Below are 56,193 nucleotides of genomic sequence, written 5' to 3'. Positions count from 1 at the left end.
GGTGCTCGACTCGACCTCCGGGAAGTGCGACGGCCAGTACTACGACCAGTACACCGAGACCGCCCGGCGCGGGCCGGACTCGAAGCTGTGCCTGATCCCGACGTTCAAGGAGGGCAGCTGCTACGAGCTGACCAGCAGCACCACCACCATGGGCTACCCGCCCGTGGACTGCGGCAAGGCGGAGGTGCTGAAGCTGGTGAAGCACGTCAAGGGCTCGGACGACGAGTCCGCGTGCGGCGACGGCATGGCGCTGGCGTTCCCGGAGCCGAAGCAGGCCTTCTGCTTCGAGCCCGTGCTGAACTCCTGACCACCGGGGCACCACCTCGCCGGTAGGCCCCCCGAAGCCGAGAGGTTCCCGGCGTGGGCCGCGGCTGAGAACGCCTGATCGCGGGGACGGGTACGCGTGCCGCTACCTTCTGGAGCGTCACGCGCACCCGTCCAGCGAGGATGATCATGAGCAACCAGCCGAACCAGCCCGCCGAGGACGCGCCCGAGCCCGAGTCCGCGGAGGCCGCCGGTCAGGCCGAACCCCAGACCCCGAAGGCCGACGCACCGAAGGCGGACCTGACCGCCGACGGCACCACCGGACCCGCCCCCGCCGCAGCCGGGTCCACGGCCGGTGCCACGCCCGCGCCGGCGGACCCCGCCACCGCGACGCCCGCTGCCGCCGCACCCGCTGCCGCCACGCCGGGCGCCGCCGCCCCTGCCGGCGAGCCGAGCCGCTACCTGACCACGCCCGACGACGAAGGGCACGAAGAGCCCGCCAGGTCCGGCAGCCCGCTCAGGAAGATCCTGATCGCCGCGCTGGCCGTGATCGTCATCGTCGGCGGCTTCTTCGCGGTGCGCTACTTCATGAGCAACAGCGCCGCCGCCTCGGCGGGCGACTGCGTGAGCCTCACCGAGCAGTCCGACAACCGGGCCGACGTCAAGACGCTCGACTGCGGCGACGCCAAGGCCTCGTACCAGGTCGGCAAGGTGCTGGACCAGGCCGACGCGGTCTGCCCCGAGGAAGGCCTGTACACCGAGGTCTCCCCGGCGTCGAGCGTCGGCGACGGCTACAAGCTGTGCCTGCTGCCGAACATGGCCGAGGGCGCCTGCTACAAGCCGGACGAGGGCACCGGGTTCGTGAAGGGCGACTGCACCGGTCCCGACGCGATCAAGGTCACCAAGGTCATCAAGGACTCCACCGACCTGACCCAGTGCCCGGACAGCGCAGGCATGTCCTACCCGGAGCCCGCCGTCACCTACTGCCTGGCACCGGCGGAGCTGTAACCACATGCGGTGAACCCGTTCAACCCGGCGCGCGGCCGTGCCGATGTCCTAGTCCATGGGGAAGATCGGATGGGGCGTCGCCGCGGCCGCCGTCGTGGTCGTGGGCGCGCTCGCGCTGACCATGACCGGTGGTGACGGCGCCACGCCCGTGGCGGGCGACTGCGCGAACATCGCCGGGCAGGCCGACCGGCCGCGGTACCAGCCGCTGGACTGCGGGTCCGAGCACGCCAACGTGAAGATCGCCAAGGTGGTCGAGGGCGAGGCGCAGTGCCCCAAGGGCGGCGCGCCGTACTCGACCTACACCGGCTCGGTGACGCTGTGCCTGATCCCGAACTTCGTGGAAGGCGCGTGCTACCGGCAGGACCGGGAAGCGGGCGTGCGCAAGGCGGACTGCGCCGCCACCGACTCGGTCAGGGTCGTCAAGGTCGCCCGGGGCAACACCGAGGACTGCGGCGACAGCCGCAGGCTCGCCTACCCCGAGCCCTCGGTCACGTTCTGCCTCACCCGCCCCTCGCCGCACCCCGATCCGGCTGCCGTGACCCCGTCGTCCTGATCCCGCTGCCACCACCTCTCCGGGCCGACCCCGCGCGCTGACGCTTCTGCCGGAAACCCCTGCGCCCGCCGGGTCCACGGCGGTACGTTCCGCTCGCCCGACCCGAGAGGAACGCAGCGTGACCACGCCCCCGAACCCGCCGCCGTACGCCCCGCCGCCCGGCGGCCACCCGCCCCCGCAACCGGGTTGGGGACAGCCCGCGCCGACCGGACAGCCCCAGGGCTACCCGCCCGGCTTCCAGGGGCCGCCGTCGGGTCAGGGCTACCCGCGGCAACCGGGATATCCGCCGCCACCGGGCCACCCGCAGCCCGGCCACCAGCCGGGTTACCAACCGCAGCCGGGCTACCCGCCCCAGCCCGACTACGCGCAGGCCGGCTACCCCCCACCCGGCCAACCCGGCTTCCCCGGCCAGCCCGGCTTCCCCGGCCGGCAGGACTTCCCGCCCGCGAAGAAGAGAACGTCCAGCGGCGCCAAGGCGCTGATCGGCGTGGTCGTGCTGATCGTCGTCGGCATCGCGGTGGCCGGCATCGTCGCGGGCATCGGCAGCCCCGGCCGCGCCGACGTGGGCGACTGCATCAAGGTCACCTCGGCGTCGGTCACCAACGCCGACGTGGAGACCATCGAGTGCTCCTCGACCGAGGCCGCGTTCAAGGTGGCCGCGAACCTGAGCAGCAGCACCAGCGCGTGCCCCTCCGGCGACTACGCCGAGTACAGCAACCGGGGCGGGCGGCGCAGCAACGGCTTCAAGCTGTGCCTGGTGCTCAACGCGAAGCAGGGGGACTGCTTCAAGCAGGAGGGCACGATTGTCGCAGGCAAAACCACCAAAGTGACCTGCGATTCGGCCGCGACGCACAAGGTGTCCAAGGTCGCGAACACCTCCGACGAGAACGAGTGCGAGAGCGGGGAGACCGTGTTCGTTTACTCACAGCCGGCTACCACCGTCTGCTTGGTCAAGACCGAATAACAAAAGTGAGGGGCCTTCCGCCGTTGAAGCGGAAGGCCCCTACAAACTCCACTGCTGTTCACCGCGAGCGACGAACCGGTCGCGCTCGGCTAGTTCTGCGATCCGGTTCGTCGTGCCGCGCTAGCTCGTGGTGCCCGGCGGAAGCAGCCCCTGGACATCCAATCGACCGGGCAGGACGTCTTCGTTGTCCATCATGTCCGCGACGCGCTGCAACCGGATCGGGTTGAGCGACAGCGGGAAGGTGCCGACCGACACCAGCGCGGCGGTCTGCTGGTCCACGTCGACGTAGCCGGTGAGGACGTCCTGGACGGACAGCTTGTTGTTCGTCGCGAGCTGCTGCGCGTCCCGCAGGACCTGCCGGAACAGTGCCAGCGTCTTGGGGTTGGCGTCGGCGAACTTCTTGCTCGACGCGTACCCGGACATGGGGAAGTCCTTGGTCGGACCGGTCGCGGTGTCGGTGACGATCCGCGCGCCGACGTCCTTCTGCGCCTTGGTGATGAACGGTTCGGTCATCCAGGCCGCGTCGACTTCCTTGGCCCGCATGGCGTCCACCATCCGCTCGAACGGCATCTCGCGCAGGCTGATCCGCTGCTTCTCGACGCCCGCGGTGTCCAGCACGGCCTTGGTGGTCAGCGCGCCGACGTCGGACTCGCTGTTCACCGCGATGCGGGGCGAGTCCAGCTTGGCCGGGCCGTCGTAGTTCGGGTCGGTGGTGACCAGCGCCATCGTGTTCGTGCCGGCCTGGTAGGCCTCGCCCTGGAGTTGCAGCTGGGTGCCCTCGGCGACGGTGCGGAACAGGTTGACGTGGCTGGCCCAGGTGATGTCCAGGGTGGTGTCCAGCTGCTTGATGCCCTCGGCCTCGCTGCTCAGCGTCACGTGCTGCACGGACAGGCCGGCCTTCTCGAACAGCTTCTCGTTGATCGCCAGCTTCAGCGGCGCCACGTCGACCACCGGCATCACGCCGATGCGCAGCGTGTTGCGCTCCACCTCGGGCCGGTTCCCGTCGTCGGTGCCCGGCAACAGGCCGCACGCCGTCAGGGTCGCGGCACACGCGAACAACGCTGCCGCACGTCGCAGAACACGCGTTCGGGTTGGCATGGCACCTCTCGCCGCGATGACCTCAGGAGCGGGTCTATTTGATCAACCGAAATTCTCGACGCAGTTGTCGATGCCGGGGATGGTAACCACCCGGAGGTATGAAACGACAGCCCCGGCCGATACGGTGAGTGCTTCCGGAGTCTTCCCTGGGGTGGGGGTGCGGCACTACGCTCCCGGCCGGGTGGCACAAGGTCGAAGTGGATCGTCGTGTCCCCGTGCGGAGGTGGGGTGCCTAGCCGGCGCTACCACTCCTGTGCTGCAATTCGGCCGAATTTCGAGTCCATGCTTCGGTCCGGGGGAGAGGCCGGGGAACACTGCTGCCGGAAGAGGAAGCCCAGGGTGGCCCGACGAGAGAGAGGTCCCAGCCAGTCAGGCGTGGGGATTCCACCGCGCTCCGATAGCCCCGGAATGGGTGACGGACTGGCTGCGCTGCGTGATGGAACTGTGACCGAGTCAACGGGCGCCGGGCCGACAACCGAGGTGCGCAAGCAGCAGAACGCCGGTACCGCTTCGTGGCGGCTCCGCAACTGGCGTCTGCCCACCAAGCTGGCTGCCGTGCTGCTGATCCCCACCGTGGCCGCGCTGGCCCTCGGTGGGCTGCGCGTGCAGTCCGACCTCGATGACGCGACCGAGTTCAACCGACTGGCGAACCAGATCCAGCTGGAGGCCGCGGTCGCGGACCTCGTGCAGCAACTGCAACGCGAACGAGACCTGAGCGCGAGCCACGTGGCGTCCGGCAAGAGCCTGGACCGCGTCGTGCTCGACCGCCAGCTCCGCCGCGTGAACGACACGACCGACGCGCTGAACAACAAGATCTCCGAGCTGAGCGGCGACCTGGACGACGAGGTCGTCACCCGGTTCCGCCGCGCGGCCGAGCAGCTCAAGCGGCTCAACAGCCTGCGCAACGCCGTGCGGGACACCGCGTACCCGTCCGACGCCGTGCTGCGCACCTACTCGGAGTCCGTGGAGAGCCTGCTGGACCTCGGCGAGCAGGCGATCGCCGGGATCAACCACCCGGAGCTGGTGCGGCTGCACCTGGCCACCAACGCGATCGGGCGCATCAAGGAGCAGGAGTCGCGCAAGCGCGGCATCATGCTCGACGTCTTCCAGCGCGGCGGCTTCGGCCCCGGCCAGGAACGCGCGCTGCTCGCCGCGAACGCCGAGCTGGACGCGGCCCGCAACGACTTCCGCAAGTCCGCGACACCCGACCAGGCCAAGATCTACGACGACACGGTCACCGGTCTGATCGTCGACACCGCGAACGACATGCAGGAGTCGGCGCTGAACCTGGCGGCCGGCGGCAAGAGCCTGTCCTCGCTGCGCCCGGAGAGGTGGGACATCGCGGCCACGCTGACCGTGAACCTCACCCGGGACGTGGAGAACCTGCTGCTGGAGCAGCTGCAGAACCGCACCGACGAGCTGACCGGCCTGGCCCGCGCGGCGGCGCTGCGCGACTCCGGCATCGTGCTCGGCGCGCTGCTGCTGGCGTTGATCACGGCGCTGTTCGTGGCCCGGTCGATCCTCACCCCGCTGCGCACGCTGCGCCGCACCGCGCTGGAGGTCGCCAAGCACGGCCTGCCGGACGCGGTCAGCCGGATCCTGGTCGACCCGAACCCGCAGGAAGCCGCGAAGACGGCCATCGAACCGGTGCCGATCACCACCAAGGAGGAGGTCGGCCAGGTCGCGCGGGCGTTCGACGCGGTGCACGGCGAGGCGGTCCGACTGGCCGCCGAGCAGGCCCTGCTGCGGGACAACGTCAACGCGATGTTCGTCAACCTGTCCCGCCGCTCGCAGGCCCTGGTGGAACGCCAGCTGAACCTGATCGACCGGCTGGAGCAGGACGAGCAGGACCCGGACCAGCTGGCCAGCCTGTTCGAGCTGGACCACCTGGCCACCCGGATGCGGCGCAACTCGGAGAACCTGCTGGTGCTCTCCGGCACCGACCTGTCCCGCCGGCTCACCCGCCCGGTGCCGGCCGCCGAGGTGCTCGGCGCGGCGGTGTCCGAGGTGGAGCAGTACGCCCGCGTGCAGGTCGGCCAGACCCCGGAGCTCACCGTCCAGGGCCGCGCGGTCAACGACCTCGTGCACCTCATCGCGGAGCTGCTGGACAACGCCACCGCGTTCTCCGACCCGGTCACCAAGGTCACCGTGCGCACCGCCCGCACCCGCAAGGGCGAGCTGGCGATCGAGATCCAGGACCGCGGCGTGGGCATGGCCGAGCAGGAGATCTCCGACGCCAACGAGCGGCTGGCCGACCCGCCGGACGTGGACGTCGCGGTGTCCCGCCGGATGGGCCTGTACGTGGTCGCCCGGCTGGCCAAGCGGCACGACATCAAGGTCCGGCTGCGCGCCAACGAGGACATCGAGGGCGGCACCACCGCACTCGTCGTGGTGCCCGAGACGCTGGTCGCGTCGCCCGGCGCGGCCGGTGCCCCGCTGCCCTCGGAGTCCGTGTTCGGCACGCCGCCCGCCTACCAGCCGAACCAGGCGGAACGCGCGAGCGGCATCGCGGGCGCGTTCACCGGCTCCATGCCGCGCCTGGACGACGAACCGGCCTACGGCAGCTCGGCACGCTCGAACGACGACCTGGGCTTCGGTGGCACGCCGCGCCCGGACGACGAACCGGGCTACGGCAGCTCGCCGCGGCCGGCCGACGAGCCGGGCTTCCCGGTGAGCTTCGTGCAGAGCGACAGCGAGCCGGACGCCACCCGGCTGCCGACGTTCGGCGAGGCCCCGGCGGAGCGCTCCGGCGAGATCTCCCAGCCGTGGCTGCCGCTGGCCGAGGAGCACGGCGAGCGGGACGTCGAGCGCGAGCCGGAAGGGTCGTTCGGCGAGCCGACGCTGTTCACCGCCTACGAGGACCGGCACGGCGACGACGACCCGGACCAGCACGGCTTCCAGACCACCCAGTTCGCGCCGGCCATCGAGAGCAGGCTCTCGGGCGAGGGCAGGTCGCTGCCCGAGCCGTTCGCGGGGACCGAGCCGCTCGACGAACCCGAACCCGAGCCGGTGCGGCGCAACGGCTCCACGCCGCACCTGCCGCCGGCCGCCAAGGCGGTCGAGCACGACCTGGACGCCCCGACCGAGCGGCTGCCGATCTACGAGGCGGTCCTCTCGCAGTGGTTCCAGGCCGTGGGCAGCGAGACGTCGGCGGCCACCGCCCAGGCGGTCCCGCCGGCGCCCCGGCCCGACCCGGAGCCCACCGCGCGGGAGGAGACGTCCCTGCCGACCCGCAGGCCGCAGTCCGTCCCGCCGGTCGCGCCGACCACCGAGGCGGGCCCGGCGCACCCGCCGATCCCGCCGCGCGAGGTGGACCACGGCGCGGCGCACCAGGCGCTCCCGCAGCGCGAGGTCGACAAGGGCCGTCCGTTCACCGAGGGCGGGCTGCCGAAGCGGCAGCCCGGCTCCGCCGACAACCTGCCCAAGCGCGCTGCGGAGGTGCCCCGCGTGACCGAGCCCGAACCGGTCGCCGAGCCGGAGCCGGTCGCGAACGGCGAGTTCACCGACGGCGCGTCCGCCCACGCGGACCCCGCCCACGGCGACCTCGCGCAGTCCGCCGAACAGGCCTGGCACTCGCCCGCCGACGAAGGCTGGCAAGCTGCCCAGGCACTGCTCAGCAAGGCCCCAGAGACCACGACACAGGCGGGGTTGCCCAAACGGGTGCCCAAGGCTCAGCTTGTGCCGGGATCCGCCGCTCCCAAGCCCCAGGCCGCGGAGCGGCAACCGCAGCGGCCCCCGCTGCCACCACGATCGGCTGACGCGATCCGTGGACGCATGTCGAGTCTTCAGCAGGGCGTCCGTCGAGGGCGACACGCTTTGATCGACGCTTACGCTGGTGACATGTCGAGCCGGCAAGACGAGGAGCAGGAGTGACGACCGCAGCTCAGCCAGGCAGCTTTGGTTGGCTTATCACCGACTTCGTGCGCCGGGTTCCCGGTGTGGCACATTCCGTGGTCGTGTCGGCGGACGGGCTGTTGCTCGCCGGCTCGCAGGGCCTGCCCCGCGACCGTGCCGAACAGCTCTCCGCAGTGGCATCCGGCCTGGTCAGCCTCACGGCCGGCGCGGCGAGGTGCTTCGAGGCGGGCACCGTGAACCAGACCGTGGTCGAGATGGAGCGGGGCTACCTGTTCCTGATGTCGATCAGCGACGGGTCGTGCCTCGCGGTGCTCGCGGCCCCGAACTGCGACATCGGCCTCGTGGCGTACGAGATGACCCTGTTGGTCGAGCGCGTCGGCCAGCAGTTGACCCCGGAGCTGCGCGCGCAGCTCCAGGGCGCGGTTCGGCGGTAGATCCTCATGAGATCGTGGGGGTGAGCGGTAAATGGCTGAACGATCTGGCGCCGGTGCACGCCGCTTCGGTAGGAACTTCAACTACCAGGAGTGGGCGGTCGGCGGCTTCCGATTCGACGAGCCGGATGCCGACCCCTCAGCAGACGAGGAAGCCGAGGACGTACCCAACTCGTGGACCGGTCGGGCGGCCGAGCCTCCACGGGTCGAAGGCACAGGGCAGGGGCTAGGCGATATGTCTCAGCGTGAGGTTGACGACTCGTCGTACGACTACGACGACGTCCCCAACCGGTTCGACATCGACGGGTACGGCAGCGGGCTGTTCGGGGGTCCGGGCGCCGACCTGTTCGGCGCCCACAACTTGCCCGACAGCGTGCCGGAACAGCTGCCCTACACGACCGGTCCGCAGCCGGTCGTGCGCCGGGAGGAGAACCCGGCGGCCGAGTCGGGCTCGCTGGTCCGCCCGTACACCCGGACCGGTGGCCGCACCCGGCCGGACTACGACCTCGCGATCGAGGCGCTGGTGTCCACCAGCGAGCGGGGTCTGGAACGCGACGCGGCCGTGCTCCCCGAGCACCGGTCGATCTGCGGGCTGTGCACCGACACGAGGTCGGTGGCGGAGGTGGCCGCGCACCTGCGGCTGCCGCTGGGCGTCGTGCGCGTGCTGATCGGCGACATGGCGAGCATGGGTTTGGTTTTGATTCACCAGGGCGGCTTGGTCGTGGGGGACCGGCCTTCCATTGAATTCCTTGAGAGGGTGCTCAGTGGGCTTCGCAGGCTCTAGCCCCGACGCGGCCGAAGGCGCACGGAAGCCTACGACCTCCGCGAAGATCGTGGTGGCCGGTGGTTTCGGCGTGGGCAAGACGACGTTCGTCGGTTCCGTGTCGGAGATCGTTCCGCTGACCACCGAAGCGGTGATGACCGAGGCCAGCGCCGGGGTCGACGACCTCTCGGCCACGCCGAACAAGGTCACCACCACGGTGGCCATGGACTTCGGCCGGGTGTCGCTGGACCAGGACCTGATCCTGTACCTGTTCGGTACGCCGGGTCAGCACCGGTTCTGGTTCATGTGGGACGACCTGGTGCGGGGTGCGATCGGCGCCATCGTGCTGGTGGACACGCGGCGGCTGGCCGACGCGTTCGCGTCGATCGACTTCTTCGACGACCGGCAGCTGCCGTACGTGGTGGGGGTGAACTGCTTCGACGGTCTCCTGCACCACCGGATCGAAGACGTGCGGGAGGCGCTCACCATCGACCAGTCGGTGCCGATAGTGACTTGCGACGCGCGCAACCGCCAGTCCACCAAGCAGACCCTCATCACGCTGGTGGAACACGCGATGCGCCAGTGGATGTCCGTCCGCGCGGGCTGATCGGCGGTGCCGACCGGCCGGGAACCCCGGTCGGGCCGGCTCGGACTCAGGGGCGGCCCCCTCGTGGGAGGCCGCCCCTCGGGCTGCTCCGGTGGACGGGGTGACGCCCGCCGCGCGGCTGCCCGCGTCGCGAGGTCGGTCGCCGGCGGCCTAGACCTCGACCCCGCCGGGTCCTTCGCCCTCCACCAGCGCCGCCGACGTGATCCGGTGCAACGGGAACCGCCGCACCTCGCCGTAGCTGACGTCCACACCCTCCAGCACGCCACCGCCCACGACCTGCGGCTTGATCACCCGTCGTGCCGCCGTGCCGTGCCCGTCGACGAAGTCCACGAGGACGCTGCGCCCCTCGCGAGCGGCCTGTTGCAGCAACGCCATGGTCGCCGACGGCCCCGCCCCGAGGTGACCCGGCACGGACACCCGGGCACCCCCGGTGGTCGACGCCGCCTGGTCACCGGCCCGGACCAGCCGCACCAGCTCGCCCAGCTGCTCGTCCGACGGCGGAGCGGGCACCGGCGACCTGCGCCGCCCCTTGCCCGCGATCCGCCGGCCGCCCACCTTCAGGTCCAGCACCCGCCCGTCCGGCCCCTCGGCGGCCGGGGCGAACCCGGCGGCCCGCAACCCGTCCAGCACCTCGGCCAGCGGGTAGGGGCTGACCAGCACGGTGGGCGCGATCTTGCGCAGCTCCAGCCGCTCCGCCGCCGGGTGCACGGCGACCTCGGTGATCAGCACCGGATCGTCGCAGCGCAGGAACGACCCGGCCGCCCCGCCCCGCAACCGGCCGTGCTTGCGAGCCGCGTCGTCGATCAGGTAGGTCAGCGACTGCGGAACGGGCGTCCGCGACTTCGCCCGGAACAACTCGTGCAGGTCCGCGGCCGTCCGCCCGGCGTCGAACGCCCGCCGGACCGACCCCTCGTGCACCCGGAAGACCGTCGCCCCACCCGCCGACTCGACGTCCGCGACCAGCGCGATGTCCTCCGCCAACTCGGGCTCCAGGCGGCCCGGCGCGACGACGGTCAGGTCCGCCTGCACCAGCACGTGGTCGACCGGTGCCGGCAACGCGTCACCGAGCCGCTTGGCAGCCGCCCCCGGCCCCTCGCTCAGCAGCGTCCGCCCCTGCGCGGTGAGGGCGTGCAGCGCCAGCACGCCGACCGCGGTGCCCTCCTCCACCGTCCACCGGACGAGTTCGTCCCGCAGCCGCCCGCCACGCCGAGGGGCCCGCCACGCCAGCACGGCGGCCAACTCGTCCGCGTCGGGCACCGCGGTACCCACCGGGAGCGCGGCCAACGCCTCCAGCACCCGCCTGCGGTCCCGAGGAGCCCCCGGCCGGTTCAGCTCGGGTGCCAACGGGTTCAGCAGCCGGTCGCGGTCGTCCCGCTGCCCGATCAGCCCGGGCAGCCGGGGGAGTTCCAGCCAGGCCTGCGCCAACGTCGCCCACCGGTGCTCGGGGACGGCCGACAACCAGGTGTCGGCCTGGGCGGTCGGCACCCACTCCGGCTCGGCGCCCTCGCTGTCGGCGACCAGCCCGGCGTTCACCACCAGCTCGACCAGCAGCGAGGCGCGACGCTCGTCGACGGCCAGGTCCTTCGCGACCTTGCGCAACTCCCGGACACCCACACCCCCGGACCGCAACACCGCCGGGGGCTCCTCGGACCACCCGTTCAGCAGCCCTTCGACGTGCCGGCAGAGCTCCAGGGCCGCACCGCCACCCGTGCTGTCGACCGTCGCGGGATCCCGTCCGACGGTGGACAGGGGTGGCTCGGAGGTACGGATGTCACCCAGCGGGCGGTCGCCGCGGACCTTGAGACCGATCTCACGCGGCAGCTCGACGGTCAACGCGTCCCGCCGCACCAACAACCCGCGGGCCAGCAGCTTCTGTATCGGCGTACGCGCGCCGGCCAACGACACGACATGCGCCGCGTCCTTCGTCTGCCCGACCGGCGGCCCGGCGGCCAACGCCGTCAACACCCGCCGCTCATCGTCCCCGAGCACGCTCAGGTCGGCGTCGGCCAGGCTGGGCACGGACCGCCCCAGACCACACGGGAACGGGTTCACCGCATCCCGGGACGCGGGCGGCGTGGACAGCGCGTCGTCATCCCCCCACAACAACGCCCGACCACGCAGAACGTCGACCGCGGGGCGGACGTCCACATCGAACAACCGACCGAGGTCCTCGATCCGGACCGGCCGCTGATCAGCGTCCAACACCAGCAACGCCTCGAGCACCGTCAGCGTCAGGGTGTCGAGGTCCTCACAGGCCCGGGCGACAGAAGCGCGAGACCCCACCCGAGTGGCCAACACCACAGTGTCCGCGGGCGGTGGGGTCGCCAGGTCCGGACGCGCGCGCAACAACGCCACGAGCGCGGAGTCCTCCCGCGACCGCAGCCACTCGGCCAATGTGGTGCCGGACATCCCCACCACGGTATAGGGCCGCGCACACCACCGACCCGGTGAGGCACACTTGTCCCGACGTGCAGCACCCCCAAGGAGGAACCGTGGCCAAGGTCCGCCCCGAGCGCATCGACCCCAACTGGCCGGAGCCGCCCGCGGACGGCAAGTACGCGGTGAGCGAGCTGGCCAGCGAGGTCCAGGGCGCCCAGTCCCCGTTCGGCAAGATCACGTTCCCACTACCGGCTGAAGAACTCGGCTACCACCACCCGGTCACCGAGATCAACCGCTGACCAAGCCCCACCCACACCACCTGGCCGCGCACACGCGCACACCCCGGTTGGTCGGCTGCGCCACGCGCACACCCTGAGCGTAGGACTGCGCGCCAGCGCACGCCTGCGGTTCGCCCACGCGCACACCTGCGCTCTGGCCTGCGCGCCAGCGCACACCGGTCCCTCTGCGTGTCATCCCCGTATGGCCTGCGCGCCAGCGAACCGCATGTGTCAAGGGCAGATCGAACGCGCGATCACCGCACGCGCCTTCACGATCTGCCCTTGACGCATGTGGTTGTCTCCGACCAGGTCATACGGGGAGGACACGCAGACCCCCACCCTCACCGCACCTCAAAGCTCGAAGAGCTTTGCAAGGGATCCTTGGCGGTCTGCCCGTCCGGCGAGGACGCTTTTCAAGCCCGTAGACCCCAAGCCACTGAATCCCCCATGGCCACGCTCCGCCTGCTCCGCACGCTTCGCTCCGCCACGCTTCGCTCCGCCACGCTTCGCAGGCTCCGCTCCGCCTGCTCCGCAGGCTCCGCTCCGCCTGCTCCGCAGGCGTCCCCTCGAAGTGAACGCCCCCTGACACACACCCAACCACGCAGGCACGACAATCCCGCCGCTCAAAGCTGAGAACCCACCCGCAACCCACCCCAGCCCCACCCCAAAGCGCCCGCGTCCCACCCCGGCTCCACCGCAGCCCCCGCGCTCCACCCCAGAGCCCCACCAAGAGCCGCACCCCCGAGCCGCGCACGTTCCGCTAATCCGACCGGACTAGGCTCGGTCCCCGCTCGGCAGTGCTGTTCTGGGAGGTTCGATGCCGGTCCCCGGCCCTGGTTACTCCATCACCGTCCGTCTGGAAGCGCCTCCCTCCGCGAGCGCAGCAGGCGACCTGACCTCGGCCGTAGGGCGAGCAGGCGGCGTGATCACCGCATTCGACGTGGTCGAGTCCCACACCGATCGGGTGATCATCGACCTCACCTGCAACGCCCTCTCCGCCAACCACGCCAAGGACATCACCGACACCCTGGGCCTGCTCCCCGGCATCGTGGTCCGCAAGGTCTCCGACCGGACCTTCCTGGTCCACCTCGGCGGCAAGATCGAGATCTCCTCCAAGGTCCCGCTGCGCAACCGCGACGACCTCTCCCGCGCCTACACCCCCGGTGTGGCCCGCGTCTGCCAGGCCATCGCCGAGAACCCGGACGACGCCCGCCGCCTCACCATCAAGCGCAACACCGTGGCAGTGGTCACCGACGGCTCGGCCGTGCTGGGCCTCGGCAACCTGGGGCCGGCCGCGGCCCTCCCCGTCATGGAGGGCAAGGCCGCCCTCTTCAAGAAGTTCGCCGGCGTCGATGCGTGGCCCGTGTGCCTGGACACCCAGGACACCGAGGAGATCATCCGCGCCGTGGAACTGATCGCCCCCGTCTACGGCGGCATCAACCTGGAGGACATCGCCGCCCCCCGCTGCTTCGAGATCGAGGCGCGCCTGCGCGAGAAGCTGAACATCCCGGTCTTCCACGACGACCAGCACGGCACTGCCATCGTTGTCGTGGGCGCCCTCCGCAACGCCCTGCGCGTGGTCGGCAAGGATCCCGCGGACTGCAAGATCGTGGTCTGCGGCGTGGGCGCGGCAGGCTCCGCGATCATCCGCCTCCTGCTCAAGCAGAACCCCGGCGACGTCGTGGCGGTGGACGTCGACGGCATCGTGCACCGCGACCGCCCCGGCCTGGACGACAACCTGAAGTCCATCGCCAACGTCACCAACCGCGACAACGTCAGCGGACGGCTGCACGACGCGCTGGTCGGTGCCGACGTGTTCATCGGCGTGTCCGCGCCGAACCTGTTCGGTGCCGAGCAGGTGGCCACCATGAACTCCGACGCGATCGTGTTCGCGCTGGCCAACCCGGACCCCGAGATCGACCCGATGGAGGCGCAGAAGCACGCCGCCGTGGTCGCCACCGGCCGGTCGGACTTCCCGAACCAGATCAACAACGTGCTGGCGTTCCCCGGTGTGTTCCGCGGGCTGCTCGACGCGCACGCGCGCACCATCACCGACTCGATGCTGCTGGCCGCCGCCAACGCCATCGCGGACGTGGTGGACGGGGAGAAGCTGAACGCCTCCTTCATCGTGCCCAGCGTGTTCGACACCTCCGTCGCACCCGCCGTCGCCGAAGCCGTTCGGAAGGCCGCCGCCCGACAGGCCTAGCATCGCTGGCATGACCAAGCAGTTCAGCCACCTCGACGGGAGCGGTGCGGCCCGGATGGTGGACGTGTCCGCCAAGGAGCAGACCACCCGCACGGCGGTCGCGTCCGGCGTGCTGCGGACGACCGACGAGGTGGTGGGCCTGCTCGGCAGCGACGGCCTGCCCAAGGGCGACGCCCTGGCCACCGCCCGCATCGCCGGGATCATGGCGGCCAAGCGCACCTCGGAACTCGTGCCGCTGTGCCACCCCATCGCGCTGTCCAGCGTGGCCGTCGACCTGGCCCTCGGGCCGGCCGAGGTGCGCATCACCGCGACCGTCCGCACCACCGACCGGACCGGCGTCGAGATGGAGGCGCTGACCGCCGTGTCGGTGGCCGGCCTGACGCTGCACGACATGGTGAAGTCCGTCGACCCGGCCGCGTCCCTGGACGAGGTGCGGGTGGAGCGCAAGGAAGGCGGCAAGACCGGCCTGTGGGTGCGCCCGTGAAGACCGCGAGGGTGATCACCGCGTCCAACCGCGCCGCGGCCGGCGTGTACGAGGACCGTGGTGGCCCCATCATTGTGACGTGGCTGCGCGAACGGGGCTTCGACGTGCCCGATGCCGCGGTCGTCCCCGACGGCGACCCGGTAGCGGACGCCTTGCGCACCGCCGTCGCCGACGAGGTGTCGGTGGTCGTCACGACCGGCGGCACCGGTATCAGCCCCACCGACCGGACTCCCGAGGCGACCCGTGCCGTGCTCGACTACGAGGTGCCGGGCGTGGCCGACGCGATCCGCATGTCAGGCTGGCCCCGCGTGCCCACCGCCGTGCTGTCGCGCGGGGTGGCCGGTGTGGCGGGCCGCACGCTCGTGGTGAACCTGCCCGGCTCGACCGGCGGGGTGCGCGACGGGCTGGAGGTGCTCGGCACGCTGCTGGAGCACGCCGTCGACCAGTTGGCCGGAGGTGACCACGCATGACCGAGGTACTGCGCGCAACCGTCAGCGACCAGCCGTTGTCGGTCGAGGAGCACGCGAAGCTGGTCGAGAACGCCGCCGCCGGCGCGGTCGTGACCTTCTCCGGCGTGGTGCGCGACCACGACCACGGACGGTCCGTGCGCGAACTCGAATACGTCGGTCACCCTTCCGCCGGTGATGTCGTCGCGGAAGTCGTCTCCGACGTCCTGGCGAAGTTCACCGGCGTGCGGGCGGTGGCGGTGTCGCACCGGGTCGGCGAGCTGGCGATCGGGGACGTCGCGCTGGCCGTCGCGGTGTCCGCCGAGCACCGGGCCGAGGCGTTCGCGATGTGCTCCGAACTCGTGGACGAGGTGAAGCGGCGGCTACCGGTGTGGAAGCGCCAGGTTTTCGCCGACGGCACGGACGAGTGGGTCAACTGCCCCTGAACTCCAGGTGGGCGCCCTAGGCTCATCGTCTCACCGACCGAAGCAGAGACCCCGCCGTCGGGGGGAACGGCAGGGTCTCTGGTCCTACGGGCCGGCCGGAGCCGACCCCGAGATCACTTGGTCGCGATCTTGTGACCGGCCAGGATCAGGTCCGGGTTCGGGATGTAGTCCTTGTTCAGCTCGTGCAGCTTCGCCCAGCCGCCCTCGACCTTGAGCTCGGACGCGATCTTGGACAGCGTGTCGCCGTCCTTGATCTCGTAGTCGCCGCCGGGGTTGCTGCTGGGCAGCGCCACCGGAGCGGACTGCTGGACCGGCGCGGGCGCGGCCTGCTGCTGCGGCTGCTGCTGCTGCTGAGGAGCGGCCTTGCGGGGCTGCGCGGGAGCCGGAGCGGCGGTGCGCTGCGGGGCGGGGGCAGCGGCGCCGCCACCCAGGCCCTTGGGCCCGCACACCGGCCACGCGTTGATGCCCTGCGACTGGAGCACGTTCTCGGCGACGCGGATCTGCTCCTCGCGGGAAGCCTGGTGGGGCATGCCGGAACCACCGTTGGAGGTCCACGTGCTGGGCAGGAACTGCAGCCCGCCGTAGTAGCCGTTGCCGGTGTTGATGTTCCAATCGCCACCACTCTCGCACGCGGCGACCGTGTCCCAGTTGACGCCGGAACCCTGCGCGTTCGCGGTTCCGGCGGCCAGGCCCAGCGGGGCGCCGACGATGACGCCGGCAACGGCGACCTTCGCGACGGTGCGGGCGGCGGCACTGACGGTCGGACGGTGCTTGCCTCGGTAAGAAGCCATTTCCCTCTCGCCCGCCACACCTGCACGACCGACTCGGGTTCGGGCCCGGTACGTCGATCAGTCCCTGTCCGGCGGTTTTCCTCGCTCGGGGTTGGTTGCCGGGGACGCTGGACAGGGCTCGGTGTGCTGCGTCCCGGATCTTGCTCGTGGTCGGTCGGGGCCAACCGAGAAGCGACCGTACGTAACCGGGAGCGCGTCTCCAAACGATCGGAGCCGTGATGCGCGTCACTGTAACGCTTTGAGGTGATCGCGCGAGATGGGCGTTTAGCCAGTTCAGGGCGTCGTTACCGTCTCGTTTCCGTTCCGAGATATACCGAGATGGATCACGTTAAGTGAGGTGTGGCTCACGCTGCTGACCCGCCTGGGTGCGGCCGTCAACCGCCGGCGAACGGCGGCAGCACGTCCAGTCGCGACCCCGACGACACCGGCGTGTCGCGGTCCCGGACCGCCACGCCGTCGAGCAGGAAGCTGCACGCCGCCAGCACCCGCCCGAGCCCGTCCCCGTGCCGCGAGCGCACCGCGTCGAGCACCCGCGCCACGGTCACCGCCCCGGGCAGCTCCAGGCTCTCGTCCGGCACCCCGGCCGCCGCCCGCGCGCCGGCGAAGTACCGCACCGTCAGCTGGACCACCTCATCCTCCGATCGCGCTCATCGGCCGGTCCGGCTGGTGGAAGCCGGCGTCGTTGATGCCGTGCCCGGCCGCCTTCGCCCACGAGTTCCCCCGCCACGCGCCGGCGATCTCCTCGTCCGACGCCCCGCCGCGCAGCAGCGCCCGCAGGTCCGTCTCGGTCCGGCTGAACAAGCAGTTGCGCACCTGCCCGTCGGCGGTCAGCCGGGTCCGGTCGCACGCCGCGCAGAACGGCCTGGTCACCGACGCGATCACGCCCACCACCGCCGGCCCGCCGTCCACCAGCCACCGCTCGGCGGGCGCGCCACCGCGCTCACCGGGTTCCGGCGTCAGCTCGAACGACGTGCGCAGCGCCGCCAGGATCTCCTCGGCGGTCACCATGTCGTCCCGGTGCCAGCCGTGCTGCGGGTCCAGCGGCATCTGCTCGATGAACCGCAGCTGGTAGCCGTGCTCCAGGCAGAACCGCAGCAGCGGCACGGCCTCGTCCTCGTTCACGCCCCGCATCAGCACCGAGTTGACCTTCACCGGCACCAGGCCGGCCTCGCGCGCGGCAGCCAGCCCCGCGAACACGTCGTCCAGGCGATCACGCCTGGTCAGGCTGTGGAAACGGGCCGGGTCCAGGGTGTCCAGCGAGACGTTCACCCGGTTCAGCCCGGCCGCCACCAGCGCGCCGGCGCGGCGCGCGAGGCTCACGCCGTTCGTGGTCATGGAGATCCGGGGCCGCGGCTCCAGCGCCGCCGTCGCCGCGATCACCTGCTCCAGGCCGGGCCGCAGCAGCGGCTCGCCGCCGGTGAACCGGATGTCGGTGACGCCCAGCCGGGTCACCGCGACCCCGATCAGCCGGGCCAGCTCGTCGTCGGTGAGCACCTCCGGCTTGGGCAGCCAGTCCAGCCCTTCCGCCGGCATGCAGTAGGTGCACCGCAGGTTGCAGCGGTCGGTCAACGACACCCGCAGGTCGGTGGCCACCCGGCCGAACCGGTCGACCAGCAGCGGTGAATCCGGCCGCGCGGACGCCTCTGGCGTGCCGCGCACGATCGGTAGTCCCAGCTCGACTGCTGTCACCCCTACCAGGGTAATGCTCCGACACTGATGGGTGCCGCCGCGAACGGGGTCGGCATGGTGGGACGGCACGGAGGAAGGTGCCTACCGAACTCTCTCACCGGCTAAATTACTTGACATGACGAGTGAGCACGACGTCCCCGCCGACGTGTTGGAGCGGTTCAGCTTCTACGCCCGCGAGAGCAGTGCGCTCACCATCCTGTTCCACAGCCGCGTGGCCGAGCAGATGGGCCTGTCGCCCACCGACGAGAAGTGCCTGGACCTGGCCATGCGCTCGGACGGCCCGATCACCGCGGGCCGCATCGCCGAGCTGTCCGGCCTGTCCACCGGCGCGGTCACCGGCGTCATCGACCGGCTGGAGAAGGCCGGGTACGTGCGCCGGGTGCGCGACCCGCACGACCGCCGCAAGGTGCTGGTCGAGGTCACCTTGGTGGACGACAGGTTCGGCCACCTGTTCACCGGCGCCCAGGAGACCCTCCGCGAGGTGTTGTCCCTGTTCACGCCCGATGAACGGGACGTGCTGGAGCGCTACAACAAGACCATGATCGAAACTTTCCGGAGACGCGTGATCGAGGCCTGAGCCGGCAGCATGGCGGCATGCCCGAGCAGTGGAACTACCTGATGGACATGGACGGCGTGCTCGTGCACGAAGAGCACCCGATCCCGGGTTCGAGCGAGTTCGTGGCCGAGCTGACCGCGAACGGCATCCCGTTCCTCGTGCTCACGAACAACTCCATCTACACGCCGCGCGACCTGCGGGCCCGGCTGTCCCGCACCGGCCTGGAGGTGCCGGAGACGGCGATCTGGACCTCCGCCCTGGCCACCGCCAGGTTCCTGGACTCGCAGCGGCCGGGCGGCTCGGCGTTCGTGATCGGTGAGGCCGGGCTGACCACCGCGCTGCACGAGATCGGCTACGTGCTGACCGACCGCGACCCGGACTACGTGGTGCTCGGCGAGACCCGCACGTACAGCTTCACGGCCATCACCAAGGCGATCCGGCTGGTGGAGGAGGGCGCGAAGTTCATCGCGACCAACCCCGACGCGACCGGTCCGTCCCGCGAGGGCTCGCTGCCCGCCACCGGCTCGATCGCGGCGCTGATCGAACGCGCCACCGGCCGCGAGCCGTACTACGTGGGCAAGCCGAACCCGCTGATGATGAGGTCGGCGCTGCGGGCGCTGGGCGCGCACTCGGCGAACACGCTGATGATCGGCGACCGGATGGACACCGACGTGCGGTCCGGGCTGGAGGCGGGCCTGCGCACGATCCTGGTGCTGACCGGCATCTCCGCCGAGACGACCGCCGAGCTGTACCCGTACCGGCCGACCCGGGTGGTCAAGTCGATCGCGGAGCTGGTCGGCAACTCCGCCGACCCCTTCCCCGACCAGGGCTGACCCCGAATTGTCGTACCCCCGGTCTACCGTCCGGGGGCATGGCAATCGATCACCTGGCAGTTCTGGAGCAGTACAGCGACTCGTTCACCGCGGCGGTGGAGGGGCACCTCGGCGAGAAGGTGCCCAGCTGTCCCGAGTGGACGGTCGACGACCTCGTCGCGCACCTGGCCGAGGTTCAGGCGTGGTGGATGTCCGCGCTGCTGGCCAAGGGCGGGTACCCGGACGAGGCCGCCGCGCGCAGGGCGGGCGACACCGGACCGGACCGGCTGGCGGGCTGGCGCGAGATCACCGCCAGGTACCAGGCGGTGCAGCGCACCTACCCGCCGGACGGACCGGTGTGGGTGTGGTGGAACGCGGCGGAGCAGGACCTCGGGGCGGCGCTGGCGTCCCGACAGGCGCACGAGGCCGTGGTGCACTGCTGGGACGCGCAGAACGCCGTCGGCACACCGGAGACGATCCCGGCCGAGCTGGCCGCCGACGGGGTGGACGAGTTCCTGGCGCGGTTCCTGCGCGGTCGCGAGTGGACACACGGCCCGGTGGTGGTCGAGCTCACCTCGACCGACACCGGGCAGACCTGGCGACTGGGCACAGTGGACGGCACGGGCAAACCGCACCGGCTCGCCGAAGGCGAGGGCACCCCCGACGCGACCGCGACCGGGACGGCGGAGCAGCTGTACCTAACGCTCTGGCGCAGGCTCCCCGCGGAAGAAGTGCCCGTCGCCGGCAACCGCGAGGCATTCGAGCGCGTCGTCGGTTGGCCCTCGCTCGACTGACGGCAGCCGGTTGAGCCGGTCCGCCATCCGCTCGGCCCGGTCCCGCACCAGCTCGCCCCGCCCGGACACCGGGCTGCCCGCGCCCGCCGCGGCTCCCAACCGGTCCAGCAGGTCGGCGTGCAGCCGAAGCCAGTCCACGTGCTCCCACGGCGTCAGCACACCGATGGCGACGGTCTCGGCCATCACCTCGTCCACCGCCAGCGCGATCCGTTCCAGGTGCTCCCTCATGCCGTGAGGATGGGCAATCGGACGGCCGCATCACGTGATCAGCCCCGAGTTCACCCCGGAGGGGGACGCCACACGACCCAACGACAGCCGGACCGGACGTGGCCGACCGGCCCAATCCGCACCCGCACTGATCCACTTCTACGCACCACGCGGCAACGTCGCTTATCGTCGCAACTGTGGAACGACCGCTGTTCGTGGTGGGCGACGTGCACGGGCACCTCGCCGAGCTGACCCGCGCCCTGCACGCCCGCGACCTCGTCGACGAGGCAGGCGACTGGACGGGTGGCGACGCGGAGCTGTGGTTCCTCGGCGACTTCGTGGACCGGGGCCCGGACGGCATCGGTGTCATCGAGTTCGTGATGCGCCTCGCGGAGCAGTCGTCGGGCCAGGTCAACGCGCTGATCGGCAACCACGAGGTGCTGCTGCTCGGCATGCACCGGTTCGGCGACGAGAACGTGCCGAACGCGCCCACGCCGCGCAGCTTCGCCCGCAGCTGGCTGCTCAACGGCGGTCTGCGCAGCGACCAGGACCGGCTCACCGATCGGCACATCGAGTGGCTGACCAGCCGCCCGGTGCTGCACCTGGTGGACGACCACCTGCTGATGCACTCCGACACGATGGCCTACCTGGAGTGGGGCACCACCATCGACGAGGTGAACGACGCCGTGCACGCCGTGCTGGAGGGGCACGACCTGGGCGCCTGGTGGGAGTGCTGGCGCAAGATGACGACCCGGTACGCGTTCCGGGGTGCCGACGGCGGTGCGGTCGCCGTCGAGCTGCTGGACGTGCTGGGCGGTGCCGAGGTGGTGCACGGGCACAGCGTCATCGCCGACCAGCTCGGCGTGCCGCCGGAGGAGATCGACGGGCCGCTGCGGTACGCCGACGACAAGGTGCTGGCGATCGACGCCGGCTTGTTCAGCGGCGGGCCGTGCCTGGTGGTGGAGCTGGACGACTCGGTCGTGCCCTGATCAGCGGTGCTCGATCCCTGGTGCTCGATCCCTGGTGCTCGATCCCTGGCGCTCGATCTCTGGCGCCCGATCGGCGGTGCCGATCGGCGGTGTGGTGACCAGCGTGCCCTGATCAGCGGTGCCCTGACCAGCGGTGTGGTGATCAGGGATGTCCTGAGGTGTCGCGTCCTCGGGTGCCGGTCCTGGCCGCCTTCGGTCGCTAGGGAGCGGGGACGATGGCCTTGCCCAGGGGCATCAGGGACACCGGGATCATCTTGAAGTTCGCCACGCCCAGCGGGATGCCGATGATCGTGATGCACAGCAGCACGCCGCTGACCAGGTGCCCGATCGCGAGCCAGAAGCCGGCGACCACGATCCAGATCACGTTGCCGATCAGCGACGGCGCGCCCGCCTCCGGGTTGTCCACCACGGTCCGCCCGAACGGCCACAGGGCGTAGTTGGCGATCCGGAACGCCGCCAGTCCCCACGGGATGGTGATGATCAGGATGCAGCAGATGATCCCGGTCAGCACGTATCCGATGGCGAGCCAGAACCCGCTCAGCACCAGCCATATCAGGTTCAGAATGATCCGCACCTCACCATCTTGCCCGACCGGCGGCTACGGCGGTGCGGTCATCGACGCGACCGGGTGGCGAGACGCTTCAGGTGAGCAGAGCGGTGGTCACCGTGACAACGGCGTGGACTCCGTCGTGGCGCGGGGTGAGCAGGTGGCTGATGATGATCCGGACGACGGTCTCGGCGATCAGCTCGGCCTGTTCGGCGGGCAGTGACGGCCAGTGCAGCCGGACGTGCTCCAGGAAGACGGCGGTGCCGGCGGTCAGGACGGGGTGTCCCCTGGTGGTCACCAGCGGCAGCATGTCCTCGGCGTGGGTGCCGCTGAGCACGGAGTTGGTCAGCGGGTCGCGGGAAGCCATGTCGAACACGAACTCGACCGCCGCCCGGACGGCCCCCAGCCGGTCGGGGGTGCCGGCGAGCCGTTCCCGGACGCCGTCCAGGAATTCCTCGGTCTTGTACTGGGCGACGGCTTGGACGATCCGCTCCTTGTTGCCGAACTCGTTGTAGACCGTCTGCCTGCTCACGCCGGCCCTGGTGGCGACGTCCGACATTCGCAACCTGCGGAAGCCGTGCGCCGCTAACAGGTCCGCTGCGGCTGAGAGCAGCGCGCGGGTGAGGTCCGTCACGGCCTCAGCTTTACACAGAGTGGCTTTTTGTAAAGCCCGTACAGTGCGCACGTGCCGCTGACCGTGGGATTCGACCTGGACATGACGCTCATCGACCCGCGGCCCGGCATGGCGGCGGTGATGGACGCGGTGGCGGCCGAATCCGGGTATCCACTCGACGGGGCGCACTTCGCGGCCAACCTCGGCCCGCCGCTGGACATGATCTACCGCGACTTCGGCGTGGCCGAGGAGGACATCCCGGACCTCATCGCCCGGTTCCGGCAGCTCTACCCGGCGATCGTGATTCCCGCGACGGTCGCGCTGCCGGGAGCGGCGCAATCGCTTGCGACGGTGCGCGAGCTGGGCGGCAGCACGGTGGTGGTGACCGGGAAGTACCGAGCAAACGCGGCACTGCACCTGGCTGCGTTCGGGTGGGAGGTGGACCACCTGTTCGGCGAGCTGTGGTCCACCGGGAAGGCCGAGGCGTTGAAGGCCCAGGGTGCCGCCGCCTACGTGGGTGACCACGTGGGGGACGTGCGTGGTGCTCGGGCGGCGGGCGCGGTGGCGGTGGCCGTGGTCAGCGGGCCTTGCTCGGCGGTCGAGTTGCGTGAAGAAGGCGCTGACGTGGTGTTCTCCTCGTTGGAGGAGTTCCCGGACTGGCTGCGGGAGAACGCCGCGAGGCTCGCCGAGGACAACCGGGTGGATCGCTGACCGCGGCTGACCGGCGGTCGGCCCGGCGATCGGACCCGGCTATCAGGTCGACGATCAGGCCCAACAATAGAGCCCGACGATCAGACCTGACGACCAACCGCAGGTCAGGCCCTGAATCAGGTCTCGGGACCAGGTCCCGGGACCAGGGCACCGGGGTCAGACGCGGCGGCGGGAGTTGCGCACGGCGCTGAACACGCCGAGTGCCAGGCCGGCGGGGGCCAGCAGCCAGCCGGCGGCGAACACCCAGGCCGGCAGGCCCTGTTCGCCGGCGATGAACATCGCGACGATTGCCGCGACGCCGAGCGTGAACAGGGCCACTCCCAGCGGCATCAGCTTCGAAGTCGACATGTGGTGAGCGTAGTCGCGGGGGTGGTCGCGCGATCGGAGGTGCCCCGACGGGGTACTTCTGGATAGTCTGGTGGGACGCGTCCTGGGCACGCCCGGGGCGCGTTCGTCGTGTGGTTGCAGAGGATTGGTGAGCGCGGTGCCGACCGGCAAGGTCAAGTGGTACGACTCGGAAAAGGGCTTCGGCTTCGTTACCCAGGACGGTGGCGAGGACGTGTACGTGCGGAAATCCGCGCTGCCTCCGGGCGTCGAGGGCCTCAAGGCCGGACAGCGCATCGAGTTCGGCATGGCCGAGGGGCGACGCGGTCCGCAGGCCCTGTCCGTGCGGCTGATCGACCCCGCGCCCTCGGTGGCCGAGGCGCGGCGGCGGCCCGCCGAGGAGCTGCACGGCCTGATCGAGGACATGATCAAGCTGTTGGAGGTCAAGGTGCAGCCCGAGCTGCGGCGCGGGCGGTACCCGGAGCGCAAGAACACCAAGCTGATCGCGGACGTGGTCCGCGCGGTGGCCCGGGAGCTCGACCCGTAGAGGGCTCCGATCCGAAGAGGGCCTCGATCCGCGAGCGCGCCGGAGGTCAGCTGCGGTCGTCCACGGACAGGATCCAGGTCCCCCGGGCCACGAAGTCGAAGGCGCCGGTGGTGCTGCTCTCGATCCGGGAGCCGTACTGCTGGACCTCGACGCTCTCCAGCTGGTCGTCCCGGTTCGGCAGCACGAGGGTGTAGGCGTACTTCGGGTCTCGTTCGGTGAAGAGCTTGCTGCGCAGCGGTTCCTGCGGCTCGCCCTTGGCGTTGCGGTAGGTGAACTTCACCGACCAGGCGGTGGTGGCCAGCTCGCCGGGTACCGAGATCTGCACCGGTCTGCCCGGCCGGACGCGGAGCACGCCCGCCGCCCGGGTGTCGACCTCGCAGTTCTCCGACTTGACGTCGCAGTACTGGGACGGCTGGACGTTGATCGCCTTCCCGTCCGCGTAGAACGTCACCTCGGGGTCCTGCGGGGCGGCGCACGCCGCCAGGACCGGGAGCAGCAGGAACGGCAGTACTCGGCGCACGGGCAGCCAGCCTACGGGGTGACCGCGGTGGTGCGGATCGGGCGGTCGCCGCCCAGGCCCGGGATGAGGGTGCTGCCCCGGCGGGAGAGGATGGTCTGCGCCAGGCCGCAGGCCAGCAGGCCGGACAGCACGGTGAAGCCGATCCAGTACTCGGTGGGCAGCAGGACGCCCAGCGCGCCGCCGAACACCCAGCCCAGCTGGAGGATGGTCTCGGAGCGGCCGAACGCGGAGGCCCTGGACTCCTCCGGCAGGTCGTCCTGGATCACGGCGTCGAGGCTGACCTTGGCCAGCGAGCTGGCCGTCGCGCCGATGAGGCCAACGGTCGCCGCGGTGATCAGGCCGGGCAGGATGGCGGCGAGGATGGTCGCGGCCAGGGCCGCGCCCAGGCAGCCGATGATCACCTGGTCCGGTGCGCCGAACTGGAGCCTGGCGCCCACCGCGTTGCCCAGGAAGCTGCCGATGCCGGCCGCGCCCGCGATGACGCCGAGCAGCAGCAGCTGCATGAACGCGTCGCCCTCGGTCTGGGCCCGGACCACGAAGGCGGCGAACAGCATCAGGAAACCGGTGAGCATCCGGATCGCTCCGTTGCCCCAGAGGGAGACCACGACGGTGCGGCCGAGCGGTTGGCGCTTCGGCTTCTGCGGTCGGGCTCGCAGGGAGGTCGGCACCTCGCCTTCGGTGACCTCCACCCACGACGGGATGCGCAGGCACAGGACCGCGTTCGCCAGGCACAGGACGGCCGTGAACCAGAGCGCGCCGGGTGAGCCGAACAGGTTGGCGAAGCCCGCCGCCACCAGGCCGAAGACGCCGCCGGCGGCCAGGCCGAAGACGGTCATCCGCGCGTTGGTCTTGGACAGGGTGATGTCCGGCGGCAGCACGCGCGGGGTGATGGCGGCCTTGAGCACGGTGAACGACTTCGACAGGACCATGCTGCCCAGGGCCGCCGGGTAGAGGCCCCAGTTGTCGAAGTTCATCGCCATGACGATGGCCAGCACGACCCGCAGGACGCAGGACGCGGCCAGGGCGATGCGCCTGCCGTGCTGGATGCGGTCCAGGGCCGGGCCGATGACGGGGGCCACCAACGCGAACGGGGCCACCGTGATCAGCAGGTACAGGGCGACCTTGGCCTTGCTCTCGCCGGTGGCGGCGGAGAAGAACAGGGTGTTCGCCAGGGCCACGGCCATCGCCGCGTCGGCGGCGTAGTTCATCATCACCGCGTACGTCAGCGACGACAGGCCGGACTGCTTCGCGCCGTCCGCGTGGGCCGCCTTCCGGAACGCCGCCACCGCCTGGCCGCCGAGTTGCCGGGTCCGCCACAGCGCCACCCGGGTGACGGTGAGCTTCTTCGGCATGGTCGGGGCGGTGGGGCGTTCGTCGGCCGGAGGCGGCGCCTGCGGGGGCGGCGGCGGTGGCGGGGGAGGCCCTTGGGTCGGGTACGGCCGGGTGCGCGGCTTGTACTCGTCGTCTTCCCACGGGTACCGCCGCGACGGGTCTTCCGGCCGTTGACGCGTCACAGCGTCAATCCTGCCTCACCGACACCGCGCTGTCTCAGACATTGCTACCGGTGAGCACGGTGGCGATGGTTTCGCCCGGGATGTCGTGGACGGCGATCGCGGCCAGCCCGGTCGCGCCCGCCGGTTCCAGGACCAGGCCGAGGGTGCGAAGGGCTACGGCGGTCGCGTTCCGGATCGCGTCGTCGTCGACGAGGACGATGTCGTCCACGAGTTCACGCAGGCGTGGGACGGCTTCCGGAACGGGCACGCGGACCGCGATGCCGTCGGCGATCGTGTGCACCGGACCGGTGTACGTCCTGCCTGCCCAGGCCCGTGCCACGGCCGGTGCGCCGGACGCGCAGACGCCGACGACGCGGGTGCCCGGCGAGTGCTCCTTGAGCCACCGGGCCATGCCGGTGATCAGGGCTCCGTCGCCGACCGGGATGACCGCCGTGTCGATCTCCAGGCCCGATCGCAGCAGTTCCACGGCGATGCTGCCCGCGCCTTCGGTGATCGCCGGCTCGCGGCCGTCCTCGATGAAAACCGCGTCGGTGCGCCCGGCGTGTTGCCTGGCGGCTTCCTTGGCCCCGGTGAAGTCGGCGGCCACCTCGAACACCGTCGCGCCCAGGGCGCGCATCCGGGTGATCTTGTCCGGGACGGCGGCGTCCGACACGAACACCTCCACCGGGAAACCGTGGTTGCGGCCCGCGTAGGCGAGGGCTTGGCCGAAGTTGCCGGCGGACGCGCACACGACGGTCTGCCCGATCGGCAGCGACGTGGCGAGGAAGTCGGCGCCCCGGCCCTTGAAGCTGCGCAGCGGGTTCGCCGTCTCGACCTTGACCAGGACCCGCCTGGCGAGTTCGGCGCACAGCTGCTCGTCCACGTACTGCGGGGTGTCGCGGAACACCGGATCGATGGTCTTCGCCGCTCGGGCGATGTTCTCCAGGTTGATGTCCACGGCTCGACGGTAGATCGGCGCGGCGTGGCGGCGATTGAAAGTTCTCCCGCCGAAGCGCAAGATTTTTGCGTGGACGACCTCGATCGACGGCTGCTCGACCAGCTCCAGCGGGACGCGGGGCAGACCCTGCACGAGTTGGGCGAGCTGGTCGGGTTGTCCGCGAGCGCGGTGCAGCGGCGGATCACCCGCTACCGCGCGTCGGGGCTGCTGACCAGGGAGATCGCCGTGCTGGACGCGGCGAAGCTGGGCGGGATGCTGTTCGTCGTGCTGGTCGCGCTGGAACGCGAGTCGCACGAGCACCACCGGCGGTTCGCCGAGCGGATGCGGGGCACGCCCGAGGTGCAGCAGTGCTACGAGCTGGCCGGGCGGTGGGACTACCTGGTCGTGCTGTCGACCTCGGACATGGCGCGCTGCCGCGAGCTGGGCGACGAGCTGTTCCAGCGGGACGACAACGTGCAGCGGTACGAGACGATGCCGGTGTTCGACGCGGTGAAGACCGGGCTCGCGGTCAGCCTGTCCTGAACCGGACGCGGAAGATCGTCGGCCAGTTCTTGCCGGTGACCAGGAACTCGTCGGTGCCCGGCACGGCCGCGATGCCGTTGAGCACGTCGGACTTCGGCACGTCGGCCGGGCGCAGCGGGCTGAGGTCGACGGTGGCCAGCACGTCCCCGCTGTTCGGGTCGATCTGCACCACCTCGTCGGACTGCCACAGGTTGGCCCACACCCGGCCGCCGACGCACTCCAGCTCGTTGATCCGGACCAGCGGGATGCCGTTGCGCTTGACGGTGACCCGCCCGGTCTCGTCGAACGTCTCGGGGTCGCGGAACCGCAGCTCCTCGGTGCCGTCGCTCATCACCAGCCGGCCGCCGTCCCGGCACAGTCCCCAGCCCTCGCCGTCGTACGTGACGCGCTTCACCTCGGCCAGCGTCTCCCGGTCCCGCCGGATGGCGATGCCGTCCCGCCAGGTGATCTGCCAGATGTGGGCACCGACCACGGTCACCCCCTCGCCGAACAGCGGCGACGGCAGCTCGACCTGCTGCTTCACCTCTCCGGTGGTCGGGTCCAGGCGGCGCAGCTCCGACTGGCCCTCCAGGCCCGTGCCCTCGTAGAGCACACCGTCGACCAGCTCCAGGCCCTGGGTGAACGCCGAGGTGTCGTGCGGGATCGTGCCCAGCACTTCCACGCCCTTGCGGGGCTGCTCCGGTCCGCTCGGAGGGGTGGTGCACGCCGCCGACGCGACCACGACAAGAGCAATCAGGAGCCACCGCACGTCCAAAAGGGTGGCACGTGTGCACGAGCCTGCGCAGACGTGCGGCACAATTCACCTGTGACCGCCACGCCGACCCAGCAGTCCGATCCAGTGCACGCCGATCCGGTACTCGTCGATGCCGGGGCGGTTTCGCTCGCGCGTGCCGCCGCGCAGGAGGAGGCCGGCTCCGAACCCGTCGGCGACCACGTGGGTGTGCTCGCCGAGGACGAGGTATCGGTCACCCACCTGTTCGAGGCCGAGCGCGCCGGCTACCGGGGCTGGAACTGGGCGGTGACCGTCGCGAACGCGGGTCCGGGCACCCCCGTCTCGGTCTCCGAGGTCGTGCTGCTGCCCGGTCAGGACGCGCTGGTCGCGCCGGACTGGGTGCCGTGGCACGAACGGGTCCGCGCGGGCGACCTGGGCGTCGGCGACCTGCTGCCGCCCCGGGAGGACGACCCGAGGCTCGCCCCCGGCTACGTCGGCTCCGACGACCCGGCGGTCGAGGAGGTCGCGCTGGAGGTCGGCCTCGGCCGCGTGCACGTGCTGTCCCGGGAGGGCGTGCTCGACGCCGCGGCCCGCTGGCAGGCCGGCGACTTCGGCCCGCGCAGCGACATGGCCCGCAGCGCACCCGCGACCTGCGGCACGTGCGGCTTCTACCAGCGCGTGGCCGGCTCCCTGGGCGCGGCGTTCGGCGTGTGCGCGAACGAGCTGACGCCGGCCGACGGCCACGTGGTGCACGTCGAGTACGGCTGCGGCGCGCACTCCGAGGTCGAGGTGGAGAACATCTCGGCCGTACCGGTCGCCGACGTGGTCTACGACGACGCCATCCTCGACGTCGAGGCGAACGCGGTGGACCCGGCACCCGAGTCCGGTCAGTGAGCCGCGACCCGTTCGGCACGGAGGCGCTGCGCGAGTCGGTCCTGGCGGCCTGGCGGGGTTCGCCCACCCGCTTCCGCGAGGACGCCAACGCCGAGGAAGACCTGCGGCTGGGTGGCTACCGCGACCGCCTGCTGGTGGAGCTGGCGCAGAACGCCTCCGACGCCGCCGGCGACACGCCCGGCGTGCTCCGGCTGTCCGTTGTGGACGGTGAGCTGCGTGCGGCGAACACCGGCGCGCCGCTGACCGCGTCCGGCGTGGCGGCACTGGCGTCCCTGCGCGCGTCCGCCAAGTCCGCGGACACCGTGGGCCAGTTCGGCGTCGGCTTCGCGGCCGTGCTGGCGGTGACCGACGCGCCCCGGGTCGTCTCGACCTCGGGCGGCGTCCTGTTCTCCGCCTCCCGCACCAGGCAGGCCGTGCCGGAACTGGCCTCCGCGCGCGGCGGCGACGTCCCGGTGCTCCGCCTCGTGTGGCCGACCGACGAGGCCGACCTGCCCACCGGCTTCGACACCGAGGTCCGGCTACCGCTCAAGGTCGACGCCGCGCCCCTGCTGGCCGAGTTCGCCGAACAGGTCCCCGACCTGCTGCTGGCGCTCCCCGGTCTGCGACGGGTGGAGGTCGGCGCCGACGCCTGGGAACGCACGGACGACGACGACGTCGTCGTGCTGACCGGTCCCGCCGGCTCGGCGAGGTGGCGCGTGCACCGGGTGGGCGGCGAACTGCCGTCGACCCTCGTGCAAGGCGTCGAGTCGCGTCCGCAGTGGACGGTCTGCTGGGCCTGGCCGATGGACGAACCGCTCACCGGCGACGTCCTGCACGCCCCCACGCCCACCGACGAGAAGATGTCACTGCCGGCACGCCTGATCGCCACCCTGCCGGTGGAACCCTCACGCCGCCGGATCCTGGCGGGCACGGCCGCGACCTACGTCCTGGACCAGGCCGCCCGGGCGTACCCGGACCTGGTGGCGGCTCTGCCCGCGATCGAACGCACCTCGCTGGTGCCACTCCCGGGCTTCCCGCTGTCCGAAGTGGACGGTGTGCTCCGCGAGGGTATCCTTTCCGCCCTGCGCAAGGCTTCCTGGCTCCCCCTGGCCAGCGGCGACTGGACCGCTCCCACGACCGCGAAGGTGTTGGACGCGCCCTCGGAAGACCTGGTGGAGCTGCTGGAGGACGTGGTCCCCGGCCTCCTGGACGCCGAACTGACCCACCCGGAACACGCGAAAGCGCTGGCGGCCCTGGAAGTTCCCAGGATGCCCGTCTCCGAGGTGGTGGAAGCCCTGGCCGGGGTGGGCGGCGACCCCGAGTGGTGGCACCAGGTCTACGAGGCGCTGTCCCCGTTGGCGGACGTGGACTCCACCGCCCGGGAGGACATGGGCGGTCTGCCCGTGCCCTTGGCGGACGGACGCCTGGTCAGCTCCCCGCGAGGCGTGCTGATCCTCTCCTCCGACATCCACGTCGAACTGTCCGGGATGCGGATCGCCCACCCGGAAGCCGCCCACCCACTGCTGCTGCGCCTGGGCGCGACCGAAGCCGGCCCGTCCGAACTGCTGGACTCGGACGCGGTGCGCGAGGCCGTCCACCGAAGCCTGGACGACCCGGCGATGGACGGCCCGGACCTGGTCCGGACCGTGCTGTCGCTGGTCGGGCAAGCCGGTGGGCGTCCGTGGTTGGGAGAACTGGCGCTCCCCGACACGTCCGGCGAATGGCGAAGGGCGGACGAACTGGCCCTCCCCGACTCGGCACTCCTGTCGGTCCTCGAACCGGATGCGCCCATCAGCGTCCTGCACGAGTCGGTGGCCACCGAATGGCCCCGGTCGGTGCTCACCGCGGTAGGTGTCATGGACGGCTTCACGGTCGTGGAGGACGACACCCCCACCGAACCCGACCACGACCTGGCTGACGAGGGCTACTGGTGGGACGGCGCCGACGAGCCCCCGACCCGGGTCCTGGGCATCCGAGACCTGGACCTGGTCGCCCGCGACAAGTGGCCCGACGCCCTGCGCATGATGGCCGCCGACCCGACGACGTGGCGCGCGGTGACCGAACCCGACGGCTACACCGCCTGGTGGCTGGCCAGGTACGCGACGATCCAAGGCGCACCGCTGAACTCCTGGCGCCTCCCCGGCGCCACCGGACTGGACGGCCTCTACGACGTGGTGCCGGACGTGGACCTACCACCTCACGTCCTGGCTGCCGCCGGCGTGCGAACGTCCCTCGCCGTGCTGGACGAGGACGACGTGACAGACCTGCTGGCCCGCCTCGGCGACCCGAAGCGCACCCTGTCCGATGCCCTGGTCCTGCGAGTGCACGCGGCCTTGGCGGAAGTCGCCGACTCCGTCAGCGTCGAACCACCGGACCGGGTGCGAGCCCTGACCGGCGAGGCCGTACCGGCCGACGACGTCGTAGTGCTCGACCTGCCCTGGCTCCTGGGCGTACTGCCGGGTTCGCAGGTGCTGGCAGCCGAGGGCTCGGCAGAGGTCTTGGCGGAACTGCTGGCGCTCCCGCTGGCGTCCGAGGAGATCACCGGAGAAGTCGCGGACGAGGGCGACGAAGTCGTGTGGGCTGAGCTGGGTGCGGTACGACTCGCCTGCGACCTGCTGGGCGTCGACCTGCCGACAACCCCGGTCATCGTGCACGACAACCTGACCGTCACCTCCGAAGGCGAAGACCACGAGGTCTCGTGGTGGGTGGCCGACGGCATCCCGCACGCCTCCGACACCCCGGAAGGTCTGGCCCGAGCCCTGGCCTGGGCAACCAACCGCTGGCCCGACCGCCACACCTTCGCAGCCCTGATAACCGACCCGACCCCCACCGTGCTGCTCGGCTAACCCCGAGCCCCACCGAACCGCCTCGCCACTCAGGCTCGCGTCAGCGCGCACCTGCCCATGGACCGCGCGCTCCGCGCACACCTGCGGTTCGGCTGCGCGCACGCGCGCACCCCTGCCCCTGCGTGTCATCCCCGTATGGCCTGCGCGCCAGCGAACCGCATGTGTCAAGGGCAGATCGATCGCGCGACCACCGCACACGCTTCACGATCTGCCCTTGACGCATGTGGTTGTCTCCGACCAGGTCATACGGGGATGACACGCAGACCACCGCCCTTCAAGGCTCGAAGAGCTTTGAAGGGCTTTTGTGGAGATCCTTGGCGGTCTGCCCGTCCGGCGAGGACGCTTTTACGCTCGTAGACCCCAAGCCACTGAATCCACCCGAGGCCACGCTTCGCAGGCGTCCCCTCGAAGTGAACGCCCCCGACACACACCCAACCACGGGGGTACGACAATCCCGGCGCGCGAACCTGAGACCGGCCTGCGAACCTGAGGCCGCCCGCGCAAGCACAGCCCACCTCACCCGACCAACCGCCGCCTGCCTCGACCAACCCTGCCGCGACGACCCCTGCCGCGACGACCCCCGCCGCGACCAACCCTGCCTCGACCGCTGCCTTACTCGACCAACCCCTGCTGAGCCGTCCGCGACCCCCTCCGAGCGGCTGATCGCTGCCATCGGAAAATGCCGTACCCGATGACCCCCAACCCCCCACCCGTCAGACAAGTCCACAACAGAGTCGTCTCGGCCCGAAAGAAGATCAACACCACCAGGAACGCGACGATCCACAACCCCGTACCCGCCGCGATAGCGGGCACCGGGTCGGCCAGTCGAGCCGGCAGAGCCGGCGGGGCGGGCAACGATTGGGTCTGTTCGGCCACGTCAGGCAGGCTACCTGCCGGAAACACCACCCCACCGCCCACCGACACCCGCCAGCACCCCACCCCGCCTCAACTCCACCCAACCCCAACCCCAACCCCCAACCCCAACACCCACCCTCACCCCAACACCCACCCCCACCCCCACCCCAAGGGAGACGAGACAGCCATGAAGACCGGCCTGGACGGCTTCTTCAAAATCTCCGAACGAGGCTCCACCGTCGGTCGGGAAGTACGTGGCGGGCTGGTCACGTTCGTGACGATGGCCTACATCGTCGTGCTCAACCCCCTGGTCCTGGGCAGCTTCGCGGCCGACGACCCGTCCGCCAAGACCGACGTCGCGGGCGCGATCCTGCCCGTACCGCAGGTGGCCGCGGTCACCGCGCTGGTCGCCGGCGTGATGACCATCCTGTTCGGACTGGTCGCCAACTACCCCTTCGCGCTGGCCACCGGCCTGGGGATCAACTCCTTCGTGGCCGTCACCATGGCCCAGCAGATGACGTGGCCGGAGGCGATGGGCCTGGTCGTGGTCAACGGGGTGGTGGTCCTCCTCCTCGTCGTCACGGGCGTCCGCACCGCGGTCTTCAACGCCGTCCCGGCGGAGCTCAAGGCGGCGATCGCGGTCGGCATCGGGTTGTTCATCTGCTTCATCGGCCTGGTCGACGCCGGGTTCGTGCGGCGCATCCCGGACGAGGCGGGCACGACCGTCCCGGTCGGGCTGGGCATCAACGGGTCCATCGCGTCCTGGCCGACGCTGATCTTCGTGGTCGGCCTCGTGCTCACCGGCATCCTGGTCGCCCGCAAGGTCAAGGGCGCGATCCTGATCGGCGTGCTCACCTCCACCGTGCTGGCCATCGTGATCGAGGCGATCGCCAAGGCCGGACCGTCGAAGGGCACGAACGCGAAGGGCTGGAACCTCGGCTACCCGGCGCTCCCGGACCAGGTCCTCGGCCTGCCGGACCTGTCCCTCCTCGGCGACGTGTCGCTCGGCGCGTGGACCCGCGTGCCCGCCCTCACCGCCGCCCTCCTGGTGTTCACCCTGGTCCTGACCGATTTCTTCGACACCGTGGGCACGATGACCGGTCTCGGCAAGGAGGCCGGGCTGATCGGCAAGGACGGCCAACTGCCGAACGTCAGCAAGGCGCTGTTCGTGGACGGTGTCGGCGCGGTGGCCGGCGGAGCCGCGTCCAGCTCGTCCAACACCGTCTACATCGAGTCGGCGGCGGGCATCGCGGAGGGCGCGCGGACGGGCCTGGCGAACGTCGTGACCGGTCTCCTCTTCATCGCCGCCATGTTCCTCACCCCGCTGTACTCGATCGTGCCGGTCGAAGCCGCCGCCCCGGCCCTGGTGATCGTCGGCGCGCTGATGATCGTGCAGATCAGGGAAATCGACTTCACCGACTTCTCGGTCGCCCTGCCCGCGTTCCTGACCATCGTGGTCATGCCGTTCACCTACTCGATCGCCAACGGCATCGGCGCCGGTTTCGTCAGCTACGTGCTGCTGCGCGCGATGACCGGCCGGGCGCGCAGCGTGCACCCGCTGATGTGGGTGGTGGCCGGCGCGTTCGTCGTCTACTTCGCCATCGAACCCATCCGATCCGCCCTGGCCGGCTGAGCCGAAATCCAGAACGCTTACCCCGAATCCAGGACGACCGAGCCGGCCGGCGGGGACACCGGGCGGTACCAGCGCAGCTCGACGGGTACCCCGACACCCGGCCGGACCCCTGGTCGGACAACCGCATGGGCAAGTTCACACGATGGGTGCAGAGATCGTGAGGTATGCTAACTACGTGGCGGAGACCGACGCGGAACGGGGACTGGCCAGCCGGCTGAGGCTGGCCGTGGTCCGGCTGACCCGAAGGCTCCGCGCGCAGCGGATCAACTCCGCGCTCTCGCTCACCCAGGTCTCCGCGCTGTCCACGCTGCACAAGTGCGGACCGCTGACGCCGGGCGAGCTGGCCGCCAAGGAAGGCGTCCAGCCCCCGTCCATGACCAGGGTGATCGCGGCGCTGGAGGAGTACGGCTTCGCGACCCGCCGCCCCCACCCCACGGACGGCCGCCAGGCCATCGTGGAGCTGAGCGAAGCGGGCATCGGCTACATAAACGAAGAGGTGTCGGCCCGCGAGGCGTGGCTGGACAAGCGGCTGGCCGAGCTGACACCGGAGGAACGGGGCGTGCTGTCGCGCGCCGCCGAGATAATCGACAGGATGGCGGGGCAGTAACGGGTGCCGGCGTACGCGGGTGGTGCGGAGTCCGATCAGCTCGATCGTGGCAAGCCCCTACCCGCATCGCCGGAAACGCCACCCGAGCAGCCACCCGAGCAGCTACCCGGGAAGCCGGCCGAGCAGCCGCCCGGTAAGTCACCCGAGCAGCCGCCCGGTAAGCCGTCCAAGAACCGCATGTTCGGTTCCCTCCGCGTCCGCAACTACCGCCTCTACGCCTCCGGTCAGGTCGTCTCCCTGGTCGGCCTCTGGATGCAGCGGGTCGCCCAGGACTGGCTCGTCCTGGAACTGTCCGACGGCTCCCCGGTGGCCCTCGGCATCGCCGCGGCCCTGCAGTTCGCACCCACCCTCTTCCTCTCCCTCTGGGCCGGCGTCCTCGCCGACCGCATGGACAAGCGCAAGCTGCTGCTCTTCCTGGAGACCGGCCTCGGCCTCTGCGCGCTGACCCTCGGCCTGCTCGACGTCACGGGCGTGGCCCAGCTGTGGCACGTCTACCTGCTGTGCCTGCTGCTCGGCGCGGTCTCCGCGGTGGAAACGCCGGTGCGGCAGTCGTTCGTGGTCGAGATGGTCGGCCGCGACCAGCTCACCAACGCCGTCGCGCTGAACTCCATGACGTTCAACCTGGCCCGCATGGTCGGCCCGGCGGTGGCCGGCGGCATGATCATCGTGGTCGGCACCGGCTGGGTGTTCCTGATCAACGCGCTCAGCTTCGTCGGCGTCATCACCGGCCTGTTCCTGATGAACGCCAAGCAGCTGCACCGGGGCGAGCCGGTGCCCCGCGAGAAGGGCCAGCTCCGGGAGGGCCTGCGCTACGTCCGGCACCGCCCCGACCTGGTGATCCTGCTCGTCCTGGTGTTCTTCATCAGCACGTTCGGCCTGAACTTCTACGTGACCCTCGCGGTCCTCGCCCGCAACACCTTCGGCGGTGACGCCGACGCGTACGGCCTGCTGTCGACCCTGCTGGCCGTCGGCACCCTGGCCGGCGCGACCCTCGCGGCGAAGCGCAGCGCCAAGGGCAAGCCGCGGCTGCGCCTGCTGATCCTCGGCGCCCTCGCGTTCGGCGTGCTGGAGATCGCCGCCGGGCTGATGCCGTCGATCTGGCTGGTCGGCGCGACGCTGATCCCGGTGGGCATCGCGATGATGACCTTCACGACCACCGCGAACGCCACCGTGCAGCTGGCCGTCTCGCCGGACATGCGCGGCCGGGTGATGGGCCTGTACATGCTGGTCTTCCTGGGCGGCAACCCGGTGGGCGGCCCGGTGATGGGCTGGCTCGCCGAGCACTTCACCGCCCGCGCGCCGCTCGTGGTCGGCGGGGTGGTCTCCATCATCGCGGCCCTGGTCGGCGGGATCGTGCTGGCCAGGCGCGGCGGCCTGAGACTGCCCACCCACCGCCTGGGTCTGCGCAAGCGCGCCCGCGTCTGACCGGATCCCCGCGTCTGATCAGATTCCCGTGTGGTCATCGCAACGGACTGGGTTCGGCTGCTCGTCGTCTGCGTGCTCTTCACCGCCGCCGCGGGCGCGGTCCTCCGGTGGGGTGGCCTCGCGTCACCCGGACCGGTGGTCAAAGCAGCCCTGCGGGCAACCGCCCAACTGGCCGCCGTCTCGGCCGTCATCACGGCCGTCCTGGCGTCCCTGCCGCTCACCACGGGGTTCCTGCTCCTCATGGCGGGCGTGGCCACCGGCACGTCCGCCGCCCGCACGAAGACCGGGCGCAAGGGCGTCTGGGTGGGCCTGGCGATCCTGGTCGGCACGGTCCCCGCGATCGCCGCCCTGGTCCTCACCGGCCTGGTGCCGCTGAACGGCATCGCCCTGGTCCCGGTGGGCGGCATCCTGATCGGCGGCGCGATGACCGCGACCACGCTGTCCGTCCGCCGAGCCCTGGACACCCTCCACGACCGCCACGGCGAGTACGAGGCCGCGCTGGCGCTCGGCTTCACCGAACCGGTGGCCGTGCGCGAGCTGATCAGGCGACCCGCGGCCGAAGCCCTCCTCCCGGCGCTGGACCAGACCCGGACCGTCGGCCTGGTGACGCTGCCCGGCGCGTTCGTGGGGATGCTCCTCGGCGGCGCACCGGTCTGGCAGGCCGGCGCGCTCCAACTGGTCGTCCTGTTGGGACTCCTCGCCGTGGAGACGGCCGCCATCGCCACGGTGGTGGAACTCGTGGCACGAGGGCTGGTACGTAGGACTTCCCAAGCAACAGAAGTTAGGCTAGCCTAACCGTCGTCGCTTCGTGGTGGGAGCGGCAGTCAGTTCGGGAACAGACGAGGCCCCGCCACCCGGTCGTACCACCGGGTGGCGGGGCCTCGTCGTGTCGGCGGTGAGGGCTTTGTCGGAGCATCCACCACCGAGTCCGGGGGTCAGCGGGGCATCACCGAGCGGGCAGCTGGAGACCGTTCTGCCCGGCGCGCGCCGCCTCGAAGCGGGCGTTCACGTCGTCCCAGTTCACGACGTTCCACAGCGCGGAGATGTAGTCCGCCTTCAGGTTGCGGTACTGCAGGTAGTACGCGTGCTCCCAGATGTCGAACACCAGCAGCGGCGTGGTCGCGATCGACAGGTTCGAGTGGTGGTCCTTGAGCTGCTGGGTGATCAGCCGCTGCCCGACCGGCTCCCACGCGAGGATGCCCCAGCCGGAACCCTGGATGGTGGACGCGGCGGCGGTGAGCTGCGCGCGCAGCTTGTCGAACGAGCCGAAATGCTCGTCCACGGCGGCGGCCAGCTCGCCGACCGGCTTGTCGCCGCCGTTGGGCGACAGGTTCTTCCACCACACCTGGTGCAGCGCGTGACCGGCCAGGTGGAAGGCCAGCGTGGTCTCCAGGCCGACGATCGAGCCGAAGGAGTTCTTGTCCCGCGCCTCGGCGATCTGCTCGATCGTGTCGTTCGCGCCCTTGACGTAGGCGGCGTGGTGCTTGCTGTGGTGCAGCTCGTTGATCTCGCCGATGATCGCCGGTTCGAGGGCGCCGTAGTCGTAGTCGAGATCCGGCAGCACGTACTGGGCCATGACCATCCCCTCGTTGCAACTCTTTAGTACTTGCAATCTACTTGCAACTAGCCCGGTCGGAAACTGGGGTGCTGATCACAGGAGTTCTTGCGAGGATCGGGAATGTGCCCGCACTGACAGCCCGGAACGTGTCGCTGTCGTTCGGTCCCAGGACCGTTCTCCAGGAGGTAGACCTCGATGTCCACGCTGGTCAGCGCATAGGGCTGAGCGCGCCGAACGGGGTCGGCAAGTCCAGCCTGCTGCGCGTGCTCGCGGGCGAGATCGAGCCCGACGAGGGCACCGTCACCGCCTCCGGCACCGTCGCCCACCTCACCCAGGAGACGACGATCGAGCCGGGCGAGTCGCTGCGCGCCCACCTGGCGGGACGCACCGGCGTGGCGCGGGCCGTGCGGCGGTTCGAAGAGGCCGCCGAAGCCCTCGCGACCGGCCGACCGGGTGCCGACGACGCCTACGTGCGGGCCTTCGACCACTGGACCGCCGTCGGCGCGGCCGACTTCGACGAACGGGCCGACGAGGTCTGCGAACGGCTCGGCCTGCCCGCGAACCTGCTGGACCGGCGGCGCCCGCTGTCCGGCGGCCAGTCGGCCCGGCTGAGGCTGGCGTCGGTGCTGCTGGTGCGCGCCGACGTGCTGCTGCTCGACGAGCCGACCAACGACCTGGACGCGGCCGGCCTGGACCTGCTGGAGTCCCACGTGCCGGCGAGCAGGGCGGCGGTGGTCCTGGTCAGCCACGACCGGGAGTTCCTGGCGAGGACCACCACGGCGGTCGCCGAACTGGACGAGTTCACCCACCGCCTCACGCTGTTCGGCGGCGGCTGGGACGCCTACGTCGCGGAGCAGGCCCGCGCGAGGAGCCGGGCGCGCGAGGAGTACGAGGCGTACGCCGCCAAGCGGGACAGCCTCGCCCAGCGCGCGCAGCAGACCCGCGAGTGGTCCAAGGCGGGCGTGCGGCGCAACGCGAAGTCCGACGAGAGCGACAAGAACATCAAGTTCGCCCGCAAGCAGGGCGCGGAGAACACCGCCGCCAAAGCGTCCACAGTGGACCGTGCCCTGGACCGGCTGGACGAGGTCGAGGAGCCCCGCGAACCGTGGGAACTCCGCCTCACCCTGCCCACCGCCGGCCGGGGCAGCCAGGTCGCCTTCACGTTGCGCGACGCGGTGGTGAGCCGAGGAGACGTCACGCTCGGCCCGATCGACCTGACCATCGGCGCGGGCGAGCGCTGGCGCATCACCGGCCCCAACGGTGCCGGCAAGTCGACCCTGCTGGCCGCGCTGCTCGGTCGCCTGCCGCTGCGGGAGGGCGACCGCAGCCAGGGGGCGTCGGTGGTGGTGGGCGAGGTCGACCAGGTGCGGGCGTCGTTCGCCACCGACACGCCGGCCCTGACCGTGGTCGCCGAGGCCACCGGGCTGTCCGACGTGGAGGTGCGGACCCTGCTCGCGAAGTTCCGGGTGGGGGCGGACGCCGTGCTGCGACCGGCCGCCTCCCTCTCGCCGGGCGAGCGCACCAGGGCGGGGCTGGCCGTCCTCCAGGCACGGGGGACCACCTGCCTGGTGCTGGACGAACCCACCAACCACCTGGACGTGGCCGCCATCGAACAGCTCGAACGGGCACTGGAGACCTACGAGGGAACCCTGCTGCTGGTGACCCACGACCGCAGGCTCGCCGACGCAGTGGGGGTTGACCACACGCTGGACGTGCGGACCCTGGCAAGATGACGCCATGGGCACCGAGGAGGAATGGCCGATCGAGCAGACGTGGTCACTGCGCAACACGCACTGGCACGCCTACGTCGAACACACGTCCCTCGACCACGCCTCCCCGCGCCAGGAACGCCTGGAACGCACCCCGGAAGAGGTCCTGACCACGCCGGCCGAGGTGGCGGCGTGGCTGGAGGTCAACCTGCGCAGCGCGACCAAGCCGGAGGAGGCGGGCAAGAAGCGCACCAAGGACGAGCGCGACTTCTCCGACTCCAACCGCGTGCACGCGTCCCTGGCCTCGGCGGGCGAGTCGATCTACACCGGCGTCAAGGGAATGCTCACCCTCGCGGTGGAGGCCGTGACGCCGGACGAGTGCCGCAGCTCCCACGACGGAGCCGACGTGGCTCCCCTGAAGGCGGGCCGACGCCGCTGAACGGACCGCGTGTCGTCCCCGGGTGGCACGAGCCGCCCGGGGACGACACGCCGGCGCCGGTCAGTCGACCGGCCAGGTGTGCACGGGCTCCTCGCTGTGCATGAGTTCCACGTACCGGCCCAGCATGGCGCCCAGCGCGGCCTCCCGGTCGGCGCCGCGCTCCTCCAGCGACGCCACCGTCTCCCGCTGCCACTGCGACCCCGTGCGGCGGGACAGGCAGCGCGCCTCGATCACGCCGAGGTACCGCTCGCGCGCCGAATCGGAGACCCCGCACGCCCGCAACCCCTCGTGCGCCAACGGCAGCAACCGGCGCAGCACCAACTCGTCCGGCGGCACCCAGCCGATCCCGGGCCAGTACAGCTGAGCCCCCATCCCGTGCCGCGAACCCGCGTACAGGTTCTCCTCCGCCGCGTGGAACGACATCTGCGTCCACAAAGGACGGTCCAGTTCGGTCAGCGCCCGTTGCGCGCCGTAGAAGAACGCCGCGTTGGCCATCGTGTCCAGCACCGTGGGGCCGGCCGGCAGCACCCGGTTCTCCACCCGCAGGTGCGGCACCCCGTCGACCACGTCGTACACCGGCCGGTTCCACCGCCACACGGTGCCGTTGTGCAGCCGCAGTTCCGTCAGCGACGGCGTTCCGCCCGCGCCCAGCACGTCGAGCGGGTCCTCGTCGCCGGTCTCCGGCAGCAACGCCGGGAAGTACCGGACGTTCTCCTCGAACAGGTCGAAGATCGACGTGATCCAGCGTTCCCCGAACCACACCCTCGGCCGCACGCCCTGGTTCTTCAGCTCCACCGTCCGGGTGTCGGTGGCCTGCAGGAACAACGGGATCCGCGTCTCGTGCCACAGCGCCCGCCCGAGCAGGAACGGGGAGTTGGCCGCGATGGCGACCTGCACCCCGGCCAACGCCTGCGCCGCGTTCCAGTGCGCCGCGAAGTCGTCCGGCGCCACCTGGAGGTGCAGTTGGACCGACGTGCAGGCGGCTTCGGGCAGGATGGACTCCGCGAAGCTCGACAGCCTCTCCGGAGCGGTGCCGCCCGGCATGGGCGAACCTTCCATGGACAGCACCGTCTCCTCGCCGCGCGCGGCGAGGATCTGGTCGTTGAGCACCGCGTAGCGGGGGCTGTTCGACAGCCAGCGCCGGTCGAAGTGCTCCTGCCGCAACGTGGGCAGCACCCCGATCATCACGATCGACGTGCCCGCGTCGTGCGCCTTGTCGTCCGCCGACGACAGCGTCTCGCGCAGTTCCCGCTCCAGGTCGAGGGTCTCGTCCCCGGCCAGCTCCCGGGGCGGGACGTTGACCTCCAGGTTGTGCTGGCCCAGCTCCAGCGTGAAGGACGGGTCGTCGATCTTCTCCAGCACCTCGGCGTTGGCCATCGCGGGCCGGCAGTCGCCGTCGACCAGGTTCAGCTCGATCTCCAGGCCCATCTGCTGGCGGGGAAAGGAAAAGCTGTCCTCGGCCAACATGGTCCCCAGTGCGTCCAGGCACCGCTGCACCCGCTCGCGGTAGCGCTGGCGGTCCTCCCTGGTGAACGGCCGACTGGACACATCGTCACCCATGCCGCCTCCCAATCGGTCGGGCTGTTCCGGCGGGCTCAGCGGAGGCCAACCGTGACACAGCAAGCACTTGACCGCCAGCGCCCAAATCGGTGCTCTCTGTCACATAGCGGTAACAATGAGCAAGAAGATGCAGGTGGAGGCCTTGTGGTTCGGCCCTCTGGACTACGAGGGATGTTCACCTGACGGGAAGTGGGACACTGCCCGGATGATCGAGATCGACGACCCGGCGGACCCGCGACTGGACGACTTCCGGGACCTGTCGACGGCCGACCGCAGGCCCGACCGCCCCGGCGGCCGGGGGCTGGTGATCGCCGAGGGCGTGGTCGTCGTCGAACGCCTGCTCGCCTCGCCGTACCCGGTGCGCGCGCTGCTCGGCGTGCGGCGTCGGGTGGAAGCCCTGGGGCCGCTCGACGCGCCCGCCTACGTGACGTCCGCCGAGGTCATGGCCGAGGTCGTCGGCTTCCACCTGAACCGGGGCGTGCTCGCCGCCGCCGACCGCGCACCCCAGCCGACGGCGGAGCAACTGGCCCGCCGGTCGACCCGGCTCGCCGTGCTGGAAGGCGTGGGGGACCACGAGAACCTGGGTTCGTTGTTCCGCAACGCCGCCGCGCTGGGCATCGACGGCATCCTGCTCGGCCCGGGGTGCAGCGACCCGTTGTACCGCCGCAGCGTCCGCGTCTCGATGGGCCATGTGCTCAGGGTTCCGTTCGCCCCGTTGCCGGAGCTGGAGGCGGGTCTGGACATGCTGCGCCACAACGGTTTCACCGTTGCCGCTCTCACCCCTCGGGACAGCGCGGTGGGCTTGGCCGACGCCGGGCTGAGGCACCGGCGGGTCGCCGTGATGCTCGGCTCGGAAGGGCCGGGCCTGACCGACGAGGCGATCGAGGCCGCCGACCTGGCCGTCCGCATCCCGATGACCACGGGTGTGGATTCGCTGAACGTCGCCACCGCGGCGGCCATCGCCTTCTACGCGATCGCCTGACCCACTACGGTCGACACAGCCATCCCTGAGGAGGAATTCGTGGAACTGCGGGTCCAGGGCGGCCGTGCCGTGCTGGCGGGCCGCGACGACGGGGCGGAGCGGGAGGTCGACCCGCACACGCTGCCGCTCGGTGCGGGCCTCGCCGACGCGCTGCACGAGTGGGCGAAGGTGGCCGAAGCGGTGCTGCGCACGGACGCGCCCGCCGACGGTGTCGCGGGCGCCCTGGTGACCAGGCGCGGTCGTCAACTGGCCGGCCGAGTGGCCGCCGACATGCGCACGCCGGTCGCGTACACCGATCCGGTCAGCGGCGAGCAGGTCGTCGTGGAGGTGCCCGCCGACGATGCGGCCGACGATTCGGCCGATGCCGAAGCCCTCGCTGAGGCCGAGGCCGAGGTCCCGGCCGACGACACCGAACAGGTGCCCCGGGAGGAAACCCCCTGGGGCACCGGTCTGACGGTCAGCGTGTTCACCGCCGCCGTGGTGACGTTCATGGTGGTCACGCTGTCGCTGGGGCTCGGCGAGACCAGTTGGTGGCTCGCGCTGCTGGCCAACGTCCTGGTGGTGGGCGGCATCGCCCCGTCCGTCTGGCTGGCCCGCAAGGTCCTGGTCTGGCGCTGGGTGGCCTACGGCGTGGTGGCCGGCGTCCTGCTGGCGTGGTTCACCCTCATCCTGACCCTGCTGTAGTCAGCGCGCCCGGACGAGCCGTCCGTCCATAGCGTCCACTCGGTTGAAGAACGCGAGTGCGGTGTGTTCGTCGGTGGTGTGCAGCAGCAATTCGCCGTTCGGGGCGAGGGCTTGGGCGCGTTCCTCGAACGCGACCACCCACGCGACGATCGGGGCTTCGCGGGCCTCGGCGTCGTCGTCCACGACGGCGAACGTCGTAGGTGCTGTGGCGGCCACCATCTCGTCGATGGCTGTCATGGGAGCGCGATCTGCGTCGTCCGCAGGATCTTCGTGGTCTGAGGTTGTCATGCGTTGCCTCCGACAAAGAGGAGCGGCGTGATGTACGACGAAAATGTAGCGCCGTGAACGTTCGCCACGCGACATGTCGATCGGGTGAACCTGCTCGTGCGTGCGAGTTGCGCGACGGCACACTGAGGCCCGCCATGATCCGGGAGGAGCGCCATGACCGACGAGCCGAAGCCGGCTCCGCCGATCCGCCGTCGCCAGTTGGGCTACCGCCTCGGAGAACTGCGTGACCTGGCGGGGATGACGCAGGACGACGCGGTGAAGGAGACCGGTCTGTCCCGGTCGACCATCTCGCAGATCGAGAACGCGGAACGGGCGATCCTGGAGAAGAACGTCCGCCTGCTGGCGAGCGCGTACGGCGTGCAGTCGCCGGAACTCGACATGTTGCTGCGGATGGCGCGCGAGAGCAACAAACGAGGACTCCTGGTCGCCCACGCGGACGTGGCGGCCAACTTCGCCCGCGACTACATGGAGTTGGAGTCATACGCCACGGAGGTCTGGACCTTGGAGACGGCCTTCGTGGCAGGGCTGCTCCAGGTCCCCTCGTACGTCCGGGCGGTGCGGCTCATCTCGAAGCCGGATGCGACCGAGGCCGAGTTGCAGAGCGCGGTGGACCTGCGCGTGCAGCGCCAGGAACGGCTCACCGGAACGGATCCGCTGCGGCTCCGGGTGCTGCTGGACGAGTCGCTGTTCGACCGTGTGGTCGGTGGCGCCGACGTGGTCGCCGAACAGGCGGCCCATCTGATCGAGATGTCGGAGCTGGACAACATCACGATCCAGGTGGTGCCGAAGGAGGCCGGGCCGTATCGCGGTATGGGCTACTCGTTCTCCGTTCTCAGGTTCGAACCCACTCCGGGGATGGACGTCGCCTACGCCGAGGGATGGCTGTCGGCCACCTACTACGAGAAACGTCGGGAAGTGCGGGCGCACGCCGATCTGTTCGAGCAGATCGCCGCTGCCGCCTTGTCTCCGCAGGCGACCCGCGACCGACTGGCTACCCTGGGCGCACTCAGGAGCGGCAACTGAAAGGGGTCGGGCATGGACGGCCTCCGCCATCTCGCCTGGCGCAAGTCGGCCAGGTCCAGCGGTGAGAACGGCAACTGCGTCGAGGTGGCCCGCGCCCCGGGGTTCTGCGCGTTGCGGGACTCCAAGAACCCCGGTGGCGGTGTGCTGTCCATCGGGCGGCGATCGGCGGGAGCGTTCCTCGCGGCCATCAAGGCGGACCGGCTCGGCGGGTGATCGACACCCCGGAGGGCGGGTCGCGGTGAGCTGTGTCCCGCGACCCGCCGGGCCGCCCTGACCGCCTTCGACGGTCAGGGCGGGAGGTCAGGCCAGCGAGTCCCGCCAGGCGGTGTGCAGGGCGGCGAACCGGCCGGAGTCGCCGATCAGCTCCTCCGGCGTGCCGTCCTCCACGATCCGCCCGCCGTCGATCACCAGCACGCGGTCCGCGATGAGGACCGTGGACAGCCGGTGGGCGATGATGAACGCCGTGCGGTCGGCCAGCACGGTCTCCAGCGCGCCCTGCACGAGCCGCTCGGACGGCACGTCCAGGCTCGACGTGGCCTCGTCCAGCACCAGCACCGCCGGGTCGGCCAGGAACGCCCGCGCGAACGCCACCATCTGCCGCTGCCCGGCGGACAGCCGCCCACCGCGCTTGCGCACGTCGGTGTCGTACCCCTCGGGCAGCGCGCGGATGAACTCGTGCGCCCCGACGGCCCGTGCGGCGGCCTCCACCTCTTCCCGACCGGCCGAAGGACGCCCGAGCGCGATGTTGTCCGCCACCGACCCGTCGAACAGGAAGTTCTCCTGCGTCACCATCACCACGGCCCGCCGCAGCTCGACGTCGGCCACCGAACGCAGGTCCACGCCGTCCAGCAGCACGGCCCCGTCCGACGGGTCGTAGAACCGCGCCACCAGCTTCGCCAGCGTCGACTTGCCGGCGCCCGTGGTGCCCACCAGCGCCACCGTCTGCCCGGCCGGCACGTGCAGGTCGAACGACGGCAGCACCACGGGCGTCGTGGCCGAGTACCGGAACTCCACCCCGTCGAACGCCACCTGCCCCCGCACGTCGCCCAGCGGCGCGGGGTCGTCCGGCTCCCGCACGGTCGGCCGCTCCTCCAGCAGGCCGGAGATCTTCTCCAGCGCCGCCGTCGCCGACGCGTACGAGTTGGCGAACATCGCGATCTCGTCGAACGGGTCGTAGAACCGCCGCACGTACAGCGTGAACGCGGCCAGCACGCCCAGCGCCAGCTGTCCGTCCGCCACCCGCAGCGCGCCCCAGGCGAGGATCACCGCGAGCGACACGTTGCCGATCACCCGCACCAGCGAGGTGAACGCCGCCATCACCTTGAACGCGTCGGTGTTCGCGTCGCGGAACCGGTCGTTCAGCTCGGCCATGATCTTCTCGTTGCGGCCCTCCCGGCGGAACGCCTGCACCGCGCGGATGCCGTTCATGGTCTCCACGAACTGCACGATGATCTTCGCGATCGCACCGCGGGTGCCCCGGTAGGCCTTCGCCGACCGCCGCTGGAACCACCGGATGAGCAGCATCAGCGGTACGAACCCGAACAGCACGGCCATCGCCAGCGGCGGGTCCAGGGTGAGCATCACCACGGAGATGCCGACCACCGACAGCAGCGACGTGAAGAACCCGTCCAGGCCCTGCTCCAGCAGGTCCTGCAACGAGTCGACGTCACTGGTCAGCCGCGAGATGACCTTGCCGGAGGTGTACTTCTCGTGGAACGCCACGGACAGCCGCTGGACGTGCCGGAAGATCCGCCCCCGCAGGTCCAGCAGCACGTCCTGGCCGATCCGGCCGGTCAGCCGGACGAACGACCAGCGCAGCAGGGTGGCCGACAGCGCGGTGCCCACGTACCCGCCGACGCACCACGCGAGCACCGTCGGCCTGCCGTCCAGCGCGGCCGGCACACCCCGGTCGATGGCGGCCGCGATCAGCAGCGGACCGGCCAGGTTGACCAGGTTCTCCGCGATCACGATCACCAGCGCGAGCACCGCCGCCCGGCTGTGCGGGCGCACCAGCGAGCCGAGCAGCCGCCGCGACCGGGCCTGGAGCTTCAGGCCGGTCGCGTGGTCGAGTTCCTCGACGTCCTCGGCGGCGACGCCCCGCCACTTCTCCTCGGTCGCCGACTCGTCGGTCCGGCTCGTCGTCTCCGTGCTCACGCCGCCACCTCCTCGTCCTCCATGCTGGACAACAGGTTGCGGTACTCCTCGTTGTCCGCCAGCAGTTCCCGGTGCTCGCCCACGGCCGCGATCCGCCCGTCCACCAGCATCGCCACCCGGTCGGCGAGCTGCACGGTGCTCGGCCGGTGCGCGACGACCAGCGCCGTCACGCCCTTGAGCACGCGGTGCAGCGCAGCCTCCACCTCGGCCTCCGTGTGCACGTCCAGCGCGGACAGCGGGTCGTCCAGCACCAGCACCGCCGGGTGCCCGACGACCGCGCGGGCCAGTGCGAGCCGCTGCCGCTGACCACCGGACAGCGACAGGCCCTGCTCGCCGATCCGGGTGTCCAGGCCCCACGGTAGGGCGTCCACGAACTCCTCGGCGCGGGCGATCTTCAACGCCTCGCGCACCCGTGCCTCGTCCACCCCGCTGCTGCCCAGCGCGATGTTCTCGGTGACGCTCGCGGAGAACAGGATCGGCTCCTCGAACGCCGTGCCGACCACCGAGCGCAGCTCCGCCAGGTCCAGGTCCCGCACGTCCACCCCGTCGATGGTGACCCGTCCCCCGGTGACGTCCGCCAGCCTGGGCACCAGCGCCGTCACCGTCGTCTTGCCGGACCCGGTCGCGCCGACCAGGGCGATCGTCTCGCCCGGCCGGATGTCCAGGTCCACGCCCCGCAGCACCTCCCGATCGCCGCCGGGGTGCGCGAAGTGCACGTCCTCGAACCGCACGTGGCCCCGCACCTGCGCGGGCAGCGGCTCGGCGTCGACCGGCGCGGTGATGGTCACCGGCGCGTCCATCACCTCGAAGTACCGCTCGGACGCCGACGCGGTCTGGTTCGTCTCCGCCAGCAGCCACCCGATCGAGTCGATCGGCCACCGCAGGTAGGCGCTGATCGTGACGGCCGCGACCAGCGTGCCCACCGTGACGGTGCCGTCGGCGATCCCCACCGCGCCGTACGCGAGCTGGCCGGCGATGGCCAATTCGGGCAGCACGATCAGCACCGCCCACAGCAGCGCGAAGATGCGGACCTTGGCGAGTTCGGTGGTTCGCAGGTCGCGGGCCTCCCGCAGGAACCGTTGGGTCAGGTGCGGCCCGCGCCCGAACGCCTTGAGCACCCGGATGCCCAGCACCGACTCCTCGACCACCGTGGTCAGGTCACCGGACTGGTCCTGCGCCCGGCGGGCGACCACCTTGAACTTCGACTCGAACAGGTAGGACAGCACCAGCAGCGGCAGGGCGCAGGCCAGCACGATCGCCCCGAGCACCGGCGACAGCCAGAACAGCACCCCCAGCCCGATCACCACGACCAGCGTGTTCACCACCAGGAAGGTGATGACGAACGCCACGAACCGCCGCACGGTGTTCAGGTCCGTGGTGGCCCGGGACAGCAGCTGCCCGGACTGCCACCGGTCGTGGAACGACACCGGCAGCCGCTGGAGGTGGTGGTACATGTCGGCGCGCATCCGCGCCTCGACGTCCGACGCCGGCCGCGCGATGCACCGCCGGCGCAGCCAGAAGAACGCGGCCTCGGCGATGCCCAGCGCCAGCACCAGGCCGATCATCGGCGGCAGCGCCCCCAGGTCGCGCCCGGCGATCGGGCCGTCCACGATGCGCTGCGTGATGAGCGGGATGCCCAGGCCGCACAGCATCGCCAGCAGCGCCGCTGCCATGCTCAGCGCCATCTGCCCGCGCACCGGCCGGAAGTACGGCCACAGCCTGCGCACGGTGGCGGCCGTGGAAATGCGCCGATCCCCGGTGTTGGATGGTGACTTCGCGAACTCAGTCACGTGTGTAGCCCCCTCAAGTCCGTTTCCACCGTACGAACCCCACCTCCCCGGGGCATCCGGTTTTCCCACTGACGAACATGCAGGTTCGAGTTAGGTGGAGGTCAAGATGGACGTGCGCTACCTGCGCACCGAGCCGACCATGGCGTTCCCGCACGGCAGGCTGCTGGCGGTGCGGGGTGGCCGACTGCACCTGCTGGCTCCCAAGGGGTGGGACGTCCTGGGCGTCCGGGTGGAACACGCCCGCCCGCTGACCCGCGAGGAGGCGGAGGACTGGTGCGAACGGGAGGGCTGGGACCTGCACCTGCTGGACAGCGTCCCCGTCCCCGACGACCACGTCTGAGCGGGCCTGCCGGCTCCCCCGCGCGGCTCGACCACGCCACGGGGCGGCGCGACGGCGGCCCGGCTACCGCTTGCGGAACATCGCCGGTGCGGTGAGCAGGCCCGCCAGCCCGTAGCTGGCCCCGGCGAGCAGGGTGAGCACGGTCCACTTGTCGCCCAGCCCGGAGAACTGATCGGGCAGCTTGAAGTAGTGCGCGAGCCCCAGCAGTACCGGCCCGATCAGCACGATGGGCCAGACCGGCCGCACCTTGAGCACCCACAGCACCGGCCCCGCCAGCAACGCGCTGAACACCAGCGCCACCGGCAGCCCGACCACCACGAGCAGGATGAACCCGCCCAGCGTCGTCTCGTCGACCACCCGGTCGAGCACGCCGCTCCGGTAGGCCCAGATCCACGCGATCAACAGCACCGCCCCGACGGCGGCGGACACGACGACGCGCAACAGCAGCTTGAACGCGAGGCCGCCCGCCGTGGGGCGCGGGATGTCAGTCACGGCCGGCAGTCTGACTGACGGAGTGCCGCGCTGTCACCGGTGCGGCCAGCGCGAAGCCGATCGCCCCCGCCAGCACCCCACCGGCCGGCACCGAGATCCAGACCGTGGTCAGCGTCAGCACGGCGGCGAAGAACATCCCCACCGCCGCCATCCCCAACGGCCGTTGGACCCTGGCGGCGCCGAGCACGGCCCACGCGAGCAGCACCCCGACCACCAGGCTGACCGGAATGGCGAACAACCCCACCGCCAGGCAGTCCCAGTCCTCCTTGGAGCACACCGCGCCGGCCGCGATGAACTCCCGCAGAGCCCACCAGGCCGCACCCAGGCCGGCCCCGACGGCCGCGCCCACCACGATTCGACCCAGCACGAAGTGGAACTACCCGCGACCGCGCGATGGCAAACGGTTGCGCACACCGGACGGAAAAGGGCCCCCGCCGCTCGGCGGAGGCCCCTCCGGTAGGACGCCGGTCAGCCGCGGTTGGAGCGGACGCCCAGCAGGACGTCCTCCCACGACGGCACGATCGGGTGGTTCTTCTTGCCGCGCTTGGGCGGCTCCTTCTTGGCCGGTGCCTGGGCGGGCGCCGGTTGCTTGGCCGGGGGTGCCGGGGGCTCCTCCGCGACCGGTGCGGGCACGGGGACGGGCTCCGGTTCCGGGGTGGGCTCCGGTTCCTGGACGACCGGAGGGGGCGGCGGCGGGGCCGGCTCCTCGCGGGCCAGGATCTCCGGCTCCTCCAGCTTCTCCAGCGCGAGCGCCTGCCTGGCCAGTTGGGTGACCGGGCGGACGGTGCGCAGCGTGCGGTTGGGGTTCGGGTCCATCAGCTCGACGGCCCCGTCGTCCAGCGCGGTCACCGTGCCGCCCTGCGCGCCGGGGTGGAACGCCCAGTGCGCCCGGTTGTCCGAGCGGCCCGCCGTCCAGTGCAGCTGCACGACCCAGCGGCCGTCCTCGCCGCGCCAGGAGTCCCAGCTCACGTCCGCGTAGTCCTGACCGCGCAGGCCGAACGAGTGCGCGACGACCTCGCCGAGGGTCTGCACGTCCGGCCCGTCCTCGCGCACCGGGTGGGCGCGCTGGGCCAGGTCGGCGGTGCGGGACCGCTCCAGCAGCACCGGGTACGCGTACCGCTCCACCCGGTGGGTCGGGATGCCGGCCGCCGCGGCGACCTGCCCGACGGACTCACCGGCGCGGATGCGGGCCTGGATCTCGCGTGGGCGCATCTGGCTCTCCACCTCGATCTCGATCTGGCCGAGTCGGGTGAGGTCGCCGCGCGCAGCCGCGCGCAGCCGTTCGTCGGCGGGGAGCACGAAGCGCTCGCCGCGATCCGGGTCCTCGAGGATGACGGACTTGCCGTCGTCTTCGAGCCCGATGACTCGCAGCGCTCGCATCATGGCCTCCCGTATGACTTCACCTCGCCAGGTGCCGACGTTAATCCGGCGCGCCGCCTTGACGGGGGAGACTCGCCGTGTTCATCGATATCTTCATGTGATCTTGCCGCATGTCGGCGCGATGCGCACGTCTGTTACCGGAAGGTTCACCTCAACGGATCGGGATCGCGCAATTCCCTGAATGTCGCACCCTATCGAACACCAGTTCGAAAAAAGCGGAACGGGGACCTCCCACCCGAGTGGGGAAGGCCCCCGTTCCGCGAAAGCGCACCGGTTCAGAGCTTCGAGACCACCCAGTCGACGGCCTTGGTCAGGGTGCTCACGTCGATCGGCTCGACGGCCGGGAACATGGCGACCCGGAGCTGGTTGCGGCCCAGCTTGCGGTACGGCTCGACGTCCACGATGCCGTTCGCGCGCAGCACCTTGGCGACCACGGACGCGTCCACCGAGTCGTCGAAGTCGACGGTGCCGACGACCTGCGAGCGGTAGGTCGGGTCGGCCACGTACGGCGTGGTGTACGAGGTGGCCTCGGCCCACGTGTACAGCCGTGACGACGAGTCCGCCGTGCGGTCGACCGCCCAGGTCAGGCCGCCGTTGGCGAGCAGCCACTCGATCTGGTCGTTGAGCAGGAACAGCGTCGCCAGCGACGGCGTGTTGTAGGTCTGGTCCTTGGTGGAGTTGTCCAGCGCCGTGGTCAGCGACAGGAACTCCGGCACCCAGCGGCCCGACGCGCCGATCTCGGCCACCCGCTCCAGCGCGGCCGGCGACATCAGGGCGATCCACAGGCCGCCGTCGGAGGCGAAGCACTTCTGCGGCGCGAAGTAGTAGACGTCGAAGTCCTCGGCCTTCACCGGCAGGCCGCCCGCGCCCGAGGTGGCGTCGATCGCGACCAGCGCGCCGTCCGAGCCCGCGGGACGCGACACCGGCACCGCGACACCGGTCGACGTCTCGTTGTGCGCCCAGCCCACCAGGTCGGCGCCCTCGGCGTAGGCGATCTCCGGCGCGGTGCCGGGGTCGGCCTTCACCACGATCGAGTCACCCAGGAACGGGGCGTCCGAGGTGACCTTGGCGAACTTCGAGGAGAACTCGCCGTAGGTGAAGTGCTGCGCGCGCTCGCGGACCAGGCCGAACGCGGCCGCGTCCCAGAACGCCGTGGTGCCGCCGTTGCCCAGCACGACCTGGTAGCCGTCGGGCAGCGAGAACAGCTCGCGCAGGCCCGAGCGCACCGAGCCGACCAGGGACTTCACCGGCTTCTGCCGGTGTGAGGTGCCCATCAGCGCGGCGCCCTCGGTCGCCAGGGCCTGCAAGGCCTCCGGGCGCACCTTGGACGGTCCGCACCCGAACCGGCCGTCGGACGGCAGCAGTTCGGAGGGCAGGACCAGAGTGGTCGGGTCGGCGGTCTGGGTCATCGCGAAGCCTCCGGTCACCGGGGGAGGGGGACAGCCTGACCGGCGCCGTTGCCGGGGACCACCAGTGTTGCAGCCAGGTGGCCCAGCGGTGACGGCCGGGTGTCGCCGGTCACCTTCGGCCACCCGCGGGCACGGTCCTGACCAGGTCGTCCGGGCCGGGTGCCGGCCACCCGGCCCGCCACCGCCGGCGGTCAGGCGATCTCGCCCCAGCCCTCCACCTCGGACGGCACGCGCGGGGCCGGGCCCACGTAGGACGCGGACGGCCGCACCAGCCGGCCGGTGCGCTTCTGCTCCAGGATGTGCGCCGACCAGCCGGCGGTCCGGGCGCAGGTGAACATCGCGGGCATCATGTGCGGCGGCACCTGGGCGAAGTCCAGGATCACCGCGGCCCAGAACTCGACGTTGGTCTCGATCGCGCGGTCCGGCCGGCGTTCCCGGAGTTCGGTGAGCGCGGCCTGCTCCAGCGCGGAGGCGACTTCGTAGCGCTCCGCACCCAGCTCGCGGCAGGTGCGCCGGAGCACCCTGGCGCGCGGGTCCTCCGCCCGGTAGACCCGGTGGCCGAAGCCCATCAGGCGCTCGCCCCGGTCCAGGATCCCGGAGACCACGGCCCGCGCGTCGCCGGTCCGCTCGACCTCTTCGATCATCGGCAGCACCCGGGCCGGCGCGCCGCCGTGCAGCGGGCCGGACATGGCCCCGATGGCACCGGACATCGCCGCCGCCACGTCCGCGCCGGTAGACGCGATCACGCGCGCGGTGAACGTCGACGCGTTCAGGCCGTGTTCGGCGGCCGAGACCCAGTACGCGTCGAGCGCCTTCACGTGCGCCGGGTCGGGCTCGCCGCGCCAGCGGGTGAGGAAGCGCTCGGTGATGGTGCGGCACTCGTCGATCCGCTTCTGCGGCACGGCCGGCCGCCCGATGCCGCGCGCGGACTGCGCCGCGTACGACAGCGCCATCACCGAGGCCCGCGCGAGCTGCGACCGGGCTTCCTCGTCGGTGATGTCCAGCAGCGGCTGGCAGCCCCAGATCGGCGCGACCATGGCCAGCGCCGCCTGCACGTCGACCCGCACGTCGCCGGTGTGCACCGGGATCGGGAACGGCTCGGCGGGCGGCAGGCCCGGCCCGAACCGGCCGTCCACCAGCAGCGCCCACACGTTGCCGAAGGTGACCTTGCCGGCCAGGTCCTCGATGTCCACCCCGCGGTAGCGCAGCGCGCCACCGTCGCGATCGGGCTCGGCGATCTCCGTGCGGAAGGCGACCACGCCCTCCAAACCCGGTCGGAACCCGTCCTGCTCGGTCTGCTGCACCACGCTGTGCGCTCCTTGTCCACGAGGCTGGAGAGTTGGGAAAACCTTGCTCCCCTCCCGACCCGCCGGCAACGACGCCCGCCCGTGGCGTCGGTCACGATTCAGGAACCGATTCAGAGTCCGTTCCGCGACGGGCCTGATCCACGAGCCGGTCTCGTGTCGGCGATGGGCGCCGACCTCGTCTTCACGACGGCCGACGCCCACCCGATGTGCGCGGAATGCGGAACGCTCAGCCGCGCACGCTGGTGACGGTCAGCTGGTTGCCGAACGGGCTGACGTCACCGGCACACCCGAACTGGTCGGTCATCGGCAGGTACAGCGGTGCGGTCTCGTCCGGCGGGAACACCTTGATGCCCCACACCGGCGTCTTGTGGCACACGTCCGGGTCGAAGTTGTCGACCTGGGCGAATCCCACCACGGACACGGCGGTCGACCCGTGCGCCACGGTGAGCAACGGACCGGGATCGCCGACGCGCACCGCCGCCGCGCCGACCTGGTTGCCGTTCGAGTCCACATAGGACACTCCGGGGAACCCGCGCAGCGCGCAGGCGGTGATGCCCCGGTTGACGAGCAGTACTTCCCGATAGGTGGTGCCCGCCGCGCCGTCGACCCGGCCGAACTCGATGTCCAGGTCCACGGAGGTGCACGTGGCGGCTTGGGTTTCGACGGGTTGCGCGGTCGCGGTCCCGCCGGCTAACAGCAACGCCGTGGCGGCCACGGCGGCACTGACAAATCTCATCATCACGATCTCCCCCGAGATTCGTTCGTGAACGGAATTCCCGTCCGTAACGAAGGACGTGTCGCGCATCACAGGGGTTGCGTCGGATCGCCCGCCACTGGGGGTGGAATTGCCGAGCGGGGCTCGAGAACCGGAGCGGGGGCCGGGCCGTGCCCGGTTTCACACGACCGGTGGTCCCTCGTTCTGCTGGAGCGCGGCGGCGGTCCGGCGGAGCGCGCAGGGCGCCCGTGGAGTGACCGTGAAGAGTTCCCTGGATCAAGCAGGTCGAAACCGTCCCGGATCGAGTGACGTACTGACTCGATCTCGTACTCGATTCCGAAAAGGAGCTCGCACCGACAGTCACGATCCGGGTGGTCCTCATCACCACGCAGGCGGTTTCGCGCACGCGCGGAAACCCGTACGGTCGCGGGATCGTTTAGGTGCCGCAAGTGCCTTGCCAGGTAAAACCTGCTCGGGAGGTCAGGATGTCGGAGACGACGAACATCGCGTTGCCGTCGATGCGCGTGTCTTACGAACAGGGTTCCCTCACGGAGGGCGATCTCGCCCCCACCTGGCACGAGCAGTTGCAGCTTTGGCTGGACCAGGCCGCCGGGGCCGGTCTGCCGGAGCCGAACGCGATGGTGCTGGCGACCTCGGACCCCGAGGGCCGGCCGTCGTCCCGGACCGTCCTGGCCAAGGGCCTGGACGCGCGCGGGCTGGTGTTCTTCACCAACTACACCTCCGCCAAGAGCCACGACCTGATGGCCACCCGCTACGCGTCCGCGACGTTCCCGTGGTTCGCCATGCAGCGGCAGGCGCACGTGCGCGGCACCGTCGAGAAGGTCGGCCCGGAGGAGACCGCCCGCTACTGGCAGAGCCGCCCGCGCGGCTCGCAGCTGGGCGCCTGGGCCTCCCCGCAGTCCCGCGTGGTGACCGGCCGCACCACCCTGGAGAGCGCGCTGAACAAGATCGAGCGGCAGTTCGCGGACGCCGACCGGGTACCCGTGCCGCCCCACTGGGGCGGCTGGCGCATCCGGCCCGAAGAGGTCGAGTTCTGGCAGGGCCGCCGCGACCGGATGCACGACCGCCTCCGCTTCCGCCTCGGCCGCGACGGCTGGGAGCTCCAGCGCGTCGCCCCCTAGCGCTCCGGCGGCACCACCTGCCCGGTCTCCGCGATCGTCTGGTGCGGAAGGGTTCCGGGCGTTCTTCGACGGCCGACATCGGCGAGTCCGGTGTCGGCCGCGGCATGAGCGGGCAGTCGGCGTCGGTGTGCCGGGGGAGAGGCTGACCCCGCACCGGCGGGGTCGTGGTCGGGAAGTGGCCGAGGTCTCGAAAAGGTCTCGGCGAAGAAGTTGTTAGTTGTCCTACGCTAACCAGAGTGAGACGTCTGCTGGGCAAGGTCGCGATCGACACCCGTCCGTTGAAGGTGTCGGCGTACCGGCGGCTCTGGCTGTCGACCGTGGTGACGGCCATCGGCAGTCAGCTGACGGCGGTCGCGGTGCCCAAGCAGGTGTACGACATCACCGGTTCGTCCGGTTGGGTCGGTGTCTCGGCGGG

At 71.1% G+C, this 56,193-nt stretch carries 58 protein-coding genes and 1 pseudogene (2 of these 59 cut by a window edge); 34 read left to right on the top strand and 25 right to left on the bottom strand.

What is annotated here, in order from left to right; all coding sequences use genetic code 11:
• From FHS29_RS15500 to FHS29_RS15485, 4 genes are all read left to right on the top strand, one after another.
• A protein-coding gene (locus FHS29_RS15500; protein WP_184691335.1) for an LppU/SCO3897 family protein crosses the window boundary here: on the top strand, positions 1-307 show its 3' portion. The gene continues 281 nt to the left of window position 1, outside the view; only the last 307 of its 588 coding nucleotides appear in the window; its start codon lies beyond the left edge, outside the window; the stop codon is at positions 305-307.
• 146 nt (positions 308-453) lie between these two features.
• Complete coding sequence (locus FHS29_RS15495) at positions 454-1,272, top strand: LppU/SCO3897 family protein (protein ID WP_184691334.1); 819 nt, start codon at positions 454-456, stop codon at positions 1,270-1,272.
• Positions 1,273-1,327: 55 nt separating this feature from the next.
• Positions 1,328-1,825, top strand: coding sequence for an LppU/SCO3897 family protein (locus FHS29_RS15490; protein ID WP_184691333.1), 498 nt, complete (start codon positions 1,328-1,330; stop codon positions 1,823-1,825).
• Positions 1,826-1,943: 118 nt separating this feature from the next.
• A complete protein-coding gene (locus FHS29_RS15485) occupies positions 1,944-2,789 on the top strand; it encodes an LppU/SCO3897 family protein (RefSeq protein ID WP_184691332.1) in 846 nt (281 codons plus the stop codon).
• A gap of 120 nt (positions 2,790-2,909) precedes the next feature.
• Here the strand turns inward: FHS29_RS15485 and FHS29_RS15480 are convergent, their stop codons facing one another.
• Positions 2,910-3,887, bottom strand: a complete 978-nt coding sequence (locus FHS29_RS15480) for an ABC transporter substrate-binding protein (RefSeq protein ID WP_184691331.1) — start codon at positions 3,885-3,887, stop codon at positions 2,910-2,912.
• Between the two features lie 408 nt (positions 3,888-4,295).
• Between FHS29_RS15480 and FHS29_RS15475 the strand changes: the two genes are divergently transcribed.
• The 4 genes from FHS29_RS15475 to FHS29_RS15460 are packed head-to-tail and all read left to right on the top strand — an operon-like array spanning position 4,296 to position 9,543.
• Positions 4,296-7,760, top strand: coding sequence for a sensor histidine kinase (locus tag FHS29_RS15475; RefSeq protein WP_221455994.1), 3,465 nt, complete (start codon positions 4,296-4,298; stop codon positions 7,758-7,760).
• Positions 7,757-8,176, top strand: a complete 420-nt coding sequence (locus FHS29_RS15470; RefSeq protein ID WP_015097946.1) for a roadblock/LC7 domain-containing protein — start codon at positions 7,757-7,759, stop codon at positions 8,174-8,176. The genes FHS29_RS15475 and FHS29_RS15470 overlap by 4 nt, the downstream gene beginning before the upstream one ends.
• Before the next feature lie 31 nt (positions 8,177-8,207).
• Complete coding sequence (locus FHS29_RS15465) at positions 8,208-8,957, top strand: DUF742 domain-containing protein (RefSeq protein WP_184691329.1); 750 nt, start codon at positions 8,208-8,210, stop codon at positions 8,955-8,957.
• Positions 8,938-9,543, top strand: coding sequence for a GTP-binding protein (locus FHS29_RS15460; protein WP_184691328.1), 606 nt, complete (start codon positions 8,938-8,940; stop codon positions 9,541-9,543). Before FHS29_RS15465 ends, FHS29_RS15460 begins: the two co-directional genes overlap by 20 nt.
• A 150-nt stretch (positions 9,544-9,693) precedes the next feature.
• Here FHS29_RS15460 and FHS29_RS15455 read toward each other — a convergent pair whose 3' ends face one another.
• Positions 9,694-11,952, bottom strand: a complete 2,259-nt coding sequence (locus FHS29_RS15455) for a helicase-associated domain-containing protein (protein ID WP_184691327.1) — start codon at positions 11,950-11,952, stop codon at positions 9,694-9,696.
• Between the two features lie 83 nt (positions 11,953-12,035).
• On the opposite strand from FHS29_RS15455, the gene FHS29_RS15450 reads away from it, so the two are divergent.
• From FHS29_RS15450 to FHS29_RS38480, 4 genes and pseudogenes are all read left to right on the top strand, one after another.
• Positions 12,036-12,221 (top strand): hypothetical protein, encoded by a 186-nt coding sequence (locus FHS29_RS15450; RefSeq protein ID WP_184691326.1) that lies wholly within the window; start codon positions 12,036-12,038, stop codon positions 12,219-12,221.
• Between the two features lie 796 nt (positions 12,222-13,017).
• Complete coding sequence (locus tag FHS29_RS15445) at positions 13,018-14,406, top strand: NAD-dependent malic enzyme (RefSeq protein ID WP_184691325.1); 1,389 nt, start codon at positions 13,018-13,020, stop codon at positions 14,404-14,406.
• Between the two features lie 10 nt (positions 14,407-14,416).
• The gene (moaC, locus tag FHS29_RS15440; protein ID WP_184691324.1) at positions 14,417-14,890 is read left to right on the top strand and encodes a cyclic pyranopterin monophosphate synthase MoaC; all 474 of its coding nucleotides are present in this window, start codon (positions 14,417-14,419) and stop codon (positions 14,888-14,890) included.
• Between the two features lie 11 nt (positions 14,891-14,901).
• Positions 14,902-15,782: pseudogene (locus FHS29_RS38480) on the top strand (molybdenum cofactor biosynthesis protein MoaE).
• 113 nt (positions 15,783-15,895) lie between these two features.
• Here the strand turns inward: FHS29_RS38480 and FHS29_RS15425 are convergent.
• The 3 genes from FHS29_RS15425 to moaA all read right to left on the bottom strand — a co-directional run bounded on the left by FHS29_RS15425 (position 15,896) and on the right by moaA (position 18,262).
• Entirely contained in the window at positions 15,896-16,573 is a 678-nt protein-coding gene (locus FHS29_RS15425) for a LysM peptidoglycan-binding domain-containing protein (protein WP_184691321.1), read from the bottom strand.
• A gap of 374 nt (positions 16,574-16,947) precedes the next feature.
• Positions 16,948-17,202, bottom strand: a complete 255-nt coding sequence (locus tag FHS29_RS15420) for a MoaD/ThiS family protein (protein WP_184691320.1) — start codon at positions 17,200-17,202, stop codon at positions 16,948-16,950.
• 1 nt (position 17,203) lies between these two features.
• On the bottom strand, positions 17,204-18,262 hold the full coding sequence (gene moaA / locus FHS29_RS15415) for a GTP 3',8-cyclase MoaA (protein ID WP_184691319.1): 1,059 nt from the start codon (positions 18,260-18,262) through the stop codon (positions 17,204-17,206).
• 115 nt (positions 18,263-18,377) lie between these two features.
• Between moaA and FHS29_RS15410 the strand changes: the two genes are divergently transcribed.
• The 3 genes from FHS29_RS15410 to FHS29_RS15400 are packed head-to-tail and all read left to right on the top strand — an operon-like array spanning position 18,378 to position 20,424.
• On the top strand, positions 18,378-18,839 hold the full coding sequence (locus FHS29_RS15410) for a MarR family winged helix-turn-helix transcriptional regulator (protein ID WP_184691318.1): 462 nt from the start codon (positions 18,378-18,380) through the stop codon (positions 18,837-18,839).
• 17 nt (positions 18,840-18,856) lie between these two features.
• Complete coding sequence (locus tag FHS29_RS15405; RefSeq protein ID WP_184691317.1) at positions 18,857-19,651, top strand: HAD-IIA family hydrolase; 795 nt, start codon at positions 18,857-18,859, stop codon at positions 19,649-19,651.
• A 38-nt stretch (positions 19,652-19,689) separates the two neighbouring features.
• Positions 19,690-20,424, top strand: a complete 735-nt coding sequence (locus FHS29_RS15400; protein WP_184691316.1) for a maleylpyruvate isomerase family mycothiol-dependent enzyme — start codon at positions 19,690-19,692, stop codon at positions 20,422-20,424.
• On the opposite strand, the gene FHS29_RS15395 is transcribed toward FHS29_RS15400, so the two are convergent.
• Complete coding sequence (locus tag FHS29_RS15395; RefSeq protein WP_184691315.1) at positions 20,329-20,652, bottom strand: hypothetical protein; 324 nt, start codon at positions 20,650-20,652, stop codon at positions 20,329-20,331. The two genes, FHS29_RS15400 and FHS29_RS15395, sit on opposite strands and share 96 nt — an antisense overlap.
• Positions 20,653-20,828: 176 nt before the next feature.
• Here FHS29_RS15395 and FHS29_RS15390 point away from each other — a divergent pair, with 176 nt between their 5' ends.
• Entirely contained in the window at positions 20,829-21,620 is a 792-nt protein-coding gene (locus FHS29_RS15390; protein ID WP_184691314.1) for a metallophosphoesterase, read from the top strand.
• 199 nt (positions 21,621-21,819) lie between these two features.
• Here FHS29_RS15390 and FHS29_RS15385 read toward each other — a convergent pair whose 3' ends face one another.
• Positions 21,820-22,194, bottom strand: a complete 375-nt coding sequence (locus FHS29_RS15385) for a YccF domain-containing protein (protein WP_184691313.1) — start codon at positions 22,192-22,194, stop codon at positions 21,820-21,822.
• A gap of 67 nt (positions 22,195-22,261) precedes the next feature.
• On the bottom strand, positions 22,262-22,801 hold the full coding sequence (locus tag FHS29_RS15380; RefSeq protein ID WP_184691312.1) for a TetR/AcrR family transcriptional regulator: 540 nt from the start codon (positions 22,799-22,801) through the stop codon (positions 22,262-22,264).
• Positions 22,802-22,852: 51 nt separating this feature from the next.
• On the opposite strand from FHS29_RS15380, the gene FHS29_RS15375 reads away from it, so the two are divergent.
• Positions 22,853-23,491, top strand: a complete 639-nt coding sequence (locus FHS29_RS15375; RefSeq protein WP_184691311.1) for an HAD family hydrolase — start codon at positions 22,853-22,855, stop codon at positions 23,489-23,491.
• Between the two features lie 156 nt (positions 23,492-23,647).
• Here FHS29_RS15375 and FHS29_RS15370 read toward each other — a convergent pair whose 3' ends face one another.
• Positions 23,648-23,839, bottom strand: a complete 192-nt coding sequence (locus FHS29_RS15370; RefSeq protein ID WP_184691310.1) for a hypothetical protein — start codon at positions 23,837-23,839, stop codon at positions 23,648-23,650.
• 136 nt (positions 23,840-23,975) lie between these two features.
• Here FHS29_RS15370 and FHS29_RS15365 point away from each other — a divergent pair, with 136 nt between their 5' ends.
• Positions 23,976-24,362 (top strand): cold-shock protein, encoded by a 387-nt coding sequence (locus FHS29_RS15365; protein WP_184691535.1) that lies wholly within the window; start codon positions 23,976-23,978, stop codon positions 24,360-24,362.
• A 46-nt stretch (positions 24,363-24,408) separates the two neighbouring features.
• Here the strand turns inward: FHS29_RS15365 and FHS29_RS15360 are convergent, their stop codons facing one another.
• The 3 genes from FHS29_RS15360 to FHS29_RS15350 are packed head-to-tail and all read right to left on the bottom strand — an operon-like array spanning position 24,409 to position 27,333.
• Positions 24,409-24,882, bottom strand: a complete 474-nt coding sequence (locus FHS29_RS15360) for a DUF2771 family protein (RefSeq protein ID WP_184691309.1) — start codon at positions 24,880-24,882, stop codon at positions 24,409-24,411.
• An 11-nt stretch (positions 24,883-24,893) separates the two neighbouring features.
• On the bottom strand, positions 24,894-26,396 hold the full coding sequence (locus tag FHS29_RS15355) for an MFS transporter (protein ID WP_184691308.1): 1,503 nt from the start codon (positions 26,394-26,396) through the stop codon (positions 24,894-24,896).
• Between the two features lie 34 nt (positions 26,397-26,430).
• Positions 26,431-27,333 (bottom strand): threonine ammonia-lyase, encoded by a 903-nt coding sequence (locus FHS29_RS15350; RefSeq protein WP_184691307.1) that lies wholly within the window; start codon positions 27,331-27,333, stop codon positions 26,431-26,433.
• Positions 27,334-27,402: 69 nt separating this feature from the next.
• Here FHS29_RS15350 and FHS29_RS15345 point away from each other — a divergent pair, with 69 nt between their 5' ends.
• Positions 27,403-27,855, top strand: coding sequence for an Lrp/AsnC family transcriptional regulator (locus tag FHS29_RS15345; protein WP_312864923.1), 453 nt, complete (start codon positions 27,403-27,405; stop codon positions 27,853-27,855).
• Here FHS29_RS15345 and FHS29_RS15340 read toward each other — a convergent pair.
• A complete protein-coding gene (locus tag FHS29_RS15340) occupies positions 27,842-28,603 on the bottom strand; it encodes a glutaminyl-peptide cyclotransferase (protein ID WP_312864922.1) in 762 nt (253 codons plus the stop codon). The genes FHS29_RS15345 and FHS29_RS15340 overlap by 14 nt on opposite strands.
• A gap of 57 nt (positions 28,604-28,660) precedes the next feature.
• Here FHS29_RS15340 and FHS29_RS15335 point away from each other — a divergent pair, with 57 nt between their 5' ends.
• Positions 28,661-29,461 carry a DUF3027 domain-containing protein gene (locus tag FHS29_RS15335; protein WP_312864921.1) on the top strand — a complete coding sequence of 267 codons (801 nt, stop codon included), beginning with the start codon at positions 28,661-28,663 and terminating at the stop codon, positions 29,459-29,461.
• A complete protein-coding gene (locus tag FHS29_RS15330; RefSeq protein ID WP_184691303.1) occupies positions 29,458-32,286 on the top strand; it encodes a sacsin N-terminal ATP-binding-like domain-containing protein in 2,829 nt (942 codons plus the stop codon). Before FHS29_RS15335 ends, FHS29_RS15330 begins: the two co-directional genes overlap by 4 nt.
• A gap of 612 nt (positions 32,287-32,898) precedes the next feature.
• Here FHS29_RS15330 and FHS29_RS15325 read toward each other — a convergent pair.
• A complete protein-coding gene (locus tag FHS29_RS15325; RefSeq protein WP_312864920.1) occupies positions 32,899-33,162 on the bottom strand; it encodes a DUF2530 domain-containing protein in 264 nt (87 codons plus the stop codon).
• 166 nt (positions 33,163-33,328) lie between these two features.
• On the opposite strand from FHS29_RS15325, the gene FHS29_RS15320 reads away from it, so the two are divergent.
• From FHS29_RS15320 to FHS29_RS15305, 4 genes are all read left to right on the top strand, one after another.
• Positions 33,329-34,774, top strand: coding sequence for an NCS2 family permease (locus FHS29_RS15320; RefSeq protein ID WP_184691302.1), 1,446 nt, complete (start codon positions 33,329-33,331; stop codon positions 34,772-34,774).
• Between the two features lie 142 nt (positions 34,775-34,916).
• On the top strand, positions 34,917-35,381 hold the full coding sequence (locus FHS29_RS15315; RefSeq protein WP_184691301.1) for a MarR family winged helix-turn-helix transcriptional regulator: 465 nt from the start codon (positions 34,917-34,919) through the stop codon (positions 35,379-35,381).
• Between the two features lie 3 nt (positions 35,382-35,384).
• A complete protein-coding gene (locus FHS29_RS15310; protein WP_376774433.1) occupies positions 35,385-36,806 on the top strand; it encodes an MFS transporter in 1,422 nt (473 codons plus the stop codon).
• Positions 36,807-36,836: 30 nt separating this feature from the next.
• Positions 36,837-37,601, top strand: a complete 765-nt coding sequence (locus FHS29_RS15305; RefSeq protein WP_312864919.1) for an ABC transporter permease — start codon at positions 36,837-36,839, stop codon at positions 37,599-37,601.
• Between the two features lie 151 nt (positions 37,602-37,752).
• Here FHS29_RS15305 and FHS29_RS15300 read toward each other — a convergent pair whose 3' ends face one another.
• Positions 37,753-38,382 (bottom strand): superoxide dismutase, encoded by a 630-nt coding sequence (locus FHS29_RS15300; RefSeq protein WP_184691299.1) that lies wholly within the window; start codon positions 38,380-38,382, stop codon positions 37,753-37,755.
• Positions 38,383-38,486: 104 nt separating this feature from the next.
• Here FHS29_RS15300 and FHS29_RS15295 point away from each other — a divergent pair, with 104 nt between their 5' ends.
• Entirely contained in the window at positions 38,487-40,097 is a 1,611-nt protein-coding gene (locus tag FHS29_RS15295; RefSeq protein ID WP_184691298.1) for an ABC-F family ATP-binding cassette domain-containing protein, read from the top strand.
• 4 nt (positions 40,098-40,101) lie between these two features.
• A complete protein-coding gene (locus FHS29_RS15290) occupies positions 40,102-40,512 on the top strand; it encodes a hypothetical protein (protein ID WP_184691297.1) in 411 nt (136 codons plus the stop codon).
• A gap of 60 nt (positions 40,513-40,572) precedes the next feature.
• On the opposite strand, the gene FHS29_RS15285 is transcribed toward FHS29_RS15290, so the two are convergent.
• Entirely contained in the window at positions 40,573-42,072 is a 1,500-nt protein-coding gene (locus FHS29_RS15285) for a glutamate-cysteine ligase family protein (protein WP_184691296.1), read from the bottom strand.
• 205 nt (positions 42,073-42,277) lie between these two features.
• Between FHS29_RS15285 and FHS29_RS15280 the strand changes: the two genes are divergently transcribed.
• Positions 42,278-43,054: a TrmH family RNA methyltransferase gene (locus tag FHS29_RS15280; RefSeq protein WP_246440304.1), complete on the top strand. Its 777-nt coding sequence runs from the start codon at positions 42,278-42,280 to the stop codon at positions 43,052-43,054.
• A 39-nt stretch (positions 43,055-43,093) separates the two neighbouring features.
• Positions 43,094-43,738 (top strand): DUF2537 domain-containing protein, encoded by a 645-nt coding sequence (locus FHS29_RS15275; RefSeq protein WP_184691295.1) that lies wholly within the window; start codon positions 43,094-43,096, stop codon positions 43,736-43,738.
• On the opposite strand, the gene FHS29_RS15270 is transcribed toward FHS29_RS15275, so the two are convergent.
• Entirely contained in the window at positions 43,739-43,975 is a 237-nt protein-coding gene (locus tag FHS29_RS15270; RefSeq protein ID WP_184691294.1) for a hypothetical protein, read from the bottom strand.
• A 204-nt stretch (positions 43,976-44,179) separates the two neighbouring features.
• Here FHS29_RS15270 and FHS29_RS15265 point away from each other — a divergent pair, with 204 nt between their 5' ends.
• Both FHS29_RS15265 and FHS29_RS15260 read left to right on the top strand, forming a co-directional pair.
• A complete protein-coding gene (locus tag FHS29_RS15265; protein WP_184691293.1) occupies positions 44,180-45,049 on the top strand; it encodes a helix-turn-helix domain-containing protein in 870 nt (289 codons plus the stop codon).
• Positions 45,050-45,061: 12 nt separating this feature from the next.
• Positions 45,062-45,262 (top strand): DUF397 domain-containing protein, encoded by a 201-nt coding sequence (locus FHS29_RS15260; RefSeq protein WP_184691292.1) that lies wholly within the window; start codon positions 45,062-45,064, stop codon positions 45,260-45,262.
• Between the two features lie 87 nt (positions 45,263-45,349).
• Here the strand turns inward: FHS29_RS15260 and FHS29_RS15255 are convergent, their stop codons facing one another.
• Entirely contained in the window at positions 45,350-47,203 is a 1,854-nt protein-coding gene (locus FHS29_RS15255; RefSeq protein ID WP_184691291.1) for an ABC transporter ATP-binding protein, read from the bottom strand.
• The gene (locus FHS29_RS15250; protein ID WP_312864918.1) at positions 47,200-48,993 is read right to left on the bottom strand and encodes an ABC transporter ATP-binding protein; all 1,794 of its coding nucleotides are present in this window, start codon (positions 48,991-48,993) and stop codon (positions 47,200-47,202) included. The genes FHS29_RS15255 and FHS29_RS15250 overlap by 4 nt, the downstream gene beginning before the upstream one ends.
• 106 nt (positions 48,994-49,099) lie before the next feature.
• Here FHS29_RS15250 and FHS29_RS15245 point away from each other — a divergent pair, with 106 nt between their 5' ends.
• Positions 49,100-49,333, top strand: coding sequence for a hypothetical protein (locus tag FHS29_RS15245; RefSeq protein ID WP_184691290.1), 234 nt, complete (start codon positions 49,100-49,102; stop codon positions 49,331-49,333).
• Between the two features lie 63 nt (positions 49,334-49,396).
• Here FHS29_RS15245 and FHS29_RS15240 read toward each other — a convergent pair whose 3' ends face one another.
• From FHS29_RS15240 to FHS29_RS15215, 6 genes are all read right to left on the bottom strand, one after another.
• Positions 49,397-49,825, bottom strand: a complete 429-nt coding sequence (locus tag FHS29_RS15240; protein WP_184691289.1) for a hypothetical protein — start codon at positions 49,823-49,825, stop codon at positions 49,397-49,399.
• Entirely contained in the window at positions 49,818-50,192 is a 375-nt protein-coding gene (locus FHS29_RS15235; RefSeq protein ID WP_184691288.1) for a hypothetical protein, read from the bottom strand. Before FHS29_RS15235 ends, FHS29_RS15240 begins: the two co-directional genes overlap by 8 nt.
• Positions 50,193-50,293: 101 nt before the next feature.
• Positions 50,294-51,205, bottom strand: coding sequence for a septation protein SepH (sepH, locus tag FHS29_RS15230; protein ID WP_184691287.1), 912 nt, complete (start codon positions 51,203-51,205; stop codon positions 50,294-50,296).
• 275 nt (positions 51,206-51,480) lie between these two features.
• Positions 51,481-52,614: a phosphoserine transaminase gene (gene serC / locus FHS29_RS15225; RefSeq protein ID WP_184691530.1), complete on the bottom strand. Its 1,134-nt coding sequence runs from the start codon at positions 52,612-52,614 to the stop codon at positions 51,481-51,483.
• 191 nt (positions 52,615-52,805) lie between these two features.
• On the bottom strand, positions 52,806-53,921 hold the full coding sequence (locus tag FHS29_RS15220; RefSeq protein ID WP_184691286.1) for a citrate synthase 2: 1,116 nt from the start codon (positions 53,919-53,921) through the stop codon (positions 52,806-52,808).
• Between the two features lie 226 nt (positions 53,922-54,147).
• Positions 54,148-54,657 (bottom strand): DUF4232 domain-containing protein, encoded by a 510-nt coding sequence (locus FHS29_RS15215; protein WP_184691285.1) that lies wholly within the window; start codon positions 54,655-54,657, stop codon positions 54,148-54,150.
• A 464-nt stretch (positions 54,658-55,121) separates the two neighbouring features.
• Here FHS29_RS15215 and pdxH point away from each other — a divergent pair, with 464 nt between their 5' ends.
• On the top strand, positions 55,122-55,778 hold the full coding sequence (gene pdxH / locus FHS29_RS15210) for a pyridoxamine 5'-phosphate oxidase (protein WP_184691284.1): 657 nt from the start codon (positions 55,122-55,124) through the stop codon (positions 55,776-55,778).
• Positions 55,779-56,014: 236 nt separating this feature from the next.
• On the top strand, positions 56,015-56,193 hold the start of the coding sequence (locus FHS29_RS15205) for an MFS transporter (protein WP_184691283.1). The gene runs 1,108 nt beyond the window's last position; the window shows 179 of its 1,287 coding nt (coding positions 1-179); the start codon lies at positions 56,015-56,017; its stop codon lies beyond the right edge, outside the window.

The organism is Saccharothrix tamanrassetensis, assembly GCF_014203665.1.
Taxonomy (GTDB): Bacteria; Actinomycetota; Actinomycetes; order Mycobacteriales; family Pseudonocardiaceae; genus Actinosynnema; species Actinosynnema tamanrassetense.
The sequence above is the reverse complement of the archived record's forward strand: the minus strand, read 5'-3'. Positions and strand labels throughout refer to the sequence as shown.

Bases quoted from the DNA above. Each gene is read 5' to 3' on its own strand.
- FHS29_RS15400 (WP_184691316.1), top strand. From the start codon at position 19,690: ATGGCAATCGATCACCTGGCAGTTCTGGAGCAGTACAGCGACTCGTTC.
- FHS29_RS15445 (WP_184691325.1), top strand. From the start codon at position 13,018: ATGCCGGTCCCCGGCCCTGGTTACTCCATCACCGTCCGTCTGGAAGCG.
- FHS29_RS15410 (WP_184691318.1), top strand. From the start codon at position 18,378: ATGACGAGTGAGCACGACGTCCCCGCCGACGTGTTGGAGCGGTTCAGC.
- FHS29_RS15245 (WP_184691290.1), top strand. From the start codon at position 49,100: ATGGACGTGCGCTACCTGCGCACCGAGCCGACCATGGCGTTCCCGCAC.
- FHS29_RS15265 (WP_184691293.1), top strand. From the start codon at position 44,180: ATGACCGACGAGCCGAAGCCGGCTCCGCCGATCCGCCGTCGCCAGTTG.
- FHS29_RS15475 (WP_221455994.1), top strand. From the start codon at position 4,296: ATGGGTGACGGACTGGCTGCGCTGCGTGATGGAACTGTGACCGAGTCA.
- FHS29_RS15285 (WP_184691296.1), bottom strand. From the start codon at position 42,072: ATGGGTGACGATGTGTCCAGTCGGCCGTTCACCAGGGAGGACCGCCAG.
- FHS29_RS15455 (WP_184691327.1), bottom strand. From the start codon at position 11,952: ATGTCCGGCACCACATTGGCCGAGTGGCTGCGGTCGCGGGAGGACTCC.
- FHS29_RS15290 (WP_184691297.1), top strand. From the start codon at position 40,102: ATGGGCACCGAGGAGGAATGGCCGATCGAGCAGACGTGGTCACTGCGC.
- FHS29_RS15490 (WP_184691333.1), top strand. From the start codon at position 1,328: ATGGGGAAGATCGGATGGGGCGTCGCCGCGGCCGCCGTCGTGGTCGTG.
- FHS29_RS15495 (WP_184691334.1), top strand. From the start codon at position 454: ATGAGCAACCAGCCGAACCAGCCCGCCGAGGACGCGCCCGAGCCCGAG.
- FHS29_RS15260 (WP_184691292.1), top strand. From the start codon at position 45,062: ATGGACGGCCTCCGCCATCTCGCCTGGCGCAAGTCGGCCAGGTCCAGC.
- FHS29_RS15215 (WP_184691285.1), bottom strand. From the start codon at position 54,657: ATGAGATTTGTCAGTGCCGCCGTGGCCGCCACGGCGTTGCTGTTAGCC.
- moaC (WP_184691324.1), top strand. From the start codon at position 14,417: ATGACCAAGCAGTTCAGCCACCTCGACGGGAGCGGTGCGGCCCGGATG.
- serC (WP_184691530.1), bottom strand. From the start codon at position 52,614: ATGACCCAGACCGCCGACCCGACCACTCTGGTCCTGCCCTCCGAACTG.
- FHS29_RS15395 (WP_184691315.1), bottom strand. From the start codon at position 20,652: ATGAGGGAGCACCTGGAACGGATCGCGCTGGCGGTGGACGAGGTGATG.
- FHS29_RS15315 (WP_184691301.1), top strand. From the start codon at position 34,917: ATGGGTGCAGAGATCGTGAGGTATGCTAACTACGTGGCGGAGACCGAC.
- FHS29_RS15480 (WP_184691331.1), bottom strand. From the start codon at position 3,887: ATGCCAACCCGAACGCGTGTTCTGCGACGTGCGGCAGCGTTGTTCGCG.
- FHS29_RS15320 (WP_184691302.1), top strand. From the start codon at position 33,329: ATGAAGACCGGCCTGGACGGCTTCTTCAAAATCTCCGAACGAGGCTCC.
- FHS29_RS15405 (WP_184691317.1), top strand. From the start codon at position 18,857: ATGCCCGAGCAGTGGAACTACCTGATGGACATGGACGGCGTGCTCGTG.
- FHS29_RS15370 (WP_184691310.1), bottom strand. From the start codon at position 23,839: ATGTCGACTTCGAAGCTGATGCCGCTGGGAGTGGCCCTGTTCACGCTC.
- FHS29_RS15280 (WP_246440304.1), top strand. From the start codon at position 42,278: ATGATCGAGATCGACGACCCGGCGGACCCGCGACTGGACGACTTCCGG.
- pdxH (WP_184691284.1), top strand. From the start codon at position 55,122: ATGTCGGAGACGACGAACATCGCGTTGCCGTCGATGCGCGTGTCTTAC.
- FHS29_RS15300 (WP_184691299.1), bottom strand. From the start codon at position 38,382: ATGGCCCAGTACGTGCTGCCGGATCTCGACTACGACTACGGCGCCCTC.
- FHS29_RS15465 (WP_184691329.1), top strand. From the start codon at position 8,208: ATGGCTGAACGATCTGGCGCCGGTGCACGCCGCTTCGGTAGGAACTTC.
- FHS29_RS15270 (WP_184691294.1), bottom strand. From the start codon at position 43,975: ATGACAGCCATCGACGAGATGGTGGCCGCCACAGCACCTACGACGTTC.
- FHS29_RS15425 (WP_184691321.1), bottom strand. From the start codon at position 16,573: ATGGCTTCTTACCGAGGCAAGCACCGTCCGACCGTCAGTGCCGCCGCC.
- sepH (WP_184691287.1), bottom strand. From the start codon at position 51,205: ATGCGAGCGCTGCGAGTCATCGGGCTCGAAGACGACGGCAAGTCCGTC.